Genomic DNA, 56,016 nt, shown 5'->3' on the forward strand with positions numbered 1-56,016 from the left:
TAACCTCCTGAATGATGGGGATGCCAAGCGAGATACCTTCGTCGGCCTACGCTCTGACGAGCTCGGCCAACTGCGTGTGGGCCGTCTCGGCATCCTCAACAGCATCGCTTACGGCCCCGGCAACTACTTCGCCACGCAGGCAGGGGACCCGGCCAATATTCTCAGCGCGGCAACCCCGCTGCCGGCTCGGTACGGGTTCGCCGATGATAACTGGGACGAGGAACAGTCAAACCCGGCCATCGAATACACCACCCCGAGCTTCGGGTCGGTGTCGGCGCGCGCCATCCTGATGCCCTCGCATGTGGACATCCCCGGGGATCAGGAGCACAACTGGATGGTGATGGTGGACTACGCGGAGGGCCCGCTCTCGCTGCAGGGCACCGTCGCCGAGTGGTACGCAGTGGACGATCCGGACGACAGCGCCATGGTGTTCGTGGCCCAGGGCAACTACGACCTGGGCGGCGTGAATGTCGGCGGCGGCGCGCTGACGGTCAGCAGCGACGACGATGACGCCGACAACAGCGCCGTCTGGTTGGGCGGCAACATGCCGGTCACCGAACGCGGCACTGCCAAGGCCCAGCTCTCGTACCTGAGCGGGGATCGCAGCGACTCCGACGCGAGCATCTTCGCGGTAGGCTACGACTTCGCGCTGGCTGAGCGCACCACGCTCTACGCCAACGCTGTCTTTATCGACAATGACGATGAACAAGCCATTGTGCCGCACGGCTACGCTTCTACGGCACCGAGCACTGCCATCGAAGACGAGCCGAGCATCGAGCCCGGCGATAGTGGCACGGTGGTGTCCGGAGGCGTGATTTACAACTTCTAAAGCGGTCCTCACCCGCACAACAAGAAGCCCCGGGTGCAACCGGGGCCTTGTCTGACTCCAGGGCGCCCTCGGGCGCCCTTTTTTTGTCTCGAGATCGGGCTGCTAATCGAAGTGGGTGCCGGGGCGCGCCTCGACCTCGGCGGGCAGGCGGTAGCCGCGCTCCATGGCCGTGCCGCCGAGACCGACGAGCAGCAGCGGCCGCAGGCCCTCGCCGCCGGCGGCGATGCGCGCGCTCACCAGCCACGGTCCCCACTGCCCGCCCAGCTCGAGGAAGGGGTAGCGATTGGAGCTGCGCCCGCCGGGCATGGGGACCGCGCTCTCGTCATCGTCCCAACGGCTGCGCTCCCACGCCTGGTTGGCGGTGAGCCAGCCCACGCCCCTCTCGCCCAGGGGCCGCCACAACCCGGCGCCGATGGTCAGCTGCACGGTGTCCAGATCGACGTCATCGCGCTGGCCGGCGGCGCTCTCCACCCGGTAGCTCACACTGCGCAGACCGAGACTGCCGCTGGCGGTAACCGGCAGGCGATCGGCGAAGTACTGCCCCTGAACGCCGAAGTGGACGTTGAGTTCGCCGTCGCGCTCCACCCGGGTAAGCCCATCGAAGCCGTCCGGGCGGTCGCTGTAATCGACCCCGCCGTCGCTGCCCGGCAGGCGGTAGCTGTCGTAGGGCTCGCCGCCAAGGCTGCCCACGCTCACGCCCCAGCGCCAGCCGTAGTGGTAGGGGCGGCGGTAGCGCGGCTCCTTGTAACGGCGCTCGATGCGCTGGTCCGGGCGCAGCACCAGCTCATCGACGATGTCCTGGTAGTCGGGATCGTCCCGGGTGATGCGCACGGTGTAGCCCCCGGCCTCGGCGGGGCGGCGGATGGCGCCGGGCTCCTGGTGCTCGTGGCTGTCCAGGCGGATAACGCTGTGCCGGCCGGCGGCACGCAGGTCCAGATGGCCGTACTGGCGCTCGGTCAGGCGGGCCGAGAAGTAGGCCGCCGGGCTGCGCTCGCCGACTTCCACCGTGGCCGTCTCGCCGCGGTACTCCGCGGTGTCCAGCACGCGGATGCGGTAGCTGCGCCCCGGGCGCACCGGGACCCGCGCCGGCGTGACGTAATCGCGGCCGTCGACACGTACCACCGCGCCACTAGGCCGGGTGTGGAGGTAGAGGGTAGCGGGATCCTGTGCCGCTACCCCCTCGGGGCGCGGGTTGACCAGGCAGCAGAGATGCGGCGCCCGGCTGACCGGCTGCGCCGGATCGCCCAGGACCTCCACCCGCAGCTGCCCGGAGAGCCCGCGCAGGCTGCGCGCCGCCGTCCAGCCGTCGTCATCGGTGAGCAGGGTCATGCCGCCAATGCGCAGCTTGAGGTTGGGCTGTGGGCGCAGGGAGTGGCGGTCCACGGCCACGAAGCGGACCTCGCCGTCGGTCACCACCGGGATCACCTGCAGTTGCGCGGCGGCCTCCCGGGCGGTCTCCTCGAAGTAGGCGGCGAAGGTGGTCTCGCCCAGGCGGGGGCTGTAGAGTCGCTCATCGCCCACGCCGGTGCGCACCACCGTCTGGTGGCCCCGCGCCGCGCGGGCGAAGCGCTGCCCGGGGCGGTCCTCGGGCACCGCCTCGGTGAGCTCGAACTGCGCCATGGCCGGGGCGTTGCGCCGGGCCTGGGCGCGCAGCCGATCCATGCGCGCATCGGGCAGGCGAACCCGAACGTACCACCCTTCGGCCACCCGCTGCTCGGCCACTACGCTTGCACCCTCCAGGGCGACGTGGCTCACCGAGGCCACGGTGGCGGTAAGTTCCAGCTCGGTGTCCCGCTCCACCTCGTCCCCGGCGACCTCACCCCGGCGTTGCAGGCTGCGGAAGACCTCGCGCTGCTCGCCGCGCACGGCGGTGACCACCTCGCCGGCGATCTCGTAGAGGGCCGACTGGCGTGCCTCCTCGGGGGTCTCGCCGGTGCCGTGCCCGTAGGTGTAACCCGGCTCCGCCGCCGCCCGCCCCTGCTCGCGCAACTCCGCAGCATCGGGGTGGCGATCGCCGAGCCAGGCACACCCGCCGCCGAGCACCATCCCGCCAACCAGCAGCAGGACGGCGGCGAAACGTGGCAGGCGGCCCGGCACGGGAGCCCCCGTCACCGCTGCTGCATGCGGTCGCGATGCTCGTCCCGGGCCCGTTCCAGATCCTGCTCGGCCTGCTCCCGCTCCTCGCGGGTCTCGGCCTCCTCCAGGGCGCGCTCGGCGGCCCGCTCGCTGGCGCTGCGCTCAACCCGCTCGGCACAGCCGCCGAGCAGCAGCGCGCCGAGCAGCGGGATCAACAACGTCCGGCCACGGCGCATGGTGCCCCCTACTGGTTGACCCGCTCGCGCAGCCGGTCCAGGTGGTTCTCGGCGGCGCCGCGCAGATCCGAACGCAGCCCATCGTCGTCCTCGGCTCCGATGGCGCGGAAGTAGGCGTCGAAGTCCTGCTCCAGATCGTACTGCGACATCACCACCCAGCGGCCGTCCTCGGTGACGTCGGTGCGTTTGACCTGCACGCCGACCAGGGTCTGGTCGATCCACTGCTCGGTGCTCTGCTGCAGCTGCTGCCGGGTGCGCGCGCCCTCCTCGTCACGGCCCAGGTCCTGACGGTCGAAGTATTCGCTGTTGAGCGCCTGGATGGTCTGGGTCAGCTGCTCGGCGATCTCGGCGGCGGCGTTGGTGCGCGCCTGGCGGCGCATCTGATCCGGATAGTCCGGCTCGGCCTGGGAGACGCCGAAGCCGTAGACCACCATGGACTCCTCCGGCGTCTCGCGCTGCACGTACCAGCCGGGCAGCCCCAGGCGCTCCTCGGCCTCGGGCTCGGTCTCGGGCGGCTCGTCGGGGGTGGTGCCGCAACCGATCAGGGTCGCGGCCAAGGCGCTGGCCGCCAGCAGGGCGGGGAAACGGTTCAGGGGCATGGATCCTCCGGGGTGAAAGCCGCTTCGTGGATGGTCTCCACCAGCCCCTACTATAGCCCAATCACCCCTGCTGCGCGCCGGGTATCCGGGCTAGAAGATGCGGCCGAAGACCATGTGCACGCCGGCGCTGCCGCCGGTGTCCGCGTGCAGGCCGACGTAGCCGGTGCGATCGACCATCAGATCGAGCTGGGTGTAGGCGCCGGTGAGCCGGTCCTGCTCGAAGCCCTCGCGTACACCATTCACGTACTGATCGCCATCGATGGCACTGAGGTAGCCGCCCACGCTCCAGCGCACCGGGCCGACGCGCACCACCGGCCCGAGCCGCGCCTGCAGCTCGGTCCACTCGCGCTCGACCTCGCGGCCGTTGCTGCTGCCGTCGACGTCGTGCCAGGTGTAGCGGACCTCGCCGAGCAGGCTCACCGGCTCGCGGTGGAACAGGTGCGAGCGCACGCCGGCGCCGATGTAGTAACCGCTGAGCCGGGTGGTGTCGGCCACCTGGCTGTCGGGGGCGGGGCCGGGGTCGTCCACCCGGGAGCGCATCCAGCCGCCGAACAGGCCGGGCTGGATCTGCGGGTTGCCGACCTCGAAGAGCTGGAAGCCGACGCGGCTGGTGCGGTGCTCGACGGTGCGATTGCCGTAGTCGAGGTCGGTCTGGGCGTGGGCACCGCTGATGCGCAGATCCACGTCGTATCCGCGCTCACCCTGGTAGCCGTGCGCCGACGCCGGGCCGGCCACCGCCATCACCACGGCGGCGATCAGCGGGGCACGGACGCGGCGGCGCGGCAGGGTCATGTGCGCTTCATGGCCTCGAAGAACTCGGTGTTGGTCTTGGTGTCCTTGAGCTTGTCGAGGAGGAACTCGATGGCGGCGACTTCGTCCATGTTGTTCAAGAGCTTGCGCAGGATCCAGGTCTTCTGCAGCTCCTCCGGCGTCATCAGCAGTTCCTCGCGGCGGGTCCCGGAGCGGTTGAGGTGGATGGCCGGGTAGATGCGCTTCTCGGCGATCTTCCGGTCCATGTGCAGCTCCATGTTGCCGGTGCCCTTGAACTCCTCGTAGATCACCTCGTCCATGCGCGAGCCGGTCTCCACCAGCGCGGTGGCGAGGATGGTCAGGCTGCCGCCCTCCTCGACATTGCGCGCCGCGCCGAAGAAGCGCTTGGGCCGGTGCAGGGCGTTGGCGTCGACACCGCCGGTTAGCACCTTGCCGGAGGACGGCACTACCGTATTATAGGCGCGCGCCAGGCGGGTGACGGAGTCGAGCAGGATGACCACGTCCTTCTTATGCTCGACCAGGCGCTTGGCCTTCTCGATGACCATCTCGGCGACCTGGACGTGGCGCGAGGCCGGCTCGTCGAAGGTGGAGGAGACGGTCTCGGCGCTGAGCACCGAGCGGGCGAACTCGGTGACCTCCTCGGGCCGCTCGTCGATGAGCAGGACGATGAGGTAGCACTCGGGGTAGTTGTAGGTGATGCTCTGGGCGACGTTCTGGAGCATCATCGTCTTGCCGGCCTTCGGCGGCGAGACGATCAGGCCACGCTGGCCCTTGCCGATGGGGGCGACCAGATCGATGACGCGGGCGGTGAGGTCCTCGGTGGAGCCGTTGCCCCGCTCCATGCGCATGCGGTCGCGGGTAAAGAGCGGCGTCAGGTTCTCGAAGAGGACCTTGTTCTTGGCCGCCTCCGGCGGCTCGAAGTTGATCTGGTCAACCTTGAGCAGCGCGAAGTAGCGCTCGCCATCCTTGGGCGGGCGGATCTTGCCGGTGATGGTGTCCCCGGTACGCAGCGCAAAGCGCCGGATCTGGCTGGGCGAGACGTAGATATCGTCGGGCCCGGCCATGTACGAGGCATCGGCGGAGCGCAGGAAGCCGAAGCCGTCCTGGAGGATCTCGAGGACGCCGTCGCCGTAGATGGAGTCGCCGTTCTTGGCGTGGGCCTTGAGGATGGCAAAGATGATGTCCTGCTTCCGGGAGCGGGCAGTGCCCTCAATGCCCATGGACTGGGCGATCTCCAGGAGTTCGGTGGCTGGCTTTCTCTTGAGCTCGGTGAGATTCATGGTTCGCTTCGGCGTGGGGAGGGTCACGGGGGCGCCGTCCCGCCGGAGGTCCGCAGGGGCGCGGTAGCGCGGGACTGCATCCGGGGGCGGCGCCGCGGCGGTTTCGCTACAGGTTGCTGTCGATGAACGCGGTCAGCTGGGACTTGGACAGCGCGCCGACCTTGGTGGCCTCGACGTTCCCGCCCTTGAACAGCATCAGCGTGGGGATCCCGCGGATGCCGTACTTCGGCGGCGTTTCCGGGTTCTCGTCGATGTTCAGCTTGACCACCTTGAGGCGGTCGCCGTAATCGGCAGCGATCTCTTCGAGAATGGGGCCGATCATCTTGCACGGGCCACACCACTCGGCCCAGTAATCCACCAGCACCGGCACGCTGGCTTGAAGCACTTCCTGCTCGAAATTCTGGTCGGTGGCGTGCACGATTGCGTCGCTCACGGTAGAAGACCTCCAGGTTCGATTGCGTCGATATGGGCGGAGCCGCTGCGCGGGGCTCGGAAAATTGGAAACCGCTCGCTGATTGGAACCGAGGATCCCGACAAGGGGGCCGAATGCGGGATTGGGCGCTGCGCTGCCAAAAGAGCCGGCGCGCGACGCGCGGTTGTAGTAGGACGGAAAATAGCGGCCCTCGGCCAGCGTGTCAACTGCGCTGGCAGGCGCCGAGCGCTTCGCAGCAGCGCAGACCACGCTCTGCCACCTGTTTGAGGTCGCGCAGGGCGTCGTGGGCGGCGAGGATCCGCTCCTGGGTCTGCTCGCCGGCGCCTTCGTCGGCGATGGCTGCGGCGCGTGCCGAATCCGCCGCCTGCTCGAGTTCGATCACCCGGGCGCGGAAACAGCACAAGCGCTGACACTCGACGCAGTTGAGTGTCGCCTCACTCTTGCGCAGCAGCTCCTCGAACACCGCCCGCAGCACCGGCGAGGCGCCCGGGTCGCTGCAGACCGCCGCCACCGCCTCGGCGACGCAGTGGCTGATACGGGTCAGCTGCGCTTCCACCTCTTCCAGGGGGGCCATGGACTCGGCCAATTCCGGTTACCTCCGCTACGGGACAGGCTATGATCCTATAATGATGCGGGTGAGACTCCACAATCACAAGTACCCCGCTGGCGGCCTAGCGTCGCGCCTCCCAGGGCAGGCCGTCGGTAATGCGCGCCCAGTCGTAGGCCGGGTCGCCCACGGCGATGAAATCGGGATTGAGCAGCGACGCCCCGGTGTTGTAACGCAGCGGGTCCCCGCCGACGTCCATCAGGCGACCGCCGGCGGCCTCCAGCACGCACTGCGCCGCACCGGTGTCCCACTCGCAGGTGGGCCCGAAGCGCGGGTACAGGTCGGCCTCGCCCTCGGCAATGCGGCAGATCTTCAGCGAGCTGCCCACCGAGAGTTCGCGGTAATCGCCCAGCCGGGCGAGGATATCGGACACCGCCGCCTCGCGGTGGGAGCGGCTGACCACGGCGGTCAGCGGCGGCTCGGCCGCCCGGGTGCGGATGCCGCGCCGCTCTCCGCCGGCCTCGCGCCAAGCACCGGCGCCTGCCGCAGCCGCCCAGGTCACCCCCAGATCCGGGGCGTGCACCACGCCGAGCACCGGGCGACCGCCGTCGACCAGCGCGATGTTCACGGTGAACTCACCGTTGCGCTTGATGAACTCCCGGGTGCCGTCCAGCGGGTCGATCAGCCAGTACTGCCCCCACGCCGCGCGCTCGGCCGGCTCGATGTCCTCGCCCTCCTCCGAGAGCTGCGGCAGATCGGGGGTCAGGCCGCCCAACCCGGCCCGGATGGCGTCGTGGGCCGCCTGGTCGGCCCGGGTCAACGGGCTGTCGTCCGCCTTGGCCTCTACCTCGAAGTCGGCGGTGCGGTACACCGCCATGATGCGCTCACCGGCCTGCTCGGCGATCTCCTGCACCGGCGCCAGCCAGCGCTGCCACTGTTGCTCTGCCATCATCCCTTCCGTGTCGTTCGGGCGCGCATTACGCCGTGCGCGCCGCCAGGTGATCCCGCGCCAGGAACAGCGCGGTAATCGAGCGCGCCTCGGTCAGATCGGCCTGCCCGAGGAGCCGTTCCAGCTCTTCCAGCGGCCAGGGCACCACCTCGATCGGCTCCGGCTCATCACCGGGCAGGGGATGCTCGTAGAGCCCCTCGGCGAGGATGAGCTGCGTGCGGTGACTGAAGTAGGCGGGCGCCAGGGTGACGCTGCGCAGCACGGTGAGCCGCTCGGCGCCGTAGCCGACCTCCTCCATGAGCTCGCGGTTGGCAGCGCGCAGCGGGTCCTCCTCGGGCTCCACGCGGCCTTTGGGCAGCCCCAGCTCGTAGCACTCGGTGCCGGCGGCGTACTCGCGGATGAGCAGCACCTCGCCACGGGTGTTCACCGGGACCACCAGCACCGCCCCGGCTGCGCTGCCCCCCAGTCGCTCGTACTCCACCTCGACGCCGTTACGAAAGCGCAGCCCCACCGACTCGATGCGAAACAGCCGCGAGCGGGCAACGGTGCTGCGGTGGAGCGTCTCCGGGTAGCGATCGCTCATCGGCCCTGCCTTTCTTCGCGTCGGGCCATTGTACATCCCCCGCCCCGGCGGCGGCGAGCGCCGCCTCAGGCGGCCAGGCGGGCGGTGTGGGCGGCGATGACCCGCTCCTCGTCGGTGGGGATAACCCAGGCGCGAAGGGCGCTGCCCGCCGCGGTCAGCCGGGGTCCACCGGCCTCGTTGGCGGCGCCGTCGAGCTCCAGGCCGAGCCAGGCCAGCCCCTCGAGGATGCGCCGGCGCACCGGCGTGGCGTGCTCGCCGATCCCGGCGGTGAAGACCACAGCGTCCAGCCCGCCGAGGACCGCAGCCAGGCCACCGATCTCGCGCAGCGTACGGTGGCAGAAGAGATCCACCGCCTCTTCGGCGGCCGGGTCGTCGCTGTCGAGGAGCACGCGCATGTCGGCGGAGAGCCCGGAGACGCCCAGCAGCCCGGACTCGCGGTAGAGCAGGCGCTCGACCTCCGCCGCCGTCATCCCCTCCTGCTGGAGCAGGTGCAGGATCACCCCGGGGTCGATGTTGCCGCAGCGCTGCCCCATGGGCAGACCGTCCAAGGCGGTAAAGCCCATCGTCGTGGCCACGCTGCGCCCGCCGGCCAGGGCGCAGAGGCTGGCGCCGGCGCCCAGGTGGGCGACCACGGTGCGCCCTGCCGCGGCGGCCGGATCGTATTCCGGCAGGCGGGCGGCGATGTACTCGTAGGAGAGGCCGTGGAAGCCGTAGCGGACCACGCCACGCTGCTCGTAGGCACGCGGCAGGGCGAAGCGCTGGGCGACCGCCGGCTGGGTGCGGTGGAAGGCGGTATCGAAGCAGGCCACCTGGGGCAGTTCCGGCGCCACCCGGCGCACCGCTTCGACAGCGGCGAGGTTGTGCGGCTGGTGCAGCGGCGCCAGGGGCTCGAGCTGGTGCAGGGCCTCGAGCACCGCCGCGTCGATGACCACCGGCGCGCTGTGCGCCTGGCCACCGTGGACGATGCGGTGCCCGGCGGCCACCAGATTCAGCTCGCCCAGATGGGCGCGAACCGCGTCGAGCACGGCCGACAGCGCCGCATCGTGGTCGGCACCGGCCCGCAGCTCGCGGGTGGCGACCGCCCCCTGCAGATCATCCACGTGCAGCCGTGCCGCGGCCCCGATCCCCTCCACCTGGCCACGCAGGTGCAGGGTCAGGGCGTCTTCATCCCCGTGCCGGTAGACCGCGTACTTGACGCTGGAAGAGCCGGCGTTGAGGACGAGGATGGCGTCGTCGGGCATCGGGCCGCCTCCGGCTAGAGGTGAGCCAGACCGCGGCGCTGGCGGTCAGCCACCAGCAGCGCAATGGCGCAGGAGGCCAGCCGGGCGATGACGTCATCGGCCCGGGAGGTGAGCACGATGGGCACCCGGGCGCCGAGAACGATCCCCGCCGCCTCGGCATCAGCCAGGTAGTAGAGCTGCTTGGCCATCATGTTGCCGGACTCGAGATCGGGCGCGATGAGGATATCCGGGTTGCCGGCCACCCGCGAGTGGATGCGCTTGGTCCGCGCCGCGCTCTCGGAGATGGCGTTGTCGAAGGCCAGCGGGCCGTCGAGCAGACCGCCGGTGATCTGCCCCCGGTCGGCCATCTTGCACAGCGCCGCGGCGTCGAGGGTCGAGGGGATCTCCGGGTTCACCGACTCGGTGGCCGAGAGGATGGCCACCTTGGGCTCGGCCACGCCGAGGGCGTGGGCCAGCTCGATGGCGTTCTGGCAGATATCCCGCTTGCAGGCCAGGTTGGGGGCGATGTTGATGGCCGCGTCGGAGATCAGCAGCGGGCGCGGATAGGTGGGCACATCCATGGCGTAGACGTGGCTGATGCGCCGCTCGGTGCGCAGCCCCTTCTGCCGGCTGACGACCGCGCCCATCAGCTCGTCGGTGTGCAGCGAGCCCTTCATCAGGCCCTCGACCTCGCCGCGGCGGGCCAGGTCCACGGCCACCTCGGCGGCCTGGTGGGAGTGCTCGACGTCGATGATCGGCGTTGCCCCCAGCTCCAGCCCCGCCTCGTCGGCGGCGGTGCGGATCTTGTGCTCGGGCCCGACCAGGGTGAGCGTCATCAGATCGTGCTCTGCCGCCTGCATGGCGCCCTGTAGAGCCAGGGCGTCCACCGGGTGGACCACGGCGACGCTCATCGCCGTCAGGTCGTCGGCCATGCGCAGCAGGCGGTGGAGCTGCCGACGCCGCCCCTTGCTGGTCCCGGCCAGGCTGCCCGGCTCGCCGTTGATGCGCTCAGTGGGCACGCGCACGGTGATCTGTCCGCTGATCACCGGGTCGCCGGTGTCCTTGACCGCGCGGGCGGCGATCACCGCCTGCCCGGTCTCGGCATCCTTCTCGACCACTTCCAGGGTGATGGTGACCACGTCGCCGATGGCGACACTGCCCTGGTAGATCAGATCCTGGGCCACCGGCTGGGTGCCGGGGCCAGGCAACTCTGTACAAACCGCGTTGACCAGCATCGTCCCCGGCCACAGGCCCTCGCCGAGGGTGCGCACATCCTGGTGATTGAGTCGGCTGGTGGTCTCCACCTGCTGGCCGGGGTGGAGCTCGTCGAAGAGGAAATTCTGCACCGTCATCGAGACACCCCGGCTCACTGCTGCAGCACGTAGGTGCCGGGGGCGTCGGTCAGCGGCTGGTACGAGCCCTCGCTCTGCCCCACGCCGGGCGGCGCCACACGGTTGCCCGAACGCTCGCGCAGCCACTGCTCCCACTCCGGCCACCACGAGCCCTGCTGCTCCGTCGCCTTCTCGAGAAAGACATGGGAAGGCACGTAGGGATCACCGATCCGCCGCGCCAAGCTGCGGTAGATGCGGCGGGGATGCCCCGGCGGCGTGACGATGCCGGCGTTGTGCCCGCCCTGGGTGAGGGCAAAGGTGACATCGGCGCGCGGCAGGAAGCGGTTGATCTTGTAGACCGAGCGCCAGGGCGCGATGTGGTCCTTTTCGGTGCCTACGGCAAAGGTCGGCACCTGGATATCGCCGATGTGGATCGGCTGACCACCGACGTCGTAGCGATCCTCGACGAAGTCGTTGTTCAGGAACAGATCCCGCAAGTACTCGCTGTGCATGCGGTACGGCAGCCGGGTGGTATCGGCGTTCCAGGCCATCAGGTCGATGACCGGGCTGCGCTGGCCCATGAGGTAGTCGTGGATCAGCCGCGAGTAGATCAGGTCCTTGGAGCGCAGCAGCTGGAACGCACCGGCCATCTTGGCGCCGTCCAGGTAGCCCTCCTCCCACATCATGTCCTCGAGGAAGGTAACCTGGCTCTCGTCGATGAATAGGTCCAGCTCGCCCGGCTCGGTGAAGTCGGCCTGGGCGGCGAGCAGGGTCATCGTGGCTAGGCGGTCGTCACCGTCGCGGGCCATGGTGGCCGCGGCCAGCATCAGCAGCGTGCCCCCCAGACAGTAGCCGACGGCGTGGATCTGGCGCTCCGGCACGATGGTCGAGACCGCATCCAGGGCGTCCATGACACCGTCCCGGCGGTAGGTGTCCATGCCCAGGTCGCGATCTTCGCGCCCCGGATTCTTCCAGGAGATGACGAAGACCGTGTGGCCCTTGCCCACCAGGTACTCGATGAGCGACTTGCCCGGACGCAGATCGAGGATGTAGTACTTCATGATCCACGCCGGGCAGATGAGGATCGGCTCCGGGTAGACGGTCTTGGTGGTGGGTTCGTACTGGATCAGCTCCATGATCCGGTTGCGGTAAACCACCTTGCCCGGTGTCACCGCCAGGTTCTCGCCCACCTTCCACTGCTCGGCGCCCACCGGCGCGCGGCCGCTGATCGTGCGCTCGCTGTCCTCGAGCAGGTTGGCGAACCCCTGTACCAGGTTGGCACCGCCCTGGCTGAGGGTCTCGTCGAGGACCTCGGGGTTGGTGGGCAGGAAGTTGGACGGCGAGTAGAAGTCGAGCACCTGCCGGCCCATGAAGTTAACCACGTCCTCGTGGTGCTGGCTCACCCCACGAATGCCCGTCGTGGCGCTGTGCCACCACTGCTGGGTCAGCAGGAAGCCCTGCTCAAGCACGTCGTAGGGGAAACGGTGCCACTGCTCGGCGCTGAAACGGTCGTCCCCGGACCACGGCTTGGTGCAGGGCTCCGGGCAGGTGCCGGTCAGGCGACTAAAGACGTAGGCGTTGTAGCGCAGGGTGTTGCGCATCGCCTCGTCCATGAGCGCGAACTGCTTGCCCGGGTGGCTGGACAGATGCACGGCCCAGTCGAAGGTGGCCAGCGACAACGCCGCCGGCGACAGCCCGAGGGTCATCCGGCCCAGGCCGGCGTGGAACAGGCGATCAACGGTCAGCGCTTCGCGCTCACCTTCCTCGAACTCGGGCATCAGGGGGTGGACCATGGTGGGGCTTCCTCGACGTTGCCAACGGGCCGCTCGCGGCGCCCGCGGGCGCCGTGTCGCACTGCACAATCTGGCCCCGGAAGCGCTGCGTGTCAAGGAACCCCCCGCCGCAACACCGGCTCAGAAGGTCACCCCGGCACCAACGCTGAACATCAGTGAGCGCGGGTAGGACTCGTCGTCGTGCTCCACCGAATCCCGGGCGTAGGCCAGGTCCAGATCGATGACCGAGAACAGCGTCAGGCCGGTGGTGATGTACTCGAGCTCGGAGCCGGTGAGATTCTTGCGGTAGCCGAAGCGCACACCGGGCAGCCAGCCCTGGGGCGGGGCGGCCGAAACACTCACCGTGGCCCACTGGTGGTCGTCGCCAAAGGCGTCCTCCACGCCGTTGGCGTCCAGCGAGCCGGCCACCACCCAGCTCCGGTCCGGGGTGTAGACGGCGCCCTCGAGACCGAGCTGCCGCTCCAGGGTGTAGTCCGGGCGGGCCTCCAGCTCACCGCTGTCGATGAACTGCGCGGCGGCATCACAGCGCGACCGGGCGGTGCTGTCCGTATCGTAGTCATCGCAGTCCGTGCCGATGCGCCGGTAGTCGAGGCTCGGCTCGTTGACGTTGCGCAACGTCGCCCCGGCCTGCCAGCGCTCGGCCACCCACAGCGCGCCAAGGTCGACGCCGAGCCGCGTGGTGGCCTCGGTGTCGTCGCGCAGGGCGTCATCGAGGACATCGGCGGTGTCGTCATCCTCCACCTCGTCGAAGGGGATGACCGCCTGGGAGAGCTCGCCCTGGATCATGTTCAGCCGGGCACCGCCCACCAGTCGCCCCTGCTCGCGGACGACCAGCGGGCGCGCATACCCCAAGCGTAGCTCCCGGATCGTGGCATCCTGGATCTGGAAGGCCACCTCGGGATCGTCCGGATCCCAAGTGCCCCCCGGGAAACCGCCGTCGTCGAAGAGCAGGCCCAGCCGCGCCTGCCCGGAGCCGCGGGCCTCCACGGTTAGGGCGTCGCCGCGCTCCTCGCTCAGCGGCACCACCACCGGCGTCAGCGGGAGCTGGGCGGCGCCGCCGAGCTTGAGGTAACCGTCCTCCACGGCCACCTCGAAGAAATCGATGAACTCAAGGAACTCGTCCTCCTCGTCAAGGTCCGCCTCCAGGGCGTCGTCCAGGCGGTCGATGAAACCGTCCACCGGGCCCAGCTCGGCCCCGGCGCTCACCGAGCCAAGCCCCACGTGCCGCTGCCCGGGTCGGGCGGCGGCACCGGCGGGGTTGGCGAGCCCCCCTAGGGCGTGGGGGTGACTGGTGGCACCCAGGGTGAACCCCGGGCTCACCGCGGCGCCGGGGGCCGCCGCCAGCGCCGCGGCGGGCGCGGCGGCCACCGCCAGGGCGCCGGCCAGATACAGACTGCGACGGCGGCTCACGATCCATCCTCCTCTGCACCGTGCCCCAGGGGTTCGCGCTGATCCCGGCCCACCAGGATGCGGACATCGGCCCCGCGGGGCAGTTCGCCCTCGGTCACCTCCTGGATCCGCTCCAGGGACTCACCCAGGGCGACGGCCTGCTCGCCGTGGCCGGGACGGTAGCGGATGTGCGTGGTCTGCTGGCCATCGCGGCCGTGCGCCGAGTCCTGGACGCGCACCACGTAGTGCCCTTCCTCCCGTACGCGATCCGCCATGGCCCGACCCATTCCCACCTCGCCGGAGGCGTTGATGACCTCGACGTCGAGCTGCCCGGCGCGGCGGCGCAGCAGCTCGATCCGCTCGCGCTGCTCGTCGGCCCGGCCGGCCTCCATGGCGGCCCGGGCCCGGGTGCTGGCGTGGGCGGCTTCCAGGTGCTCGACCCGTGCCACCAGCTCGCGCCGCGACGGCGCCGGCTGCGGGCGGTGGGTAAGCTGGGCCGTCACGGTATTCGTGGGCTCGACCCCGCTGTCCGGCAGATCACGCCCGGCGCTGAGGGCAAGATCGATGGTGGGACCAAGGTGGAGGCGCACCCCGGGGCGCAGGGCGAGCCCGAATTGGTTCTGCACCTCGTCGCCGCTGACCCCGTAGACGGCGGCCGCCTCCAGGGTGAGATCGAGGGACGCGGCCACGCGGTGCTCGGCGCGGGCCCCGTAGCGCAGCCGGTTGACGGCGCGGTAGCCGGGCTGACCGTCGATCTCCGCCACATCGGCCCGCTCCACCGCCACACTGCTGTGCAGCCGCGTGGCGCCCAGGTCGTCGCTCAGGTGCAAGCCGAGACCAAGGTTGTGGCTGCCGCTGCCGATGCCCGAGTCGCCGTCGGCCGGGGCGACGGTGCCGTAGCCGGCCAGGGTGATGTCCGCTGCGCCCGGCTCCCGGCGCAGCGGCGTCGCCGCCTCCAGGGCCAAGTGGCGCAGGCCATTGCCGTCATCGCCCTGCGACCGGTGGTTGGCGGAGAGACCGATCTCGTAGCCGGCGGGCAACCCGTAGCGGACCCGGGGCTCGATGAGCTGCGCATCTTCCCGCTCCGAGCCCGACCAGCTCTGACGGCCAACGGACAGGGCGTGCACGGCAGCCCCATCCTCAAGAACCTCGGCGCCGCGGACCCCGGCGGGATCCGCGGCGCTGGCCGCGGTGCTCACCGCGGCCAGCAACAGGCCCAGCACTGCTACGAATGTCCGATCCATGGGAAGGCCTTATCGGAAAAACCTATCCCCGGTTAACGGCCGACCAACGCGCGCCTTGAATGCTGTGAAAGGCTACGATTCAGCATCTCCGCCGGCTTCGTCATCGGCCGCTCCCTGGCCCTCGTTCTGCTCCTCAGCCTCGTCCTGCTCCTCGGCCCGGTCCTGTTCCGCGGCAGCCTCTTCGGCCGCTTCCTCTCGCGCCGCCCGCCGGGCCTCGGCGCGCTCCCGGGCCAGCTGCTCGCGCAACTCAGTCACGCGTCCGCCAAGCTCCTCGAGCCGCTCATCATCGGCGAAGACCACCACCGCGCGGGCCTCGGTGCCCCGCACCCAAGGGTGCAGGCCGCCGACGCCGGCCAAGGCGAACCACCCCCAACCGGTAGTGCAGATCGGCTCGGCGGTGGTGGAGCCGTCGTCGAGGTTGGTCCAGCGCACGTTGATCAGAGCATTGCCACCCTTCTCCGCGGCCTGCTCGGCCAGCTCGTCGGCGACCTGATCAACCAGCGCGTCGCAACTGGTCCAGGCAAAGCCGCGGGCCGAGGCCTCCACCGGGCCGATTTCCACGTAGGGAAGGTTGCCGGCGGTACCACCGGAGTAAAAGGCGCGCTCGTCGTAGTCGGTATAACTGGAGGTGGTGCTGCACCCCGCCGCCACCAGGCCGGCACCGACGATGGCGATGATCCCTAGGCTTTTCTGCTGCATGGGTCTCCCCCCAAGGCAATACGTCACACATGGGCCGCCGGTGGGCGGCTAGAATCCGAGTTCGAGGCCGACATTGACCAGCGCCGAGCGGGGCACGGAGGAACCGTCGTGCTCCACATCGTCGGTACTCACCGCGGCGTCGATGTTCAGGACGCGGAACAGGGTCAAGCCGCCGGTGATGTACGACAGCTCGCTGCCGGCGTTATTGGTCCGGTAGCCGAGCCGGAACCCCGGCCAGAGATAGCTCTCACTGGCATAGCCCACGCCCACCGCCGTCCACTGGTACTCGTTGTTGTTCTCAGCGCCGTGGGGCCCCTCGACGCTGTTGAGATCGTGACTGAAGCCGAGCATCCAGCGCCGATTGGGCGAGTGGAGCGAAGCCTCCACCGTGCCCTGACGCTCCAGGGTGTAGCTCTTGGTGCGACTGACCCGGTCCTGCACCGAGGCAGGCAAGTCGTCGTAGCCGGCGATCTCCGGGTAGTCGAGGCTCGGCTCGTTGAGGTTCTTGCCGGTCAGCCCGACCTGGTAGTTGCGCGCCACCCAGAGCAGGCCCAGATCGACGCCGAAGGCGTCGTCGCTGGAGCGGCTGTCGGAGAAGTCGTCACTCAGGGTATCCAGCGCGTCGTCGTCGATCTCGCTGACCGCCCGGGCCATCTCGGCCTGGTAGTAGTGACCGCGGCCGCCGACGAAGAGCTCACCGTCGCGGCTGCTGTAGGTGCGGGCGGAGTAGCCGAGGGAGAAGCGCCCAATGGCGGCGGCTTCCATGTCGGAGTAGACACCAAGGCTACCGTCGGCTATGTCGACTTCGTCACCGCCCTCTTTTACGCTGTCATCGTCGATTGTCCACTCGACGCCGTCGGGGCCTGTGGCGGTGAACTTGCTACCATCTGTACCCCAATCATCCGAGCTCAGCGGGATACCGGCCAACCCGGTCTCGAAGGTCCCGTCGGTCATCACGCCAACCCGGCCACTGACGCTGCCGTGTATATCGAAGCTCACGGCGCCGCCCAGAACGTCGTGGTTAACCACCAAGGGCGTAAGTGCACGGAAGGCACCGGTAAGGTTGAGCGCGGCGTTGTCGCCCACCGACTGGATCAGGGTATCGCCTGCCTGCTCGACCTCAAGCAGCCGCTCAATGGAAGCGAGGAGATCCTCAAACTCTTCCAGATCACTCGGATCATCGCTTGGGCTTATATCACTGAAGTCCAAGTCTTCGACTGAGTCGCCGACCGAGTCGATCAGGGCGCTCCGGTCGACGCCCTCATCCGCCCAGGTCTCGAAGGCGTCGAGGAAGTCGTCCACCTCGCCGAGCTCATAACCGACCCCGAGGGAACCGAGGCCAAAGCGAAAGCCCCGCGGCATGGCGGCGCCGGAGGCGGGGTTGGCGACGCTGCCCATCACCCCCTGGGTGTGGCTGATCTCACCGTAGGCGAGGTTGGCGCCGGACGGATGGTAGGGTGCGGCCAGCAGCGGTGTGCAGGCCAGGGTGGCGGCCAGGCCGGTGCCTGCACCGAGGAGTGCTCTTCTCATCGGGATCCCCCTTCCCGTGCGGCAGGCCACGGGGCGCGCCTGCCCATAGGGGTGAAATTACCCGACAACACGAGAGATCACAAGGATTTTATCGCCGCAGGGCAACCGGCCGCGGGTGCGGCCGGTTGCCCGGGCCCTAGCGGCTCAGGACTCGCCGCCGCGCAGCAGCTCCATGGGGCTGCTGCGCCAGTCCCGGCGGGCCCCCAGCCAGCCCGCGCCGGCCACCGTCACCGCGCCGACGACCGCACCCAGCACCACCACCGATCCGGGGAAGGCGTAGGTCAGATCGAACAGGTACCGGGCCGCCAAGTAGCCGCCCGAGGCGGCGGCGATGCCGGCCAGCAGCCCGGCCAGCGCCCCGGAGGCCGCGAGCTCGGCCACCGCGATGGCCTCCAGCCGTCGCCGCGAGGCGCCCAGGGCACGCAGCAGCGAGGCCTCGAAGCGCCGCTGCGCCGCCGCCGTGCGCAGCGCTGCGAGCAGCACGACCACCCCGGCCACCAGGGTCAGAGCAGCCATCAGCTCCACCACCCGTGCCCCCTGGCCGATGATTCGCCGGGCGGTCTCCAGGATGGCCCCGATATCCAGCGGCGTAGCCCCGGGGAAGCGCTCGTTGAGCTCCGGCAGCACCCGCTCGGCGGCATCCCCCAGGCGGAAGCTGGTGATGTACTCCGGATGGGCATCGATCATCCCCGGCGCGGCGATGACAAAGAAGTTGGGATTGAAGCTGTCCCAGCGCAGCTCGCGCAGCGAGGTCACCGTACCGCTAACCGGCTCGCCGTCGATGACGAAGCTGATCTCGTCGCCCACGCCGATGCCCACGCGCTCGGCGTAACCGGCCTCCACCGACCACTCGGCACCGGGGTCGTCGCCCCACCATTCGCCGGCGACCACGCGGTTGTCCTCGGGCAGCGTCTCGGCCCAGGTGAGGTTAAGATCCCGGTCGACCATGCGCTGGGTCCGCGGCGACTCGAAATCACCGGGGCGGACGCGGTCCTCGTTGATGGCGTCGAGCCGGCCGCGGGTGATGGCGTAAAGGGTCACCTCGGTGTCCAACTCCTCGGCCAGGAAGGCCTGCAGCGGCTCGACCTCCTCCGGCGCCACGTCGATGAGGAAGGTATCCGGCGCATCGTCGGGGATGCCGGCCTGCCAGGTATCGAGCAGGTCCTCGCGGACCGCCGAGAGCAGCAGCAGCGCCATCAGCCCCAGGCCGACGGCCACCACCTGCACCACGGTGGCGCCGGGACGCCGGCTCGGCCCGGTGAGCCAGAGCAGCCGCGAGCCGCTGCGCGCACGCAGCCAGCCGGCCAGGCGCACGGCGGCATACGCAGCGATGGCCAGGGCGGCCAGGGTGGCGGCCGTGGCCGCCAGGACCACGCCGGCGAGGGTGAGATCGCCGGCCCGCCAGACCATGAGCGCGGCGATCACCGCCGCCGCCACGGCGTAGGCCCCGCCGGTCCGCACCACGCCGGCACCTGCGGTGCGCCGCAGCACCCGCATGGGCGGCACATGGCGCAGCCGCGCCGCCGTGGGCAAGGCGAACCCGGCCGCCGCGGCCACCCCGAGGCCCACCCCGTAGACGGCCGGCAGCGGCCCCGGAGGTGGCAGGTTGGGCGGCAGCACATCGGTCAGCAGGGCGATCATCACCGCGTGCAGGGCGAAGCCGATGGCCGCGCCGAGCACGCCGGCGGCGAACGCCACCGCGCCGAGGACCGCGGCCTGGATGGCCACCACCCGGCCCTGCCGAGCGCCGAGCACGCGCATGACCGCCACGCGGTCGAGCTGCGCCTCGGCATAGTGCCGGGCGGTGAGCAGCACCGCGGCGGCGGCCACCACCACCGTGATCAGCGCTGCCAGGCCCAGGAAGCGCTCCGCCTGGCCGACGATCTCCTGGATGGCCGGCTGCGCCTCGGTGCCGGTAAGCACCTCGGCCTCCGGGCCATCCGCCCCGCGCAGCCACTCAGCGAAGGCATCCAGCTCGGCATCGGGGCCGGCGAGCAGCAGGGCGTGGCTCACCCGCGCGCCCTCGCCCACCAACCCGGTACCTGCGATGTCCTCCCAGGCCATCAGCACCCGGGGCGCCACGGTGCCGAACATGCCGGCACGATCGGGCTCGGCGGTAACCAGCCGCGTCATGGGCAGCTCGCTGTCGCCGACCTCCAGCGATCCGCCGAGCTCGGCGCCGAGCAGGTCGAGCAGTCGCGGCTCAACCCAGGCCTCACCCGGCTGCGGGCGCTGCTCCGCCACCCGGTCGGCGCTCTCGCGATCCTCTGCGTAGCGCAGCTCACCGCGCAGGGGGTAGCCGACCTCCACCGCCTTGGCGGAGACCAGGCGCGTGCTGCCATCGGCAGCCACCACGGTGGGGAACTCCACGGTGCGCGCCGCCTGCAGGCCGCGCTCGCGGGCCTCGTCCAGCCACGCCTGCGGAGCGGCGTCGTCGGTGCGCACCAGGCGATCGGCGGCGATCAGCTCCGCCGCGCGCTCGGTGGTGGCCGCCCCCACCCGGTCGCCCAGCCACCCAACGGCGGTCACCGCGGCCACAGCCACAACCAGCGCGGCGGCGAGGATCCCCAGCCGGCCGGCGGCCAGATCGCGTCGCAGGAAGCGCGCGGCTAGCCGCAGCGTGGTGCCAATCGCAGAGTTCGGGGCGCTCATCGGGCCAGCACCCCCTCGCGGAAGCGATAGACGGTCTCGCAGCGCTCGGCCACCGAGGGATCGTGGGTAACCAGGATCAGGGTGGTGCCGTGCTCCCGGTTGAGGTCGAAGAGCAGGTCCACCACCTGGGCACCGATGGTGTCGTCCAGGTTGCCGGTGGGCTCGTCGGCCATTAGTAGCCGCGGCTCCGTCACGAAGGCGCGGGCGATGGCCACCCGCTGCTGCTCGCCGCCGGAGAGCCGCTCGGGGGTATGGTGCAGGCGATGCCCCAGCCCCACCCGCTGCAGCGCCGCAGCCGCCGCCTCACCGTCGCCACCACGGCCGGAGAGTTCCAAGGCCAGGCGCACGTTCTCCAGCGCCGAGAGCCCGCCGAGCAGATGGAAGGCCTGGAAGACAAAACCGATGCGTCCGGCCCGCGCTGCCGCACGCCCGTCCTCGTCCAGCGCGGTCAGCTCCTCGCCGTCGACACAGACCTGCCCGCTGGCGGGCTGCTCCAGGCCGGCCAGCAGCCCGAGCAGGGTCGATTTACCGGAGCCCGAGGCCCCCAGGATGGCGACGCTCTCGCCGTGGCGGATGGTAAGATTCAGGTTATCGAACAGGACGACCTCGCCGTCGGGGCCACGAAAGCGCATCCCCAGGCCGCGGGCTTCCAGCGCCGGGTGAGGGGTGCCCGCCGCGGCGGGGGCGTCGGCTTCTTCCTTCAGCATCGGGTGTTCGCTCCTATGGCTGGTACCGGCTGCTTCTTTTTGCCCCTGCGCCGGGCGTTGTTCGCCGCGGCACTGGCGCTGCTCCTGGCGCCGGCGGCGGCCGCCGCCGAGCGTCCGACCATCCTGGTCTTCGGCGATTCACTCTCCACCGCCTACGGCTTCGACCGCGACGAGGCGTGGCCCGTTCTACTCGAGACACGCCTGGACGAGGCCGACCTGCCCCACCGGGTGACCAACGTCAGCCGCAGTGGCGAGACCACCAGCGGCGGGACCCGGCGCCTGCCCGACGCCCTCCAGGAACACGAGCCGGAGATCGTCCTGCTCCAGCTCGGGGGCAACGACGGCCTGCGCGGCCAACCCCCGGAGCGGATCCGCAGCAACCTGGCGCGGATGATCGAGCAGGCCCACGAGGCGGACAGCCAGGTATTGCTGATCGGCATCCGCATCCCACCGAGCTACGGGCGAACCTACACCGAGCAGTTCGCGGCCATCTACCCCGAACTGGCCGAAGAGCACGACCTGCCGGTGATCCCCTTTCTCCTCGATGGGGTCTGGGACCGGGACGGGATGATGCAGAACGACGGGGTCCACCCCACCGCCGAGGCGCAGCCGAAGATCGCCGAGCGGGTGTGGGAGACCCTGCGCGAGCTACTCGACGCCCCCTCCTGACGGCTGACTGACGCCCCCGACCGGCGAGGGCGGGGTGAGGCCGGGGTCGGCCAGGGGCCTCGCTCGCCAGGGACGGCGAGCGTGGAGCCCCCAAAGGTGGGCGGGTAGCGTCCCCAGGTCGGCACCGGCGCCAGCACGCCCCCGCCGGCGGTGATCGTCGGTCGCCCCTGGGGGCAGGTATCAGGAGGTGGCTTTCTCGCCGCCGAACCACTCCATCATGCGCGGGATCAGGGTGCGCAGCTCAAGGGTCATCAGCGAGAAGTCGGCATCGAGCTGCTCGGCCTGGCTCTCCGGGTCGCGGTCGCCGGCCTGCTCGCGGATGACGTCGTGGAATTTCAGGCGGCGCAGGCTCAAGTCGGTGTCGAGCACCGCGCTGAGCCGCTCGCTGTAGGTCACCGCCAGCCGGCGAACGCGCTTGCCGGCATCGATGTGGGCACGCATCTCGTCGGAGGTCAGGTCCTGGCGCTTGACGCGGACCTCGCAACCCTCGGCGTTGGGGTCCTCGAGCACCGCCTCTTCGCCTAGCTCCAGGTCACCGGGCAACTGCTGCTGCGCCAGCCAGCGGGTCATGATGGTCCCCGGCCCCATCTCGGTCTCCGGCGGACTGAGGGTGAGATCCCCCCACGCCTCGCGCAGCTGCTCGACGAAGTGCTCGGCCTGTTTCTCGGAGCCGGCGTCCACCACCAGGTAGCCGGCCTCAGTATCCAGGTAGCCCCAGGTCCGCTTGTGGCGGCTGAATGCCCGCGGCATCAGGTCGGTGACCACCTCGTCGCGGATGCGGTCGCGCTCGCGCTTGCGCACCTTGCGATGCTCGGCCGCCTCCACGGCGCTGATGCGCTCGTCCATAGCCTCGCGAATCACCGCCGCGGGCAGCAGCTTCGTCTCCTCCTGCAGACAGAAGAGCAGGCTGCCGGCGGCGGCGTGCACCAGCGGCGCCCCGGGGCCGAGCGGCGGTACGAACCCACTGCGGCTCGGCTCCAGTGCCCCGCAGGGCGTGAAGGCGAGCGCACCCAGGCGCTGGTCGGCGGTCTCGGGGTCGTAAGCGACGTCATCGCGCAGGCGGTAGGGGATCAGGTTACGAAACCACATGGGGGGCCAGTCGGTTGCGCAGCTTCAGGGCTCGGTCGGCGGCCTCCTGCCGGTCGTCGCCGAGCACGGTGATGTGGCCCATCTTGCGGCCGGGGCTCGGCGCGCCCTTGCCGTAGAGGTGGAGGGTGGCCGCCGGGTCGGCGAAGACCTCGTCCCAGGGCGGGGTGCCGGCATCCCAGACATCGCCGAGCAGGTTGACCATGGCCGCCGGGGTCAACCGCCGGGTGCTACCCAGGGGCAAGCCGCAGATGGCACGCAACTGCTGGTCGAACTGTGAGGTGACCGCCCCCTCGATGGTCAGGTGGCCGGAGTTGTGCGGCCGCGGGGCGATCTCGTTGACCATCAGCTGTCCGCCGGCGTCGATGAAGAACTCGACGCAGTAGGTGCCGACGGCGTCGAGCCCCTCTCCCACCACCCGGGCGATCTCCACGGCCTGCTGACACAACGCCGGGTCGAGGTCGGCATCGCTGACCGACAGATCGAGGATGTGGTCCCGGTGGCGATTCTCGGTCACCCCGTAGTGGACAAAACGGCCATCCACGCCGCGGGCGGCCACCACCGAGACCTCCATGGCCAGATCGATACGCGCCTCGACCACCGCCTCCTCGGCACCGATGGCCGGCCATGCAGCGGCCACGGCCTCGACGCTATCCACCCCCGCCTGGCCCTTGCCGTCGTAACCCAGCCCGGCGCTCTTGATCACCGCCGGGGCACCGAGACGTTCCACGGCAGCGGCCGCCTCCGCGGCCCCGCGGACGGACTCGAAGGGGACCGTGGGCAGGCCGTGCTGGCGCAGGAAGGTCTTCTCCAGGGCGCGGTTCTGCGTCGTCGCGAGGGCGTGGGGGGACGGCCGCACCGGTAGGCACTCCGCGGCGGCCTCGACGGCCCCCCGGGGCAGATTCTCGAACTCGTAGGTCAGCACGCTCAGCTCGCCAGCCAGGCTGCGCAGCAGCTCCGCCGTGGGCTCGGCGTCGTGCACGACATCGGCCACTTGCCCGGCCGGGGCCTGCCCGGCGCCGGGGGCGATGACGTGGACCCGGTAGCCGGAACGCCGCGCGGCCACGGCGAGCATGCGGCCGAGCTGGCCGGCACCGAGGATGCCGATGGCCGCTCCCGGCAAGATCGGCGCGGCGACGGTCATGAGAGCTCCTCCCCATAGACGCGCTCGGCCTGCTGGGTGCGGAAGGCCTTGAGCGCGTCGGCGTAGCGCGGATCCTCGCGGGCGAGCATGGCCACCGCAAAGAGCGCCGCATTGCGCGCGCCGGCGGTGCCGATGGCGAAGGTGGCGGTGGGCACGCCGGCCGGCATCTGGACGATGGACAGCAGCGAGTCGAGGCCGTTAAGGGCCTTCGACTGCACCGGCACCCCGAGCACCGGGACGATGGTCTGCGCGGCGAGCATGCCGGGCAGATGGGCGGCACCGCCGGCGCCGGCTATGATCGCCCGCAGGCCGCGCTCTTCGGCCTCGGCGGCGTAGTCGGCCATCAGTTGCGGGGTTCGGTGGGCAGAGACCACTCGGGCCTCATGGGGCACCTCGAAGTCACGAAGCACCTCGGCGGCGCCGGAGAGGGTGTCCCAATCGGAACTGCTGCCCATCACGACGCCCACTAACGGCTGCGCGTCGGTCATAACGGGTCCACTCGCAAAAGCGAAAATTGTAGCACGGGCGGGAGGTCAGGAGCGGATATTGAGCAGCGTGCCGGTCATCTCGTCGACGGCCCGCACGACGCGGACGCCGGCGTGTCCCTGCTGCTCGTAGCTCAGCGACTGGATGACCGCCGTGTGCATCTCCTCGGAGCGAGGATCGGACTGCGCTGTAACCCGGGCCACCTGGGCGGCGGTCCGGGTCAGGCCCTCGTCCGCGCGGTGGATGGCCTGCATCCCCGCCGGATTGAAAGCGGTCACGTCCATGGCAACGCGCTGCCCGCAAGTTTGCATCAGTGAATAAGTGTAATCCGGGCCGGCCGTCGACACCAGCCCGCCCGACCCGGAAGATGGCTTCAGTCGCCGTAGAGCACGCCGTGGCGGACGTAGGAGCCCGGTGCCGGCTCGATCGGGGCGTGCTTTTTCGACCCGACCTTCCGTGCAGCAACGCTCTCGCCGCCGTGGCCGGCCAGCCACTGCCCCCAGTCGTTCCACCATGAGCCCTCGTGGGCCTCGGCCCCGGCCAGCCACTCATCCTGATCCACCGTCTTGGCGGTGTTGGTCCAGTAGCCGTACTTGTTCTTGTGGGGCGGATTGATGACGCCGGCGATGTGGCCGGATCCGCCAAGCACGTAGCGGGTAGGACCGGAGAGCAGCCGCGGGCCACGGATGGTGCTCTTCCAGGGGGCGATGTGGTCTTCCTTGGCCGACATGAAGTAGGCCGGGATGTCGACCCGGCCCAGGTCGATGGCCTCCCCCGCCAGCTCCAGGGCACCCGGCTCCTTGAGCAGGTTGCGCTGATACATGTTGCGCAGGTAGAAGCTATGCATCTTGGCGGGCATGTTGGTGGAATCGGAGTTCCAGTAGAGCAGATCGAAGGGGAACGGCTCATCGCCCTTGAGGTAGTTGTTCACGAAGAACGACCAGATCAGGTCGTTGGCGCGGAGCATGTTGAAGGTCGTGGACATGTACCGACCCTCCAGATAGCCCTTCCGGCTCATGCGCCGCTCCAGCGTGGCGATCTGCTCCTCGTCGAGGAAGACCTCCAGCTCACCGGGGTACTCGAAGTCGAGCATGCAGGTCAGGAAGGTCGCGGCCTGAATGCGCCGGTCCCCGCGGGCCGCCAGCCAGGCCAGGGTGCAAGCCGACAGGGTCCCGCCGAGGCAGTAGCCAACCAGGTTCATCTCGTCGCTGCCGGTGATCTCCTGGACGACATCCATGGCCGTCACCGGCCCCTCGAGCATGTAATCCTCGAAGCGCTTCTCGGCCAGGCTCTCGTCGGGGTTGCGCCAGCTGATGATGAATACGCTATGGCCCTGATCCACCAGCCACTTCACCATGGACTTCTCGCTGTTGAGATCCATGATGTAGTACTTGTTGATCCACGCCGGCACCAGCAGCAGGGGCCGCTTGTGGACCTCGGCGGTGGTGGGCTCATACTGGATGAGCTGCATGAGTTCGTTCTGGTAGACCACCTGCCCCGGGGTGGTGGCGAGGTTGGTGCCGACCTCGAAGGCGTCGTAGTCGGTCATCTTGATGTCGAGCCGGCCACGACCCCGCTTGAGGTCGTCGAGCAGATTGCTCAGCCCCTGCAGCAGGTTCTGGCCGCCGGTCTCGACAGTCTTCTCGAGCACCTCGGGGTTGGTGGCCACGAAGTTCGACGGGGCCATGGCGTCGATGAACGCCCGGGTGTAGAAATCCACTTTCTTCTTGGTCTGATCATCGAGCCCTTCCACGTCCCGGACCACCGCGTGGGTGTGATCCGCCGCCAGGAGGTAGGACTGCTTAACGAAATCGAAGAAGGGGTGATCCTCCCAGTGCTGGTGCTGGAAGCGCCGATCCCCCTTGGCCGGCTGCGCCACCGGCTCGGACTCCAGCCCCCAGAAGCGCAGGGCCACGTTCTGCATCAGGCTCATGTAGTCCTGCCAGAAGGACATCTGCACCTGCATCAGGCGGGCCGGATCGGCCATCACCCGCGCGCTCAGCTGCTGGAACAGCTGCGCCATCTGCGCGGCATCCTCCATGGCCACGTGGTGCGTCGACTGCTCCTGCTGCAGGAACTCCTGCACCAGCTCCTGACTCTTGGCGGTAATCTCGGTCAGCGACCGGGAGAGCGCCTCGTAATCGATGTCCTGGTTCCGGGTGCCGTTCTCTTGTGCCATACCGCTCCTCGCGATCGGGGCCACGTGCCCCGCGGGTGTCTTGTCTCCGGAGGAACATACTAATGCACGCAGGATTGCGTTGCGATGCGCCAACCGATGCCGGGCTGCGCGGCGTGCTGGCCGACGGCGACGATGCCCTCGCCGCCGCATGGGCCGAGCGCCTGGGCGTGCCCCAACTCGACGCCCACCCCGACGCCGGCCCCGGGGTGGTGCTGCGCGCCGGCGACCCGCCGGCGCTGCAGATGCTCGGCCGGCGCGCCCCCGGACCGGTGGCGGTGGACTTCGCGGACCGGCAGCTGAAGCGCCGGGTGGCCGGCTCCACGCCCCGCCGCGACCCGTTGGCGCGCGCCGTGGGGCTACATAGACGACCGCAGACGGCAGTGGTCGATGCCACCGCCGGACTCGGCCAGGACGGCTGGGTGCTCGCCGCTCTGGGCGCCTCGGTGACCTGGATCGAGTGCAGCCCGGTCCTCTCCGCCCTGCTCGCCGCCGCCCTCGAGCGGGCTGCCGCCGAGCCGCAGCTGGCCGCCACGACCGAGCGCATCCGCCTGCAACCGGGGGATCTGCGCGACGTGCTGGGGCGGCTCCCCACCGCCTCGTGCGAGGTGGTCTACGTTGATCCGATGTACCCCGACGGCGCCACCCGCGGCGCCGTCGGCCGCCCAGCGCAGGTCCTGCGGGCCCTGCACGCGAGCGCACCGCCCCCGGCCGAAGCCGACCTGCTGGCCGCGGCGCTGGCCCACGCCACCCGCCGGGTGGTGGTCAAGCGTCCGCAGCGCGCGGCCCCGGTGTCCGGCCCACCGCCAAGCCGGGCGGTATCCGGCCGGGCGGTGCGTTTCGACATCTACGAGCGGGGCTAGGATATACGGCGGCGTCGAGAGGAAGGGAGGCCGGACGAAAGCGCCAGCGGCACCCGAGGGTGTCCGCTGGCGCGGGGCATAGGCCGTATAGATGGCTGGGGGAGGTGGATTCGAACCACCGCTGACGGAGTCAGAGTCCGTAGTCCTACCGCTAGACGATCCCCCAGCAGGAACTGCTGCTTTCGCCGCGTTAACGCTTGGAGAACTGCGTCGCGCGACGGGCCTTGTGCAGGCCGATCTTCTTCCGCTCGACCATGCGCGCATCGCGGGTGATGAAACCAGCACGCCGCAGCGGCGCCTTGAGCTCGGCGTCGTAGTTCGCCAGCGCCCGGGCAATGCCGTGGCGCACCGCACCGGCCTGCCCGCTGGACCCGCCGCCCGAGACGGTCGCCTTGATGTCGAACTTGTCCGCGGCGTCCACCTGATCCAGCGCCTGGCGCACGATCATGCGCCCGGTCTCGCGCCCGAAGTACTCGTCGAGCGGGCGACCGTTAACGGTGATATTGCCGTTACCCGGGGTCATGAACACCCGCGCGGCAGAGGTCTTGCGGCGTCCGGTTCCGTAATACTGCTGATTCGCCATGGTCTTGATCGTTCCCGATTGTAGCCTCAGAGCTCCAGCGGCTGCGGCTGCTGAGCGTGATGACGGTGCTCGTTCCCGGCGTAGACCTTGAGCTTCTTGAGCATGGCCCGGCCCAGACGGTTCTTCGGCATCATCCCGCGCACCGCGCTCTCGATCAGGCGCTCCGGATGACGTTCACGCACTTCGGCCACGGACCGGCTCTTGATGCCGCCCGGGAAACCGGTGTGCCAGAAATACTGCTTGTCCCGCTCTTTCCGCCCGGTCAGGCGAACCTTGTCGGCGTTGATCACGACAATATAATCGCCCGCGTCGACGTGCGGAGTAAAGACCGGCTTGTGCTTGCCGCGCAGGCGATGCGCGACCTCGCTGGCCAGCCGCCCGAGCGTCTTGTCGGTGGCGTCGACCAGGTACCAGTCGCGTTGAACCTCTGCGGGCTTGGCGCTATACGTCTTCATCGCTTCGCTCTCTCCGTCGAAGACCGCGCATAATAACGGAAGGCGGCGGTACTGGCAACCGCCACTGCCCCCGCCGTCCGCGGCGGCTCAGACTTCTTGGTTGGCCGGCAGGTTGCGCCCGGCGAAGATCTCCATCATCTCCCGGCGCAGATGCCTGCGGATCGTGTTCGCCTCTTCATCGTCAAGGTCGGCACTCGACTCGCCGAAGAGGTAATTATCCAGGTCGAACTCGCGCAGGATCATCTTCGTGTGGAAGATGTTCTCCTGGTAGACGTTCACGTCCAGGGTCTGGTAGCGCTCCTTGGTGTCCTCGGAGAGGTAGTTCTGGATCGAGTTGATCTCGTGATCGATGAAGTGCTTGTGCCCCTCCACGTCGCGGGTGAAGCCGCGCACGCGGTAGTCCATCGTCACGATGTCCGAGTCGAACGAGTGGATCAGGTAGTTGAGCGCCGTCAACGGCGAGATCACGCCGCAAGTGGAGACATCGATGTCCGCCCGGAAGGTGCTCACACCCTTGTCCGGATGCATCTCCGGGTAGGTGTGCACGGTGATGTGCGACTTGTCCAGGTGGGCAACGACATCGTCGGGCAGCGGCCCGGGCCGCGCCTCGGCGCTCTCCTCGGCCTCCTCGGGCGACACCGGACCCTCGGAGATGAGGATGGTCACGCTGGCCCCCTGGGGGTCATAGTCCTGGCGCGCGACGTTGAGCACATTGGCGCCGATGATCTCGGCGACGTTGGTCAGGATCTCGGTCAGCCGTTCGGCGTTGTACTCTTCGTCGATATATTCGATATACGCCCGCCGCTGCGCCTCGGTCTTGGCGTAGCAAACGTCGTAGATGTTGAAGCTCAACGACTTGGTCAGATTGTTGAAGCCGTGGAGCCGGATGCGGGTGTAATCGACCAACGCCTGGGCCCTCCCGTCGCCGGTGGGAAGTGTGCGCTCAAGGAAGCAGGGAATTATGCACAAATCTGGCGATAACGCCACCGTTGTAATGGACAGTAGCTCCGCGGCCGACGTTCCGTGGAACACCCGCCGCGCGGCCCACGGCCACCCCGCCGGTCACGCCCCAGCGGGGCCGCCGAAGAGCTCGGCGAGCCGTTCCCCCGGGCTCTCCGCGGACATGAACGCCTCGCCGACCAGGAAGGCGTGGATGCCGGCCGCGCGCATACGGGCCACATCCCCGGCGGTGTGGATGCCGCTCTCGGTCACTGCCAGGGCACCGGAGGGCATCGCCCCGGCCAGCGCCTCGCTGGTTGCCAGATCGGTATGGAAGGTCCGCAGGTCCCGGTTGTTCACGCCGACCAGCGCCGGCCCCAGCGGTGCGACCCGGGCCAGCTCCTCGGCGTCGTGGACCTCGATGAGCACATCCATGCCCAGTTCCACCGCCAGGGCGTGCAGCTCTGCCAGCTGCGCATCACCCAGCGCCGCGGCGATAAGCAGGATGCAGTCCGCCCCGAGGACACGCGCCTCGTAGACCTGATAGGCATCGACGGTGAAGTCCTTGCGGAGCACCGGCACGGTGACGGCCTCGCGGGCCTCCTGCAGATGGGCGTCATCGCCCTGGAAGAAGTCGCGGTCGGTCAGCACCGACAGGCAGGCGGCACCGTGACGCTGGTAGTCGGCGGCGATGGCCGCCGGCCGGAAGTCGTCGCGGATCACGCCACGGCTGGGCGAGGCGCGCTTGATCTCGGCGATGACCCCGGCGCCGCCGGCCTCAACCCGCTGCAGCAGCGCATCGCAGAACCCGCGGGTCGGCGCCAGGTCGGCAGCGGCGGCCGACAACTCGCGCAGCGATCGGGCCTCGGCGCGCTCGACCACCTCCTCGGCCTTGCGGCGCAGGATGCGGCGCAGGATATCCGGCGTCCCGGTGGCGCTCATTGGGCGAGCTCCCGGGTCGTCGCCACGAAGCGCTCCAGGGTCTGGGCGGCGGCCCCGGAGGTCATGAGTTCCCGAGCCCGCTCCACACCACGACGCAGATCGGGCGCCTCACCGCCGACATAGAGCGCGGCACCGGCGTTGGCGGCGATCAGCTCCATGGCGGCAATGCGCTCGCCGGCGAAGGCGGCACGGATCATCGCCAGGCTGTCCTTGGTGCCGGAGATGGTCACCTCATTGAGCGGCGCGCTGCGCAGCCCCAGATCCTCCGGCGTGACGGTGTACTCCTCGATCTGCCCGTTGCGCAGCTCGGCGATCCGCGTCGGGGCGGCGATGCTGATCTCGTCCAGCCCGTCCTCGGCGTGGACCACCAGCACATGATCGCTGCCCAGGGTCTGCAGCACCTCGGCCACCGGGCGCACCCACTCCTGGCCGAACACCCCGAGCAACTGGCGCCGCGCCCCGGCCGGGTTGGACAGGGGGCCGACCAGGTTGAACAGGGTGCGCACACCGAGTTCCTTGCGCGGCCCCACGGCGTGCTTCATGGCGCTGTGGTGCAGCGGGGCAAAGAGGAAACCGACGTTGACCCGGCGGATGCACTCGGCCACCGCCTCGCTGCTGAGCTCCAGCGTGGCGCCGCAGGCCTCGAGCAGATCGGCACTGCCACTGCGCCCGGAGACCGAGCGGTTGCCGTGCTTGGCCACCGGGATGCCCCCGGCGGCGGTGACGAAGGCGGCGGCGGTGGAGACATTCAGGGTGCCGCTGGCATCACCGCCGGTGCCGCAGGTGTCCACCAGGCGGTGGAAGTCGTCGCCGACATCGACCCGCTCGGCGAGCTCACGCATGACCGAGGCAGCAGCGGCCATCTCCTGGACCGTCTCCCCCTTCAGGCGCATGCCGATGAGGAAGCCACCGATCTGCGCCGGCGTGGCCCCACCGGTCATGATCGTGCGGAAGACCGCGGTCATCTCATCGGGGCTGAGGTCCTGGTTTTCCGTGATTCGACGAAGGGCGGCGGTTAGGTCCATGGGGTGCCTCGGTTTTTTGATGGTTCAGGGTACTAGGGGCAGGGTTCAGGCGACGGCGCGGGGCTGCTCGAGGAAGTTGCGTAGCAGATCGTGGCCGGACGATGTGAGGATCGATTCCGGGTGGAACTGCACCCCCTCGACCGGGAGACGGCGATGGCGCAGACCCATGATCTCGTCGACGGCGCCGTGGGCCCCCTCGGTCCAGGCGGTGATCTCCAGCTCCTCAGGGAGGCTTTCGCGCTCGACGATCAGCGAGTGGTAGCGGGTGGCCTCCAGCGGCTCGGGGAGGCCGGCGAAGACTCCCTGGCCGCGGTGACGCACCGCGGACGTCTTGCCGTGCATGACCTCGCGGGCCCGGACCACGCGGCCACCGAACACCTGCCCGATGGTCTGATGCCCGAGACAGACGCCGAGGATGGGCACCTCGCCGGCCAGGCAGCGGACCACCTCAAGCGACACGCCGGCCTCGTTGGGCGTGCAGGGCCCTGGCGAGATCACGATGCGCTCCGGACGCAAGCGGCGCACCTCATCGGCACTGATCTCGTCGTTGCGCACCACCTCGACCCGGGCACCCAGCTCACCCAGGTACTGGACCAGGTTCCAGGTGAACGAGTCGTAGTTGTCGATCATCAGGATCATAAGCCAGCCTCGGCCATCTCGACGGCGCGCAGCAACGCCCGGCCCTTGTTCAGGGTCTCTTTCCACTCCAGCTCGGGGACCGAGTCGGCGACCACCCCGGCGCCCGCCTGGACATGGACCTGGCCATCGTGGACCACCGCCGTGCGGATGGCGATGGCGGTATCCATATTGCCCGACCAGGACAGATAGCCGACGGCCCCGGCGTAAACGCCCCGCTTGACCGGCTCGACCTCGTCGATGATCTCCATGGCGCGGATCTTCGGCGCGCCGGAGACTGTCCCGGCGGGGAACGTGGCCCGCAGCACGTCCATGGGGCCGAGCCCGGGACGCAGCCGGCCAACCACGTTAGAGACGATGTGCATGACCTGGGAGTAGCGCTCCACCACCATGCGCTCGGTCAGGCGCACGGTGCCGGTCTCGGCCACCCGGCCGACGTCGTTGCGCCCGAGGTCGATGAGCATCACGTGCTCGGCGATCTCCTTAGGGTCCGAGACCAGTTCCTGCTCCAGCTCCCGGTCGCGGGCTTCGGTGGCCCCGCGCTTGCGGGTCCCGGCGATGGGACGCACGGCCACCTCGCCATCCTCGAGGCGGACCAGGATCTCCGGCGAGGATCCGACCACCTGGCACGCACCCAGATCGAGGAAATACATGTAAGGCGACGGATTGGTGCAACGCAACGCCCGGTAGAGATCGAGCGGCTCGGCGCTGAACGGCATGCTCATGCGCTGCGAGGGAACCACCTGCATCACGTCGCCTGCAGCGATATACTCGCGGATCCGCTCCACCGCGTCCTCGAAGCCGGCCTGGGTGAAGTTGTAGCGGGGCTCGCCGGCCGCCACACCACGCCCCCGGGACGGGGGCCGCTGCACGGGCTCGGCCAGCCGCGCGGCCAGCTCGTCGAGCCGGGCTAGCCCGGCCTCATAGGCGCCGGGCTCGCGCGGGTCGCAGTGGACCACCAGGTAGAGCCGGCCAGCGAGGTTGTCGAAGACCACCACCTCCTCGGCCTCCACCAGGCAGATATCCGGCAGCCCCAGGGCGTCTTCCGGGGCCCCCTCAGCCAGGCGCGGCTCGACGTAACGCACGGTATCGTAGCCGAAATACCCCACCAGCCCGCCGAGAAAACGCGGCATCTGCGGGAATCCGGAGGGCGTTGCGGCGCGGTGGCGGTGCTGGTAGGCCTCGATCCAGGCGAGCGGATCGCGAACCTGCTCCTCGTCGACCAGCGCGCCGTCGCGGCGAACCTCGACCCGGTGGCCGTAGACGGCGATCTCGGTCCGGGCCGGCAGGCCGATGATGGAGTAGCGCCCCCACTTCTCGCCACCTTCCACCGACTCAAAGAGGAAGGAGCGCGGCCCGCGGGCGAGCTTGAGATAGGTGGACAGCGGCGTGTCGAGATCGGCCAGCACCTCCCGGATAAGGGGGATACGGGTGTAGCCGGCCTCGGCGAGGCTGTGGAATTCGTGCTCTTTCATCGCCTCAGGCCGCCCCGCGAAGCAGCGTGACCACGCCGCTGAGGTCATCGACGATGGCGTCGGCCCCCAGATCCTCCGGCGCGACGCCGCGGCGATAGCCGTAGGGCACGCAGACTACCGGGATGCCGGCGTTGTGCGCCGCTTCGACATCGGTGCTCGAGTCGCCGACCATCAGCACCGTCCGCGACGCCGCGCCCAGGCGCTCCATGGCCAGGCGCAGCGGCTCGGGATCGGGCTTGCGCGCCTCGGTGCACTCGCCGCCGACGACCACATCGATGGCGTCGGCCACGCCCATGCCCTCGAGGATCGGCTCGGCGAAGCGCCGCGGCTTGTTGGTGACCACGGCCAGACGCATGCCGGCCCGGGCCAGCGCCTGCACGGTCTCCACAACCCCGGGGAAGGGGCGACTGTGGACATAAACGGCCTCGCCGTAGCACTCGAAGAAGCGCTCCAGGGCGGTGTCCAGTTCCTCGTCGGGCGGGGTACCGTCGTCCTCGCCGGTGAGGGCACGCGCCACCAGCCGTCGGGCGCCGTTGCCCACCCAGCCACGGACCTGCTCCTCGGTTACCGGAGACCGGTCCCGCTCGGTGAGAACCTGGTTGATGGCAGCGGTCAGATCCGGGGCGCTATCCACCAGCGTCCCGTCCAGATCGAAGAGAATCGCGCGAGTCAGCGAGAGATCCATAGCCAGCTTTCAGGCAGAAAGCTACACCCTACCGGCTGGCCGGCCCGGACCGCAAGCTGCTGCGGCGCTCAGGCCACCACCGGCTGATCGTAGGCAATGGGCAGTTCGTCGAGCTCCTCGAAGGTCACCTCCTCCCAGGCGTGCTCGTGCTCGAGGAGCTTGCGCAGGAGGCGGTTGTTGAGGGCGTGCCCGGACTTGTGCCCGTGGAAAGAGCCGATCAGGCTGCTGCCCAGCAGGTAGAGGTCGCCGATGGCGTCGAGGATCTTGTGCTTGACGAATTCGTCCCGGTAGCGCAGCCCGTCCTCGTTCAGCACCCGGTAGTCGTCGACCACGATGGCGTTGTCCAGGCTGCCCCCCAGGGCCAGACGGGAAGCCCGCAGCGCCTCGATCTCCTTCATGAACCCGAAGGTCCGCGCCCGGCTGACCTCCTTGATGAACGAGGTCGAGGAGAAATCCACCTCGGCCCGGGCGTGCTGATCGAGGAAGACCGGATGGTCGAAGTCGATGGTGAAGCTGACCTTGAAGCCCTCGAAGGGCTCGAAGGCCACCCACTTGTCACCGTCGACGACCTGGACCGGCTCCAGGATGCGCACAAAGCGCTTCGGCGCCTCCTGCTCCTTGATCCCGGCAGAGCGGACCAGGAACACAAAAGGCGCCGCACTGCCGTCCATAATCGGTACCTCGGCGGCGGAGAGATCGACGTAGCAGTTGTCGATCCCGAGTCCGGCCAGCGCCGAGAGCAGGTGCTCGACGGTGGACACGCGCACCCCGTCCTCGACCAGGCAGGTCGAGAGACGGGTGTCGCCCACCGCAGCGGCCGTTGCCTTGATCTCGCGATCGAGATCCGTCCGCCGGAATATGATGCCCGCATTGGCCGGAGCCGGGCGGAGGGTCAGGTAGACCTTCTCGCCGGTGTGCAGGCCCACGCCGGTCGCGCGGATGCTGTTCTTCAAGGTGCGTTGACGGATCATGGCTCGACTCGGCTCCACTGCTCATGCGGCTACATGTGTGCTCAGCCGCAACCAGCGCGACCGGACACACCGCCTTCACCGTTTATAGCGGCGAGACGTCGCGAAATATTAGTGTAACAAATCCAAAAAGTATATTGCAGCGCACAAAACGCGCCGCGCCTCAGTCGGCCTGGCGACGCAGGAACGCCGGGATATCCAGGTACTCCATGTCGCCGTCGGTATCCGCCTCCTTGCGCTCGTTGGCGGCGTTCTGCCGGATCACCGTGGGCCGGTCGAGCTGCGCGTAGTCGACCTCGCCGGTGTGCTTGCGCGGACCGGGCTGCGCCTGCTGGGCGACGCGAGCCACATCCTCAGCGGACTGAACCGCCGGCCCCAGACCGGTGGCCACCACCGTCACGCGCAGCTCGTCCTCCAGTTCGGGGTCGATCACGGCACCGACCACCACGGTCGCCTCGTCGGAGGCGTACTCGCGCACGGCGTTGCCGACCTCGTCGAACTCGCCGATGGAGAGGTTGTAGCCACCGGTGACGTTGACCAGAACACCGTTGGCGCCGGCCAGGTTGAAGTCCTCGAGCAGCGGGCAGGCGATGGCCCGGTCGGCCGCCTCGCGGGCACGCCCCTCGCCCGAGGCCACGCCGTTGCCCATCACCGCCATGCCCATCTCGGACATCACGGTGCGCACGTCGGCAAAGTCGACGTTGATCAGGCCCGGACGGGTGATCAGCTCAGCAATACCGCGCACCGCGCCATGGAGCACGTCGTTGGCCGACTTGAAGGCGTCGATCAGGGTCAGGTTCTTGCCGAGCACCGGCAGAAGCCGCTCATTGGGGATGGTGATCAGCGAATCGACGCTGTTCTCCAGCTCCTTGATGCCCTCCTGGGCCACGCCCATGCGCTTGTTGCCCTCGAACGGGAACGGCTTGGTCACCACCGCCACGGCGAGGATGCCCATCTCGCGGGCGACCTCGGCCACCACCGGGGCCGCCCCCGTGCCCGTGCCACCGCCCATGCCGGCGGTGATGAAGACCATGTCCGCCCCGTCGAGCACTTCCTGAAGGCGGTCACGGGACTCCTCGGCCGCCTGCCGGCCGGTGGTCGGATCGGCCCCGGCCCCCAGGCCCTTGGTGATGCCGGAACCGAGCTGCACCGTCACCCCGGCGCGGGTATTGGCCAGGGCCTGGGCGTCGGTGTTGGCGTAGATGAACTCCACGCCCTCGATCTCGCTCTCAACCATGTGCTGGACGGCGTTGCCACCGCCGCCGCCGACTCCGATCACCTTGATGACCGCGTTCTGATTGGCGGTATCCATCAGATCAAACATGATGCTGCCCTCCTCAAGCGTCGCGGACGCTAGCGATTACTGAAATGACTAGAAATTGCCCTTGAACCAGTTCTTCATCCGCCCCCACAAGGCGGTTATCCCGGCGTCCTGCGCCAGCGCCGGCGACATGCCGCTTTCGCGGTTGCGCGCGCCGAAGGCGAGCAGACCGACGCCGGTGGAGTACATCGGGTTGCGCACCACATCGGATAGGCCGGTAACGAACTTCGGCACCCCGATGCGCACCGGCAGGTGGAAGACCTCCTCGGCCAGATCGGTGACCCCCTCCATCTTCGAGCTACCGCCGGTGAGCACGATGCCCGCCGGGATCAGATCTTCGAAGCCGCTCTTGCGCAGCTCCGACTGCACCAGCGAGAGCAGTTCCTCGTAGCGCGGCTCCACCACCGACGCCAGCGACTGGCGGGACAGGCGGCGCGGCGGCCGGTCACCCACCGAGGGCACCTCGATGCTCTCCTCGGGGTTGGCCAGCTGCGACAGGGCGCAGGCGTAGCGCACCTTGATGTCCTCGGCGTGGTGCGTCGGCGTCCGCAGCGCCACCGCGATGTCGTTGGTGACCTGGTGCCCGGCGATGGGGATGACGGCGGTATGGCGGATGGCGCCGCCGGTGAACACCGCGATATCGGTGGTCCCGCCGCCGATATCGACGAGGCAGACGCCCAGCTCCTTCTCGTCGTCGCTGAGCACAGCGTGGCTCGCCGCCAGCTGCTGGAGAACGATGTCGTCCACGTCCAGCTGGCAGCGGCGGACGCACTTGGTGATGTTGTCCGCCGCCGAGACCGCACCGGTGACCATGTGGACCCGCGCCTCCAGCCGCACGCCGGCCATGCCCAGGGGATCGCGGATACCCTCCTGGCTGTCGATGACGAACTCCTGCGGGATCACGTGCAGGATCTGCTGGTCCGCCGGGATCGCCACCGCCTTGGCCCCATCGAGGACACGCTCCAGATCGGCCTGGCGGACCTCCTTGTCGCGGATGGCCACCATCCCGTGGGAGTTGAGGCTGCGGATGTGGCTGCCCGAGATCCCGACATAGGCCGAATGGATCTCGCAGCCGGCCATCAGCTCGGCCTCCTCGATGGCGCGCTGGATCGACTGCACCGTGGAGTCGATATTCACCACCACGCCCTTCTTGAGACCGTGGGACGGGTGGCTGCCCACACCGATCACCTCCAGCTCGCCCTCCTCCTTGGCCTCGCCGACGATGGCGACCACCTTCGAGGTACCGATATCGAGGCCCACCAACAGGCTGTCTTCGCTCTTTCGCACCATGCTCTGCTCCGCCTTCAGTCCGCTTCGTCTGCCGCACCCCAAGCCACGGCAAAGCCGTTGGGGTAGCGCAGATCGACCCGCTCCATCGGGGCCTCTTGTCGTTCTTCCAAGGCCGGCAGCACGGCGGCGAAGCGCTCCACGCGCTCGCCCGGGTGCTGCCGGCCCAGGGCCATCTCAATGCCGCCCTCCAGCCGCGCGCTCCAGGACCCCCGGGGCGAAAGACCGAGCGCCACCAGGTTGACACCGCGCTCAGCGAGTCGTTGCTGCACCTCCCTGAACAAGCCGGCCATCTCACCCTCGCTGCCGTCCGGACCGCGCAGCACCGGGAGCCCCTCCGGGATGCTCGCCGGCCGCGGCTCGAACCGCCCGCCGTCGCGGTCGACCAGCGCCTGCTCTCCCCAGCGCGCCAGCGGCTCGCGCTCACGCAAGGTCACTTGGATCCGCCCCGGCCAGGCCCGGCGCACCTCGGCACCCGCCACCCAGGGCAGCGCCTCCAGGGCGTCCCGGGCGCCGCGCACATCCACCCCCAGCACACTCCTGTGCAAGTGCGGTGCCAGCGCCTGGCGCAAGTCATCGTCCGCCACGCGCTCCGGCGCGGCGCTCAGTTCCACCCGCTCCAGGGGCAGAATCCGCCCCTCCTGAAGCGCCACGGTGGCCATACCGGCAGCGCCGGTGGCCAACAGCGCCACCGCTCCACCCCAGAGCCAGCCCCGCAGCCCCGGGGCGCCGACCCGCTTGCGGCGCATAGGCTGCCGGCCCAGCAGGTCTCTCCAGTCTTCGCGGCTCACGGCAACGCCTCCCCGAGAATGCGAGCCACCAGCTCATCGAAACCGATACCGGCCTGCGCCGCAGCGATCGGGACCAGCGAGTGATCCGTCATGCCCGGGATGGTGTTCACCTCCAACAGCCACCAGCGTCCGTCGGCATCCCGCATGACATCCACCCGCCCCCAACCGTTGCCGCCGCTGGCGGAAAAGGCCTCGCGACACAGCGCGCCGAGCTCCGCCTCCTCGTCCGCACCCAGACCGCTCGGGCAGTGGTGCCCGGTATCGTCGGCCTGGTACTTGGCGGCGTAGTCGAAGAAGGCGTGGGATGTCTCCAGCCGGATCGACGGCAACGCCCGATCGCCGAGCAGCGCCACGGTGTACTCCTCGCCCTCGACCCACTGCTCCGCGAGGACTGTATCGTCGTAGGCCGCCGCTGCCCGGTAGGCCTCGGCCAGCTGCGCCGGCCCGTCAACCCGGGTCATGCCCAGACTCGACCCTTCCCGGACCGGCTTGACGATCACCGGATACGCCAGCCCCTCGGCCAGCACCGGAGACTCGCTGGTGAGCAGCTGACCCGCCGGCGTGGGCAGTCCACTACCCTGCCAGAGCCGTTTGCAGCGCCACTTGTCCATGCCCAGCGCCGAGCCGAGGACACCGCTGCCGGTGTACGGCACCCCGAGCAGCTCCAGCAGCCCCTGTACCGTACCGTCCTCACCCCCCCGCCCATGCAGGGCGATGAAGACCACGTCGTAGCCCCGCAGCCCCTCCAGGGCGCGGTCACGGGGGTCGTAGGCCTCGGCGTCGTAGCCGCGGCGCTGCAGCGCGGCGAGCACCGCCCCGCCACTGCGCAGGGAGATGTCCCGCTCGGCGGAAGTGCCCCCCATGAGCACCGCCACGCGACCGACCCGCTGCGGATCCGGGATACCAGTCATGGCCGCACCTCCCCGATCACATGAACCTCGGGTTCCAGCCATACACCGTGCACCACAGCAACCCGCTCCCGGACCTGCGCCATGAGCCCCTCGATATCCGCCGCACTGCCACCCTCGTTGATGATGAAATTGGCGTGGCGCTCGGAGACCCGGGCACCGCCGCGCCGCGCCCCCTTCAAACCGGCCTCCTCAATCAGCCGCCCGGCCGCATCCCCCGTGGGATTGCGGAAGACCGAACCGCAAGTGGGCTGCCCCACTGGCTGCACGGCGTTGCGATGCTGCAGCAGCGCCCGCACCCGCTCGCGGAGCACCTGCGCATCGGCGGGGGGCAGTTCCCAGGTCGCGGCTAGGAACCACTCGCCGGCGGGGCCGGCCACACTGCGATAGCCGATCCGGAAATCGGCCGGAGCCCGCCGCCGGATGTGCCCCTGGCGATCGATGGTCTCGACCTCGACCACGCGCTCCCAAGTCTCGCCGCCCCAGGCGCCGGCATTGAGGGCCAGGGCCCCTCCCACGGTGCCCGGGATACCGGCCAGGAACTCGAGCCCGGCCAGCCCCTCCCGGACTGCCGCCCGAGCCAGGCGACCGCACGCCACGCCGGCTTCCGCGTGGACCCGGCCATGCGCCCCCACCACCAGCTCGTCCAACCCGCCCTGGGTCAGGACGACCGTCCCTGCCACGCCATCATCGCGGACCAGCAGGTTGCTGCCCAGACCACACCAGAGCAGCGGCTCGTCAGCTGGCAGGCGCGCCAGGCAGTCGACCAGCCCGTCGCGGCCGGCCGGACAGCAGAGCCGACGCGCCGGCCCACCAACCCGCCAGGTGGTGTAGCCGGCCAGCGGCTCCTGCTCGCGCCACTCGCCGGGCCGGATCCGCCGCCGCTCGACCGCCGCGCTCACGCCGCACCTCCCGCCGCCGGGCCGGCGCCCAGGCGCGCCGGGAGCCCACCGATGCTGCCGGCACCCAGGGTCAGCACCACGTCGTTATCGCGCAGCAGCCCGGCCAGCAGCCCCGGCACCTCGTCCAGGCTGTCTGCGAAGATCGGCTGCGCACCGCCGCGATCGCGCACCGCCGAGGCCAGCGCCCGGCCGTCGGCGCCGGGCAAACGCGCCTCGCCGGCGGCATAGACCTCGGTGAGCACCAGCGCGTCGGTGCCACTGAGCACCCGCGCGAAATCGTCGAAAAGCTCCCGCGTGCGGGTGTAGCGGTGCGGCTGGAAGACCACCACCAGGCGCCGCTCCGGCCAGGCGGCGCGGGCCGCCTCCAGGGTCGCCTCCAGCTCCCGGGGATGATGGGCGTAGTCATCGACCAGCGCCGCCGCCCCCCCGGCGAGCGGGATGTCGGGATAAACCTGGAAGCGCCGGCCGATACCCTGGAAGCCGGACAGCGCCCGCTGGATTGCCGCCACATCCACCCCCAGCTCTCGGGCCAGGGCGATGGCAGCGGTGGCATTGAGCACGTTGTGCCGTCCGGGCAGGCTCAGCTCCACGGCGAAGGCGGCGTCATCGCCCTCCTCGACCCGGAACCGGGTGCGATGGCCGTCGGCCTCCAGGGCACTGACCCGCACGTCGGCATCCGCGGAGAAGCCGTAAGTCAGAACCGGCCGGCCGATCTCTTCGCGCAGCCGGCGCACCTCCGGGTCGTCGATGCAGAGCACCGCCAGGCCGTAGAACGGCAGATGGTGCAGGAACTCGATGAAGGTCCGGCGCAGGGCGTCGAAATCACCGCCATAGGTGCCCAGGTGGTCGGCATCCACGTTGGTCACCGCCGCCATCATCGGCTTGAGATGAAGGAACGAGGCGTCGCTCTCGTCGGCCTCGGCCACCAGGTAGGGCCCGGCACCCAGGCGCGCGTGCGCCCCGGCACTGATCAACCGCCCGCCGATGACGAAGGTCGGATCCAACCCGCCCTCGGCCAAGCAGCTGGCCAGCAGGGAGGTCGTCGTCGTCTTGCCGTGGGTGCCGGCCACCGCCACACCGTGACGGAAGCGCATCAGCTCGGCGAGCATCTCGGCCCGCGGCACCACCGGGATGCGCTGCTGGCGCGCCGCCTGCACCTCGGGGTTCTCCTCGGTGACAGCAGTGGAGACCACGACCGCGTCCACGCCCTCGACATGGCCCGGATCGTGGCCGATCCGCACCGCCACCCCGAGACCGAGCAGGCGCTCCACCACGGCGCCCGACTTGACGTCGGATCCGGTGATGGTGAAGCCGAGGTTGTGCAACACCTCGGCGATGCCACCCATCCCGGCCCCGCCGATGCCCACGAAGTGGATGCGGCGCACCCGGCCGAAGGCGCCACGGCCATCGGCCGGCGCGGCGAAACGCGGCTCGCGTGCAGGGACTGCATCAGCCATGGGCCACCTCCTCACAGATCGTCGCCACGCGGTCGGCGGCATCCGGGCGCGCCACGTCGCGAGCCGCCTCCCCCATCCCCGCCAGGCGTTCGCGGTCGGCGAGCAGATCGGCAAGCACCGCACCCAGCGCCCCCTGCTCCACGTCGCCCTCAGGCAGACACCGGGCTGCGCCGGCGGCGCACAGCAGCTCGGCGTTGGCCGTCTGGTGGTCGTCCACCGCCCAGGGGAGCGGCACCAGCACGGCCGGCACCCCGGCCGCGGCCAGCTCGGCCACGGTCAGGGCACCGGCGCGGGCCACCACCAGATCCGCCCAGGCATAGGCGCCGGCCATGTCCTCGATGAACGGCACCACCTCCGCGTCCAGGCCCAGCTGCCGATACCCGGTGCGCGCCTCCTCCAGGGTGAGCTCGCCGGCCTGATGCAGCACCTGCGGCCGCGGCCCGTCGAGGCCGGCCAGCGCTTTCGGGACGAAACGGTTCAGGGTCCGCGCCCCCTGGCTGCCGCCGAGCACCAGAACCCGCGGCGCCTCCGGGCGCCCGGCGTAACGGGATCGCGGCGCCTCCAGCCGGTGGATGCTTGTGCGGATGGGATTGCCCACCCACTCGCCCCGCGCCCCCAGGGTATCGGGGAACCCGGTCAGCACGCGGCGCCCGAGGCGAGCCAGGAAGCGATTGGTCAGCCCGGCCCGGGCGTTCTGCTCGTGGATCACCAGCGGCCGCCCGGTGAGCCGGGCGGCCAACCCGACCGGCCCGGCCACGTAGCCGCCCATGCCGAGGACCACATCCGGACGCCGGCGACGCAACGCGGCCCCGGCAACCGCCACTGCGCGCCCCAGCCGCCAGGGCAGCCGGAGCTGCGCGGCCAGCCCCTTGCCGCGCAGCCCCTGGATCTCCAGCCACTCGGCCTCGACCCCGGCGGCGGGCACGACGCGGCCCTCCAGGCCGCTGCGCGTCCCGAGCCAGACCACCCGGTGGCCACGCTCGCGCAGCAGCTCGGCCACCGCCAGGCCGGGGTAGACGTGCCCGCCGGTGCCACCGGCGGCGATGGCCACGGTCAGCGCGGTCATGACGGCTCCTCCTCGGGACGGCGCCCCTCGGCCCGCGCCTCGGCCAACTCGTAGCCACAGCGCAGCAGCAGCCCAATCATGGCGCCCGTCGCCAGGGCGCTGCTGCCGCCGTAGCTGAACAGCGGCAAGGTCAGGCCCTTGGTCGGCAGCAGCCCGGTGGCCACCCCCATATTGATGAACGCCTGCAGGCCGATGGCCAGCCCCACCGCCCAGGCCAGGTAACCGGCGAAGGGCAGTCGGTGGCGGTGGCACAGCCAGCCCATGGCCATAGCCCGCCAGACGATGTAGGCGAAGAGCAGGACCACCACGACCACGCCGATCCAGCCCAGCTCCTCGGCCAGCACCGAGAAGACGAAATCGGTGTGCGCCTCGGGCAGGTAGAAGAGCTTCTGCACGCTGCCGCCGAGCCCCACACCCAGCCAGTCTCCGCGGCCGATGGCGATCAGCGACTGGGTGAGCTGGAATCCGGTATTGAACGGATCGGACCAGGGATCCATGAAGGCGGTCACCCGCTGCCAGCGGTAGGGCGAGTAGACCACCAGGGCGGCGGCCGCCGCCGCCAGCACCCCCACCAGGGTGACGAACCGCCACAACGGCGCGCCCGCCAGGTAGAGCAGACCCACCGCCAGCGCCATGAGCATCAGCGCGGTGCCGAAATCGGGCTGCCGCAGCAGCAGGAAGGCACACGCCGCCGAAACCAGCACCGGGACCAGGAAGGCAGCCATGGAGGTGCGCAGCTGCTGCTGTCGGCGCACCAGGAAACCGGCGAGATAGAGGGCCAGCAGCACCTTGACCACCTCGGCGACCTGCAGGTTGAACACGCCCAGCGGGATCCAGCGCACGGCACCATTGACCTCGCGCCCCACACCGGGGATCAGCACCAGCACGAGCAACCCCAGCGCGACGAGCAGGAGCCCCGGGCCGGCCCGCTCCCAGGTGGCCAGCGGGACCTGCAGGAGGGCCAGGACCATGCCCAGGCCGAGCAGGGCGAAGAAGACCTGGCGCTTGAAGAAGTAGAACGGATCCCCGGTGGCCTGCTCGGCCATGGAAATCGAGGCCGAAGCGACCATGACCAGGCCGAGCAGCGCCGTAGCCGCCACCACCCAGACCAGCCGCTGGTCCAGGCTTGGCCACAGCGGCAGCCGCGTACCGCGTTCGGCAACGCCTGCGGTCATCTCAGCCATGGGCCACCTCCCCGCGAACGGCGTCGCGGAACGCCTCGCCGCGTGCCTCGAAGCCGCTGTAGGCATCAAAGCTGGCGCACGCCGGCGCCAGCAGAACGGCGTCACCCGGCTCGGCCCAGCGGGCGGCGGCCGCCACGGCAGCGGTCATGCCGCCGACCCGCTCAATGGGCACGCGGCCGGCGATGGCCGCCTCGATAGCCGGCGCGTCCTCGCCCACGAGGATGACGGCCCGCGCCGATTCGGCACAGACCCGGCCCAGCGGCCGGAAATCCGCACCCTTGCCCTGCCCGCCGGCGATCAGCACCACCGGCCGCTGCAGGCCGCTGATGGCAGCCACGGCAGCACCGACATTGGTCGCCTTGGAGTCGTTGATCCAGCGCACCCCGCACCACTCGCCCACCGGCTCCATGCGGTGCGGCAGTCCGGCAAAGGCCTTCAAGGCCTTGCACTGCGCGGCTTCCGGGATCCCCAAGGCGTCGGCCAGGGCCATAGCGGCCAGCGCATTGGCGCAGTGGGCGCGACCGGGCACGGGAAGCGCATCGGCGGCCACCCGCGGCCGACCGGCGACGGCGAGCCAGGTACCGCCGTCCCGCTCGAGCAGGTGGTAGTCGGCCGGCCGGTCGATCGCGAAGCGGCGCACCGTGCCGGCCTGGCGTCCCAGCTCGGCCAGATGTGGATCCTCGGCGTTGAGTACCGCTGTCCCGACCCCCTCGAGCAGCCGCGCCTTGACCGCCGCGTAGTCAGCAAGGCGGTCATAGCGGTCCATGTGATCGGCGCTGACATTGAGCACCGCCGCCACGTCGGCCTGAAACCCGGGGCACGCTTCCAGCTGGAAGCTCGACACCTCCAGCACATAGCCATCGGCCGGCGCCCGGGTCAGCAGCTCCAGCGCCGGCGTCCCCAAATTGCCACCCACGGCGACGTCGAGCCCGGCGGCCCGGGCCATTTCGCCGAGCAGGCTGACCACGGTGCTCTTGCCGTTGGACCCAGTCACCGCGCAGACCGGCGCGTTCACCGCCTCGGCGAACAGGGTCAGCTCGCCCACCACCGGCCGCCCGGCGGCGCGCAACTCGGCCCAAACCCCGTGACGCAGATCGAGCCCCGGACTGGCCACCACCCGAACCGCGCCGAGCAGGGTTTCCCGATCCAGCCCCCCGGTCACCACCTGGACCTCGGGGTGCTCGGCCTGCAGCTGCCCCAGGCGGGGCGGCTCGCTGCGGCTATCCACCACCACGACCGCCTCGCCACGGGCGCGCAGATGGCGCACGCAGGCCATCCCCGTGGCACCGAGGCCGGCGACGGCGGTATATCCGTGATGGCGGTCGCCTGCTGCCATTAGCGCACCTTCAACATCGCCAGACCGATCAGGACCAGGACCACGGTGATGATCCAGAAGCGGACGATCACCCGCGGCTCGGGCCAGCCCTTGAGTTCGTAGTGGTGGTGCAGCGGCGCCATGCGGAACACGCGCCGCCCGGTCAGCTTGTAGGAGAGGACCTGGATCATCACGGAGACCGTCTCCATGACGAAGATGCCACCCATGATGAACAGAACGATCTCCTGGCGGACGGCCACGGCCACCACGCCCAGGGCGGCGCCGAGGGCCAGGGCGCCCACGTCGCCCATGAACACCTGGGCCGGGTAGGTGTTGTACCAGAGGAACCCGAGTCCGGCGCCGACGATGGCGCCACAGAAGATCACCAGCTCCCCTACCCCGGGCACTGACGGGATCCCGAGGTACTCGGCGAAGATGTGGTGCCCGCTGGCGTAGGCGAAGACCGCCAGGCCGGTGGCCACCAGCACCGTAGGCATGATGGCCAGGCCATCGAGCCCGTCGGTGAGGTTGACGGCGTTGGAGCTGCCCACGATCACCAGCGTTGCCAGCGCGATGAACCCGATACCTAGCGGGAAGACCCACTCCTTGACCAGCGGCAGCACCAGGCTGGTCTCCACCGGGTCGGCGGCGGTGGCGAACAGGAACGTGCTTGCCGCCAGGGCCGCGAGCATCTGCAGCGAGAACTTGGTCCGGGCGCGCAGCCCCTGGCTGTCCTGCCGGGCCAGCTTGAGGGCGTCGTCGACCCCGCCGATCACGCCGAAGGCGAGGGTCACCAGCAGGACCACCCAGACGTAGCGATTGGTCAGATCCGCCCAGAGCAGGGTAGACACCGCGATGGCGACGAGGATCAGCGCGCCGCCCATGGTGGGGGTGCCCGCCTTCTCCAGGTGCGTCTGCGGGCCATCGTCCCGGACCTGCTGTCCGACCTGGTGGAGCACCAGGCGCTGGATCACCGCAGGGCCGATCATCAGCGCGATCCCCAGGGCCGTGAGCACCCCGAGGATGGTCCGGAACGTAATGTACTGGAAGACGTTGAATCCCGAGTAGAACGTCTCCAGCACCATGGCCAAGTGGTAGAGCACCTAGCGATCCCCCCCTTCCGTTGTCGATTCTTCCGCGGCCAGGCCTGCCGCCACGTGCTCCATGGCGGCGGAGCGCGACCCCTTCACCAGCACCACTGCATCGGCGGGCATCTCGGCCCGGCACGCCTCGATCAGCGCCGAGGCGTCGTCAAAACAGCGCCCGCCAACCCCGAAGCCCTCGGCAGCCGGGGCAGCGGCCCCGCCCAGGGTCCAAAGCCGCTGGATCCCGGCAGCCCGCGCCCGTTGCCCGGCGCGGCGATGCCAGTCCGCCGCCTCCCGGCCGAGCTCGCCCATGGCCCCGAGGAGCAGCCAGGGCGCACCGCCGAACTCCGTGACCGTATCGATGGCGGCCTGCAGGCTTGCCGGGTTGGCGTTGTAGGTATCATCCACCAGCCACCCCCCGTGACACCCCCAGCGCAGCTGCAGCCGCCCCGGCACGGCCGCGGCGGCCGCCACCCGCTCCAGGATGGTCCGGGCCGGCACCTCGAGCGCGGCGGCGCAGGCCGCGGCGGCGGCGATGTTCTGGGCGTTGTGGCGACCGAGCAGCGGCGTCGGCGCTGCCGTCCAGCCGCCTCCGAGATCCAGCTCGAGCCGGCTGCCCCGCCCCCGGTAGCGGATCTGACCGGTCTCGGCGCCGAAGGTCAGGCAGCGCCGCGCGCCGGCCAGCTCCCGCCACAGGCCGCTGTAGTCGTCGTCGGCATGGATCACGGCAACGCCGTGGCCGGGCAGCCCCTCAAAGAGTTCGCCCTTGGCGCGGGCGACTCCGTTGAGCGAGCCGAAGCCCTCCAGGTGTGCTGGCCCGGCGTTGGTCACCACACCCACGTCCGGCTGCGCCCACGCGGTGAGCTGTGCAATCTCACCGGGTGCGTTGGCACCCATCTCGATGACGGCGTAGCGGTGCCCACCATCAAGCCGGCAGAGCATCTCCGGGACGCCCAGCAGGTTGTTCCGGTTGCCCTCGGTGGCCAGCGTCGGACCGGTTTCGGCAAGCATCGCCGCCAGCAGTTCCTTGACCGTGGTCTTGCCGTTGCTGCCGGTGACGGCCACCACGCGCGCCCCGCTGCGACGCCGACACTCCGCGCCCAGAAGCGCGAGGGACGCGGCCGGGTCCTCGACCACCAGCGTGGGCAGCGCCGCCACCGGCCGAGCCCCGAGGACCGCCACGGCGCCCCGCGCCGCGGCGTCGGCAGCAAAGTCGTGGCCATCGCTGCGGGCCCCGGCCAGGGCCACGAAGAGCGTCCCCGGCGCGGACCGGCGGCTATCCAGCGCAACACCGTTCACCGTCGCACCGCCGTCACGACCGACGAGTTCGGCACCGGTCAGCGCAGCCACCTGATGCAGGCTCAGCGGGTCCATGCACCCTCCTCGGCAGCGCCGAGCAGCCGCGCCACCTCCTCACGGTCAGAGAAAGGCAGCCGGTGCCCGTCCACTTCCTGGTCCGTCTCATGGCCCTTGCCGGCGACCAGGACCACATCTCCGGCGCCCCCCCAGGCGACAGCCTCGCGGATGGCCGCGCCCCGATCCGCCACCAGTTCGGCCGCCTCGCCGGCCCCGTCGGCCACGGACGCCCGGATGGCTGCGGCATCCTCGCCCCGGGGGTTGTCATCGGTGATCACCACCCGGTCGGCCAGGCGCGCTGCGACCTCGCCCATCAGCGGGCGCTTGCCGGTGTCGCGCTCGCCCCCGCAGCCGAATACGACGCAAAGCCGCCCGTCGGTATGCGCGCGCAGGGCGCTCAGCGCCTGCTCCAGGGCCCCCGGTGTATGGGCGTAGTCCACCACCACCAGCGGTGCCCCGACGGCCTGGAACTGCTCCATCCGCCCCGGCACCGGACGCAGCGTCGCCAGCCGATCGAGAACGGCGTCCATGGGCCGCCCTAAAGCCAGGGCCGCCGCCACTGCCGCCAGTACGTTGGCCACGTTGAAACGCCCGAACAGGGGCAGTCGCACCGAGCGTCGGATCGCGCCCAGACAGAGTGTGAGCTGAACGCCGTCGGCCACCGGGGTTACCGCCTCGGCGGAGAGGTCCGCAGCGGCGCCGGCAGCGCTGTAGGTGAAGACCGCACCGGCGGCCCGGTCGTGCAGGCGCCGGCCGAGTTCGTCGTCCAGGTTGAGCACCTGGGCCCGCAAACTGGGGAACTCGAACAGCCGGCTCTTGGCGTCGGCATACGCCTCGACCGAGCCGTGGTAATCCAGGTGGTCGCGCCCCAAGTGGGTGAGTACGGCCAGATCCACCGCTGTGGCGGACAATCGCCCCTGCTCCAGGGCGTGGGAGGAAGCCTCCATGGCCACGCCGCGGGCGCCCGCCTGGCGACAATCGGCCAAGGCCTCCTGCAGGGCCACAGCGTCCGGTGTGGTCAGCACACCCGGGCGCAGCCGGTCCACCAGGCCGTGGCCAAGGGTTCCGACCACGCCCCAGGGCGCCTCGGCGGTGCTGAGCAGCTGGGCAATAAAATGGGTGACCGAGGTCTTGCCGTCGGTGCCGGTAACCGCGATGACATCCAGATCCCGGGATGGCTCCCGGTAAAGGCGCGCAGCAACAGCACCAAGGTATCGGCGCAGGCCCGGCACACCGACCATCGGCACGCCGGCCGCCTCGGCAGCGGCACGCGCCGGCGCGGCATCAGCGTCGTCGTCCGTATCCCACGCCACAGCAGCAGCCCCGGCAGCTACCGCTGCGGGCACGTAGGCAAGTCCGTGCTCGCGGCTGCCGGACAGCGCCAGGAACACGGCGCCGGGCTCAAGGCGCCGGGTATCGAGGGCCAGCCCGCGGACCGAAACCGCCGGGAGTTCGCCACCGACCCACGGTTCGAACAGCCAGCGCAGGGTGACCCCGGATGCGGACAAAGCGCTCATGACCCCTCCCCCTCGGCGACGACGGGCACCTCGAGCTCCGGGAGATCGTCCGGCGGCACGTTGAGCATCCGCAGCGCACTGCCCATCACCCGGGAGAACACCGGCGCCGCCACCTGGCCGCCGTAGTAGAGATCGCCGCGGGGCTGATCGATGGTCACCGCCATGACCAGCCGCGGGTCCGACGCCGGGGCGAAACCGACGAAGGAGGCGAGGTAATCCTCCTCGGCATAGCCGCTGGGGCCGCTCTTGAGCACCGTGCCGGTCTTGCCGGCCACCCGGTAACCGGAGATGGCCGCACGGGTGCCGGTCCCGCCGGGCTCGACCACGGCCTCGAGCATGGCGCGCAGCTCGGCAGCCAGATCCGGGTCGAGCACCTGCCGGCCCTGCGGGGGATCATCCAGGGCGCGAATAGAGACCGGGCGCATCACCCCGTCGCGGGCCACCGCGGCGTAGGCGCGCGCCAGCTGCACGGGCGTGGCGGTCACGCCGTAACCGTAGGAAAGCGTAGCGCGCTGCACGTCGCCCCGCGGCGGCGCCGGCAGGAAGTGCCCGGCGACCTCGTCGCGCAGGCCGCTGCGGGTACGCTCGCCGAAGCCCACATCCTCCAGGGTGCTCCAGAGGGCCCGCGGCTCGGTCTCCAGGGCCATCTTGACCGTGCCCACGTTGCTGGATTTCTGCAGCACGCCGGCAATGTCGAGCTCGCCGTAGTCGAGGAAATCGCGGACCGTGTGCCGCCCCACGCGCATGGTCCCCGGCGCGGTATCGAACTCCTGCCCGCTGCGCACGGCCCCGCTGGACAGGGCGGCGGCGATGGTGAACGGCTTGATCACCGACCCCGGCTCCTGGGCCCAGCTCACCGCCCGATTGCGGCGCTGCTCGGCCTCGACGCCGGAGCGGCGATGGGGATTGAACGAGGGCTGGCTGACCATTGCCAGCACCTCACCGGTGGTTGCATCCAGCACCACGGCCGCACCGCCCTCGGCATCGTGGCCATGGACGGCGCGCTTGAGTTCGCGGTACGCCACATACTGGATGCGCCGGTCCAGCGAGAGGCGGATGTCCTCGCCGGGGCGCGGCTCGCGCAGCAGCTCGACATCCTCGATGGTGCGCCCGAAGGGATCACGGACCACACGCTTGGCGCCGCTACGCCCGCTCAGGGCATCGTTAAAGGCGCGCTCGACGCCGCCCAGCCCACGACCATCGATGTCCGTGAAGCCGACCAGCTGCGCGGCCACCTCGCCGGCCGGATAGAACCGGCGGAACTCCTGCTGCAGCTGAACACCCGGCGCATCCAGTTCCTGGATGCGCGCCGCCACCCGTGGGGACAGGTGGCGCCTCAGGTAGACGAACTGCCGCCCCTCCCGGGCCTGCAGGAAGTCGCGCAGCTCGGCCGGAGCACGCTCGAGGGTCTGGGCCACGGCGGCGACGGCCCCCCGGTCCTCCAGCAGCTCCGCCGGGTCGGCCCAGGCCGACTCTACCGGTGAACTGATCGCCAGCGGCTCGCCGTTGCGATCGGTGATCACCCCGCGGTGCGCCGGCATGCTCACCGTACGCAGGTGGCGGGCGTCGGCCTCGTCGCGCAGGAACTCGCTGTTGATCACCTGCAGATCCAGGGCGCGCAGGATCACGGCACCGGCAGCCAGGGCCAGCACCACCACGACGCTGTAGAGCCGCCAGCGTGGCGGCCCCTGAAGCGGGGGTTGTCGGCGCGTGTTCCTGCTCACTCTCGCCACCTCAAGGGCGCCTCAGGATGATGATCTCGTCACGCTCGGGCAGCGCCATGCCCAGCTCCTCGCCGGCGACGCGCTCCAGACGGCTGTGCCCGGCCCACGCCCCCTGCTCAAGCTGCAGCATGCTCCACTCCTCGCGCAGCCGATCGCTGCGCTCGAGTTCGTCCTGCAGGGTCACGAAGACCCCGCGGTACTCGTGCTGGACGGCCACCACGCCGATGGCACTGGCGACCACCGCCGGGACCAGCACGGTCATGCCCCAGACCGCACGGCTCATGACAGCCGCTCCGCTACGCGCAGCACCGCACTGCGTGCGCGCGGGTTGCCGGCCACCTCGTCGTCGCCCGCGCGCAAATCGCGTCCCAGCGGCCGCAGACGGGGCTGACAGCCTTCCGGCGGCACCGGCACCGACGGCGGCAGATCGCCGACGCTCGAGGCCCGGCGGATGAACCGCTTCACGCGCCGGTCTTCCAGGGAGTGGAAAGCGATGACGGCCAGTCGCCCGCCGGGGGCGAGCAGGTCGATGACCCCATCGAGGAAGCGGTCCAGCTGTCCGAGTTCGTCATTGACCGCAATGCGCAGGGCCTGGAAGGTCCGCGTCGCCGGATGGCGCCCGGGCTCGCGGCGTGGCACCGCCTGCTCGACCAGCCGGGCCAGCGCCAGGGTGGTGCGCGGCGGCTCACCGGCCTCGCGGGCAGCGACGACGGCACGGGCGATACGCCCGGCGTGGCGCTCCTCCCCCAGCTGGCGCAGGATCCCGGCGATCTCGCGCACGCTCAAACGCTCGAGCAACGCCGCGGCCGACTCGCCGGAACTCGGGTCCATGCGCATGTCCAGCGGGCCGTCCCGCTGAAACGAGAAACCGCGGTCGGGGTTGTCAACCTGCGGCGACGAGATACCGAGATCCGCCAGCAGGCCGTCGATACCGGCGGTCAGACCATACCCGGACAACATTCGGGGCAGATCGGCCAGCTCGGCACCGAGCACGGTACAGCGGGGGTCATCCGATAGGGTCTCGCGGGCGTGGGCCAGCGCCTCGGGGTCGCGATCCGCGACCCACAGCTGGCCGCGGGGCCCCAGCCGCTCGAGGATGCCGCGGGCGTGGCCGCCACGACCGTAGGTGGCGTCCACATAGCAGCCGTCCGGGCGCACGGCGAGCGCCTCCAGCGCGGCCTCGTAGAGGACCGGCCGGTGTGTCGTCGCCGTTGGCTTCTGCTCCGCCACTGCGCGCATCTCCGCTGCGGACATGACGCCCCCTGACCTGATCTACAGGGCGAGGCTCTCCAGCTCCCCGGGGAGCTCGGCATCCGACGCGGCCGCCTCCTGCAGCCAATCCGCCCGCCGCTGCTCCCAGAGGGACTCATCCCAAAGCTCAAACTTGTTGCCCTGCCCGATCAGCACCACCCGCTTTTCCAGGCCGGCGTATTCACGCAACGGCGGGGGGACCAGGGCGCGTCCGTTGCCGTCAACCTGGAGTTCCTGGGCGTGACCGATCAGAAGGCGTTTGAGTCGCTTGGCGCTCGGCTGGAGGTCCGGCAGGGCGATCAGTTTGCGCTCGATCTCTTCCCACTCGGGCAGCGGGTAGAAGACCAGGCAACGATCGCGATAGTCGATCGTTGCCACTACCTCGCCGCTGCAGTGACTCAGGAGGCGGTCGCGGTGCCGGGACGGGAAGGCTAGCCGCCCCTTGGCATCCAGGTTGAGTTGGTTGACTCCGCGAAACACCGCGCCCCCCGCTGCTCCATGCCGTGCCCTTTTATCCCACTTTTAACCACGTTGCGACACTATAGGAGGGGGCCCACACCCCGTCAACCAGCCGTACCGCCGCACTGCCCGGCGCCAAACATGAAGTTACGCACGGGATTTCAAGTCGAAGGGCGGCCGATGCGACAACCAACTAACTGGCGTTACGGGATGTTAACCGCATGTGCTAATAACGCACATCGGCTCTATTGGGTATCTACCTGTCATTGAAGGGTTGACGTGCTCGCGCGCGTTCGTAATATGGGGGTGGAGTCGGCCGGATGGCCGCTGTGCCGCACCGCGGCACGGAGGAAAGTCCGGGCTCCACAGGGCAGGGTGCCAGGTAACGCCTGGGGGGCGTGAGCCCACGGAAAGTGCCACAGAAAACAGACCGCCGATGGCCGCCGCGGGGCGGCGGCACAGGTAAGGGTGAAAAGGTGCGGTAAGAGCGCACCGCGCGACCGGTAACGGTTCGCGGCACGGTAAACCCCACCCGGAGCAAGGCCAAATAGGGGAGCCATGGCGTGGCCCGCGCCGCTCCCGGGTAGGCCGCTAGAGGCGTGCGGTGACGCACGCCCCAGAGGAATGGCCATCCTCGACAGAACCCGGCTTACAGGCCGACTCACCTCTTTTTTCCGCCACGCGACCTGTGACTCAGCCCCGGGCGAGTTCCAGGGCGCGCTGGTATAGGGCGTTGCGCCGCCCCCCGGTCAGGCGCGCAGCCACGCGAGCCGCCTGCTTCACCGGAACCCCTTCGCCGAGCAGCGCGCGCAGCGTGTCATCGGCGTCGGCGCCTGCCTCCCGCGCCGGCGCCCCCTCAAGGACCACGACGATCTCTCCCCGCTGCTGATTGCTGTCCGCCTCCACCTGCCCCAGGACCGCCTCCAGCGCACCGCGCAGCAGCGTCTCGTGCACCTTGGTCAACTCCCGCGCCACCACGACCCGGCGCTGTCCACCGCAGATCGCGACCAGATCGCGAAGGCAGGCGGCGATGCGGTGCGGCGCCTCGAAGAAAACCGCGGTCCGCGGCTCGGCCGCCAGCTCCTGCAGCCGGCTGCGCCGGGCGGCATCGCGCGAAGGCAAGAAGCCGTCGAAGACGAACCGGTCCGCCCCGAATCCGGCCACCGAGAGCGCGGCCGTGACGCTGCAGGCCCCCGGCACCGGCGACACCGGCACCCCCTCGGCGGCGGCAGCGGCCACCAGCCGGGCGCCCGGGTCGCTGAGCAGCGGCGTACCCGCATCACTGACTAGGGCCACATCCCGGCCGGCCGCCAGGATCCGGAGCAGGCGGGGCAGGCGCGAGGCCTCGTTATGCTCGTGCAGGCTCAGCAGGCGCGCCCGCAGGCCGTACTGCTCCAGCAGACGCCCCGTGCGCCGCGTATCTTCGGCGGCCACCCACTCGACACCGCCCAGGATCTCGGCCGCCCGGCGGCTCAGATCGGCCAGATTCCCGATCGGCGTCGCCACCACCCACAGCGTCCCGCCGCCGTTTGACACGGGTGCGACGGGCGCCGGATACTCCGAAGGCTTATCCACAGGCTTCTCCGACGGTTCCCATGACCTGCCCCTCGCGCGTTCTCCAGTTCCTGATCGCGGCCGCGCTGCTGGCGGCACTCTACAGCTGTGCCCCGGCACCGGTCACGCCGGCCGACGCCCCGGAGCAGACCGAGGCGCAGGCGGATGAGGCCCGCGGCGCGGGCGAGACCGCCCGCGCCGCGGAGCTCTATGATGCGGCAGCGGAGGCCTACGAGGAAGCGGCGGACCGCAATCGAGTCAGCATCGCCGCTGCACGCACCTGGCTGGATGCCGACGAGCGCGACGCCGCCACCACGGCGCTGGCCCGGGTCGAGCCGGATCATCTCGACGACCGGGGACGGGCGCATTTCACCTTGGCCCGCGCCCAGCTCGCCTTGGCCCGCGAGCGGCCGGACCGGGCCGCATCGCTGCTCGATAACCTGGCCGAGCCACCGGCCGGCGAGGAGGCGGATTACCACCGTCTACGCGCCACCGCAGCCGCCGGCCTGGACAACCACCTGATGGTGGTGGAGCAACGCGTGGCCCTCGAGGACCACTTGGAGACGCCGTCGCAGCGCGACGAGAACCGCAACCTCATCTGGCAGGCCCTGGGGCGGGCCCCGGCGCAACAACTCCAGGCCATCGAGCCGGACGCCGACACCTACGGCGGCTGGATCCGCCTGGCGCAGATCGCCCGCAGCCACCGCCTCGACCCGGGGCGCCTCGAGGAGGCGGTGTCCGCCTGGGAGGAGGCCTATCCAGACCACCCGGCGCGCGACCGCCAGGCCACCGAACTCATCACGCGCTTTCATGAGCGCATCCGCCGGCCAGAACACGTCGCCCTGCTGCTGCCACTCAGCGGAGACTTCCGCGATGCCGGCCGCGCCGTCCGTGACGGCATCCTCGCCGCCTACTTCAACGACGCCAACCGTCGCCCGGAGGTCACCGTCCACGACACCGGTGGCGAGGCGGAGCGGGCCCGCGCGGCCCTGGCCGAGGCCCGGGAGGCCGGCAGCGACGCCGTCATCGGGCCCCTGACCCGCGACGCTGTCCGCGCCGTCGCCGACATCGATGACGCGCCCCCGATCCTGGCTCTCAACACCCTGGAGGACGGCGACAGCCATGACCACCTGTTCCTCTTCCCCCTCAGCCCGGAGGCAGAGGCCCAGCAGGCCGCCCGGCACGCGCACCGCCGCGGCTGGACCAGCGTGGTGGTTCTCGCGCCGCGGACCGACTGGGGTGAGCGGGTCCAGCAGGCTTTCCAGGAGGCCTTCGAGGCGGGCGACGGCACGGTCCTGCAGAGCGAAGCCTACGACGCCGATGAAACGGACTTCTCAGGCCCCATCCGCGAGGTGCTCAACCTGCGCATCAGCAGCCGCCGCCACCAGGAATTGACCCGAACCTTCGGCCAGACCCTGGAATACCAGCCGCGCCGCCGCCAGGACGTCGACGCCGTCTTCCTCGCCGCGTTCCCCGAAGCGGGCCGACTGCTGCGCCCGCAGCTCGAATACCACCACGCCCAGGACGTGCCGGTCCTGTCGACGTCGCATATCTACGGTGGCACCCCACGCCCCGAGGACGACCGCGACCTGGACGGCCTGCACTTTGTCGACGGCCCCTGGCTGGTGGGCCAGTCGCCCGGGATCCCGGCGGAGCTCAAGCACGAGCGGCTGACCGAGAAGCTCGGTGATGTCATGGCCCGCCAGGCCCGGCTGGTGGCCCTGGGCATCGATGCCTACCGCATCTTCCCGTACCTAGAAGTGCTCGAGGAGCACCCGGAAGAACGCCTGGACGGGCTGACCGGGGGGCTACACCTGAACAGCGAACGGATCGTCGAAC

Annotated in this window: 53 protein-coding genes, 1 tRNA gene and 1 other RNA gene (2 of these 55 only partly in view); 5 read left to right on the forward strand and 50 right to left on the reverse strand. The window is 70.1% G+C overall.

What is annotated here, in order from left to right:
* Positions 1–829 carry the 3' portion of a porin gene (locus CCR79_RS10940; RefSeq protein WP_201172304.1) on the forward strand. The gene continues 290 nt to the left of window position 1, outside the view, so 829 of the gene's 1,119 nt are visible here — the last part of the coding sequence; its start codon lies beyond the left edge, outside the window; it ends in the stop codon at positions 827–829.
* A 102-nt stretch (positions 830–931) separates the two neighbouring features.
* Here CCR79_RS10940 and CCR79_RS10945 read toward each other — a convergent pair whose 3' ends face one another.
* From CCR79_RS10945 to CCR79_RS11030, 18 genes are all read right to left on the reverse strand, one after another.
* On the reverse strand, positions 932–2,926 hold the full coding sequence (locus CCR79_RS10945) for a hypothetical protein (RefSeq protein WP_201172306.1): 1,995 nt from the start codon (positions 2,924–2,926) through the stop codon (positions 932–934).
* An 11-nt stretch (positions 2,927–2,937) separates the two neighbouring features.
* Positions 2,938–3,141, reverse strand: coding sequence for a hypothetical protein (locus CCR79_RS10950; RefSeq protein WP_201172308.1), 204 nt, complete (start codon positions 3,139–3,141; stop codon positions 2,938–2,940).
* A gap of 8 nt (positions 3,142–3,149) precedes the next feature.
* Positions 3,150–3,740, reverse strand: coding sequence for an LPP20 family lipoprotein (locus CCR79_RS10955; RefSeq protein WP_201172310.1), 591 nt, complete (start codon positions 3,738–3,740; stop codon positions 3,150–3,152).
* Positions 3,741–3,830: 90 nt separating this feature from the next.
* Entirely contained in the window at positions 3,831–4,532 is a 702-nt protein-coding gene (locus CCR79_RS10960; RefSeq protein WP_201172311.1) for a hypothetical protein, read from the reverse strand.
* A complete protein-coding gene (gene rho / locus CCR79_RS10965; protein WP_201172324.1) occupies positions 4,529–5,791 on the reverse strand; it encodes a transcription termination factor Rho in 1,263 nt (420 codons plus the stop codon). Before rho ends, CCR79_RS10960 begins: the two co-directional genes overlap by 4 nt.
* A gap of 106 nt (positions 5,792–5,897) precedes the next feature.
* Positions 5,898–6,224 carry a thioredoxin TrxA gene (gene trxA / locus CCR79_RS10970; protein ID WP_011814842.1) on the reverse strand — a complete coding sequence of 109 codons (327 nt, stop codon included), beginning with the start codon at positions 6,222–6,224 and terminating at the stop codon, positions 5,898–5,900.
* Between the two features lie 202 nt (positions 6,225–6,426).
* Positions 6,427–6,798, reverse strand: a complete 372-nt coding sequence (locus CCR79_RS10975) for a hypothetical protein (protein ID WP_201172326.1) — start codon at positions 6,796–6,798, stop codon at positions 6,427–6,429.
* 97 nt (positions 6,799–6,895) lie between these two features.
* The gene (gene cysQ, locus CCR79_RS10980; RefSeq protein ID WP_201172328.1) at positions 6,896–7,720 is read right to left on the reverse strand and encodes a 3'(2'),5'-bisphosphate nucleotidase CysQ; all 825 of its coding nucleotides are present in this window, start codon (positions 7,718–7,720) and stop codon (positions 6,896–6,898) included.
* Between the two features lie 28 nt (positions 7,721–7,748).
* Entirely contained in the window at positions 7,749–8,303 is a 555-nt protein-coding gene (nudE, locus tag CCR79_RS10985; protein WP_201172330.1) for an ADP compounds hydrolase NudE, read from the reverse strand.
* Between the two features lie 65 nt (positions 8,304–8,368).
* Positions 8,369–9,544 carry an acetate/propionate family kinase gene (locus CCR79_RS10990; protein WP_201172332.1) on the reverse strand — a complete coding sequence of 392 codons (1,176 nt, stop codon included), beginning with the start codon at positions 9,542–9,544 and terminating at the stop codon, positions 8,369–8,371.
* Positions 9,545–9,558: 14 nt separating this feature from the next.
* Positions 9,559–10,875, reverse strand: coding sequence for a bifunctional enoyl-CoA hydratase/phosphate acetyltransferase (locus CCR79_RS10995; protein ID WP_201172334.1), 1,317 nt, complete (start codon positions 10,873–10,875; stop codon positions 9,559–9,561).
* 14 nt (positions 10,876–10,889) lie between these two features.
* The gene (locus CCR79_RS11000) at positions 10,890–12,647 is read right to left on the reverse strand and encodes a PHA/PHB synthase family protein (protein ID WP_201172336.1); all 1,758 of its coding nucleotides are present in this window, start codon (positions 12,645–12,647) and stop codon (positions 10,890–10,892) included.
* A 120-nt stretch (positions 12,648–12,767) separates the two neighbouring features.
* Positions 12,768–14,057 carry a conjugal transfer protein TraF gene (gene traF, locus CCR79_RS11005; RefSeq protein WP_201172339.1) on the reverse strand — a complete coding sequence of 430 codons (1,290 nt, stop codon included), beginning with the start codon at positions 14,055–14,057 and terminating at the stop codon, positions 12,768–12,770.
* Positions 14,054–15,280 carry a LytR C-terminal domain-containing protein gene (locus tag CCR79_RS11010; RefSeq protein WP_201172342.1) on the reverse strand — a complete coding sequence of 409 codons (1,227 nt, stop codon included), beginning with the start codon at positions 15,278–15,280 and terminating at the stop codon, positions 14,054–14,056. Before CCR79_RS11010 ends, traF (CCR79_RS11005) begins: the two co-directional genes overlap by 4 nt.
* A 72-nt stretch (positions 15,281–15,352) precedes the next feature.
* The gene (locus CCR79_RS11015; protein WP_201172345.1) at positions 15,353–15,979 is read right to left on the reverse strand and encodes a hypothetical protein; all 627 of its coding nucleotides are present in this window, start codon (positions 15,977–15,979) and stop codon (positions 15,353–15,355) included.
* Positions 15,980–16,027: 48 nt separating this feature from the next.
* Positions 16,028–17,509, reverse strand: coding sequence for a conjugal transfer protein TraF (gene traF / locus CCR79_RS11020; RefSeq protein ID WP_201172370.1), 1,482 nt, complete (start codon positions 17,507–17,509; stop codon positions 16,028–16,030).
* 144 nt (positions 17,510–17,653) lie between these two features.
* The gene (locus tag CCR79_RS11025) at positions 17,654–20,161 is read right to left on the reverse strand and encodes an ABC transporter permease (protein WP_242510894.1); all 2,508 of its coding nucleotides are present in this window, start codon (positions 20,159–20,161) and stop codon (positions 17,654–17,656) included.
* Complete coding sequence (locus tag CCR79_RS11030) at positions 20,158–20,868, reverse strand: ABC transporter ATP-binding protein (RefSeq protein ID WP_238633888.1); 711 nt, start codon at positions 20,866–20,868, stop codon at positions 20,158–20,160. Before CCR79_RS11030 ends, CCR79_RS11025 begins: the two co-directional genes overlap by 4 nt.
* A 15-nt stretch (positions 20,869–20,883) precedes the next feature.
* Here CCR79_RS11030 and CCR79_RS11035 point away from each other — a divergent pair, with 15 nt between their 5' ends.
* Complete coding sequence (locus CCR79_RS11035) at positions 20,884–21,537, forward strand: arylesterase (protein WP_201172373.1); 654 nt, start codon at positions 20,884–20,886, stop codon at positions 21,535–21,537.
* Between the two features lie 180 nt (positions 21,538–21,717).
* On the opposite strand, the gene CCR79_RS11040 is transcribed toward CCR79_RS11035, so the two are convergent.
* From CCR79_RS11040 to CCR79_RS11060, 5 genes are all read right to left on the reverse strand, one after another.
* On the reverse strand, positions 21,718–22,626 hold the full coding sequence (locus CCR79_RS11040; RefSeq protein WP_201172376.1) for a recombination-associated protein RdgC: 909 nt from the start codon (positions 22,624–22,626) through the stop codon (positions 21,718–21,720).
* The gene (locus tag CCR79_RS11045; protein ID WP_201172378.1) at positions 22,613–23,767 is read right to left on the reverse strand and encodes a 5-(carboxyamino)imidazole ribonucleotide synthase; all 1,155 of its coding nucleotides are present in this window, start codon (positions 23,765–23,767) and stop codon (positions 22,613–22,615) included. Before CCR79_RS11045 ends, CCR79_RS11040 begins: the two co-directional genes overlap by 14 nt.
* On the reverse strand, positions 23,764–24,255 hold the full coding sequence (gene purE, locus CCR79_RS11050; RefSeq protein ID WP_201172390.1) for a 5-(carboxyamino)imidazole ribonucleotide mutase: 492 nt from the start codon (positions 24,253–24,255) through the stop codon (positions 23,764–23,766). Before purE ends, CCR79_RS11045 begins: the two co-directional genes overlap by 4 nt.
* A 45-nt stretch (positions 24,256–24,300) precedes the next feature.
* Positions 24,301–24,537, reverse strand: coding sequence for a hypothetical protein (locus tag CCR79_RS11055; RefSeq protein ID WP_201172393.1), 237 nt, complete (start codon positions 24,535–24,537; stop codon positions 24,301–24,303).
* Positions 24,538–24,626: 89 nt separating this feature from the next.
* Positions 24,627–26,432, reverse strand: coding sequence for a PHA/PHB synthase family protein (locus CCR79_RS11060; protein ID WP_201172396.1), 1,806 nt, complete (start codon positions 26,430–26,432; stop codon positions 24,627–24,629).
* A 62-nt stretch (positions 26,433–26,494) separates the two neighbouring features.
* Between CCR79_RS11060 and CCR79_RS11065 the strand changes: the two genes are divergently transcribed.
* Complete coding sequence (locus tag CCR79_RS11065; protein ID WP_201172399.1) at positions 26,495–27,292, forward strand: class I SAM-dependent methyltransferase; 798 nt, start codon at positions 26,495–26,497, stop codon at positions 27,290–27,292.
* A 92-nt stretch (positions 27,293–27,384) separates the two neighbouring features.
* Here the strand turns inward: CCR79_RS11065 and CCR79_RS11070 are convergent.
* The 26 genes from CCR79_RS11070 to mraZ all read right to left on the reverse strand — a co-directional run bounded on the left by CCR79_RS11070 (position 27,385) and on the right by mraZ (position 52,644).
* Positions 27,385–27,458, reverse strand: a tRNA-Gln gene (locus tag CCR79_RS11070).
* Between the two features lie 24 nt (positions 27,459–27,482).
* Positions 27,483–27,875, reverse strand: a complete 393-nt coding sequence (gene rpsI / locus CCR79_RS11075; RefSeq protein ID WP_201172401.1) for a 30S ribosomal protein S9 — start codon at positions 27,873–27,875, stop codon at positions 27,483–27,485.
* Between the two features lie 26 nt (positions 27,876–27,901).
* Complete coding sequence (rplM, locus tag CCR79_RS11080) at positions 27,902–28,330, reverse strand: 50S ribosomal protein L13 (protein WP_201172413.1); 429 nt, start codon at positions 28,328–28,330, stop codon at positions 27,902–27,904.
* A gap of 87 nt (positions 28,331–28,417) precedes the next feature.
* Positions 28,418–29,236, reverse strand: coding sequence for an adenosylmethionine decarboxylase (speD, locus tag CCR79_RS11085; RefSeq protein WP_201172416.1), 819 nt, complete (start codon positions 29,234–29,236; stop codon positions 28,418–28,420).
* Between the two features lie 156 nt (positions 29,237–29,392).
* On the reverse strand, positions 29,393–30,211 hold the full coding sequence (gene trpC / locus CCR79_RS11090; RefSeq protein WP_201172419.1) for an indole-3-glycerol phosphate synthase TrpC: 819 nt from the start codon (positions 30,209–30,211) through the stop codon (positions 29,393–29,395).
* A complete protein-coding gene (gene trpD, locus CCR79_RS11095; RefSeq protein WP_201172422.1) occupies positions 30,208–31,236 on the reverse strand; it encodes an anthranilate phosphoribosyltransferase in 1,029 nt (342 codons plus the stop codon). Before trpD ends, trpC begins: the two co-directional genes overlap by 4 nt.
* 45 nt (positions 31,237–31,281) lie before the next feature.
* Complete coding sequence (locus CCR79_RS11100) at positions 31,282–31,875, reverse strand: anthranilate synthase component II (RefSeq protein WP_201172425.1); 594 nt, start codon at positions 31,873–31,875, stop codon at positions 31,282–31,284.
* Positions 31,872–33,347, reverse strand: a complete 1,476-nt coding sequence (gene trpE / locus CCR79_RS11105; protein WP_201172428.1) for an anthranilate synthase component I — start codon at positions 33,345–33,347, stop codon at positions 31,872–31,874. Before trpE ends, CCR79_RS11100 begins: the two co-directional genes overlap by 4 nt.
* A gap of 4 nt (positions 33,348–33,351) precedes the next feature.
* Positions 33,352–34,032, reverse strand: a complete 681-nt coding sequence (locus tag CCR79_RS11110; RefSeq protein ID WP_201172431.1) for a phosphoglycolate phosphatase — start codon at positions 34,030–34,032, stop codon at positions 33,352–33,354.
* Positions 34,033–34,100: 68 nt separating this feature from the next.
* Positions 34,101–35,003 (reverse strand): UDP-3-O-acyl-N-acetylglucosamine deacetylase, encoded by a 903-nt coding sequence (gene lpxC / locus CCR79_RS11115; RefSeq protein WP_011814870.1) that lies wholly within the window; start codon positions 35,001–35,003, stop codon positions 34,101–34,103.
* Positions 35,004–35,163: 160 nt separating this feature from the next.
* Positions 35,164–36,324: a cell division protein FtsZ gene (gene ftsZ / locus CCR79_RS11120; protein ID WP_201172434.1), complete on the reverse strand. Its 1,161-nt coding sequence runs from the start codon at positions 36,322–36,324 to the stop codon at positions 35,164–35,166.
* 48 nt (positions 36,325–36,372) lie between these two features.
* A complete protein-coding gene (ftsA, locus tag CCR79_RS11125; protein WP_201172437.1) occupies positions 36,373–37,611 on the reverse strand; it encodes a cell division protein FtsA in 1,239 nt (412 codons plus the stop codon).
* A gap of 14 nt (positions 37,612–37,625) precedes the next feature.
* Entirely contained in the window at positions 37,626–38,399 is a 774-nt protein-coding gene (locus CCR79_RS11130; protein WP_201172451.1) for a cell division protein FtsQ/DivIB, read from the reverse strand.
* Positions 38,396–39,310, reverse strand: a complete 915-nt coding sequence (locus CCR79_RS11135) for a D-alanine--D-alanine ligase (protein ID WP_201172454.1) — start codon at positions 39,308–39,310, stop codon at positions 38,396–38,398. Before CCR79_RS11135 ends, CCR79_RS11130 begins: the two co-directional genes overlap by 4 nt.
* Complete coding sequence (murB, locus tag CCR79_RS11140; RefSeq protein WP_201172457.1) at positions 39,307–40,209, reverse strand: UDP-N-acetylmuramate dehydrogenase; 903 nt, start codon at positions 40,207–40,209, stop codon at positions 39,307–39,309. The genes CCR79_RS11135 and murB overlap by 4 nt, the downstream gene beginning before the upstream one ends.
* A complete protein-coding gene (gene murC / locus CCR79_RS11145; RefSeq protein ID WP_201172460.1) occupies positions 40,206–41,666 on the reverse strand; it encodes a UDP-N-acetylmuramate--L-alanine ligase in 1,461 nt (486 codons plus the stop codon). The genes murB and murC overlap by 4 nt, the downstream gene beginning before the upstream one ends.
* Entirely contained in the window at positions 41,659–42,732 is a 1,074-nt protein-coding gene (gene murG, locus CCR79_RS11150; RefSeq protein ID WP_201172462.1) for an undecaprenyldiphospho-muramoylpentapeptide beta-N-acetylglucosaminyltransferase, read from the reverse strand. The genes murC and murG overlap by 8 nt, the downstream gene beginning before the upstream one ends.
* The gene (gene ftsW / locus CCR79_RS11155; protein WP_201172464.1) at positions 42,729–43,916 is read right to left on the reverse strand and encodes a putative lipid II flippase FtsW; all 1,188 of its coding nucleotides are present in this window, start codon (positions 43,914–43,916) and stop codon (positions 42,729–42,731) included. The genes murG and ftsW overlap by 4 nt, the downstream gene beginning before the upstream one ends.
* Positions 43,909–45,252 carry a UDP-N-acetylmuramoyl-L-alanine--D-glutamate ligase gene (gene murD, locus CCR79_RS11160; protein WP_201172466.1) on the reverse strand — a complete coding sequence of 448 codons (1,344 nt, stop codon included), beginning with the start codon at positions 45,250–45,252 and terminating at the stop codon, positions 43,909–43,911. Before murD ends, ftsW begins: the two co-directional genes overlap by 8 nt.
* Positions 45,252–46,316 carry a phospho-N-acetylmuramoyl-pentapeptide-transferase gene (mraY, locus tag CCR79_RS11165; protein WP_201172595.1) on the reverse strand — a complete coding sequence of 355 codons (1,065 nt, stop codon included), beginning with the start codon at positions 46,314–46,316 and terminating at the stop codon, positions 45,252–45,254. The genes murD and mraY overlap by 1 nt, the downstream gene beginning before the upstream one ends.
* 18 nt (positions 46,317–46,334) lie before the next feature.
* Positions 46,335–47,690, reverse strand: coding sequence for a UDP-N-acetylmuramoyl-tripeptide--D-alanyl-D-alanine ligase (locus tag CCR79_RS11170; RefSeq protein WP_201172468.1), 1,356 nt, complete (start codon positions 47,688–47,690; stop codon positions 46,335–46,337).
* Positions 47,678–49,189: a UDP-N-acetylmuramoyl-L-alanyl-D-glutamate--2,6-diaminopimelate ligase gene (locus tag CCR79_RS11175; protein ID WP_201172470.1), complete on the reverse strand. Its 1,512-nt coding sequence runs from the start codon at positions 49,187–49,189 to the stop codon at positions 47,678–47,680. The genes CCR79_RS11170 and CCR79_RS11175 overlap by 13 nt, the downstream gene beginning before the upstream one ends.
* A complete protein-coding gene (locus tag CCR79_RS11180) occupies positions 49,186–50,913 on the reverse strand; it encodes a penicillin-binding transpeptidase domain-containing protein (protein WP_201172472.1) in 1,728 nt (575 codons plus the stop codon). Before CCR79_RS11180 ends, CCR79_RS11175 begins: the two co-directional genes overlap by 4 nt.
* 10 nt (positions 50,914–50,923) lie before the next feature.
* Positions 50,924–51,196: a cell division protein FtsL gene (gene ftsL, locus CCR79_RS11185; protein WP_201172482.1), complete on the reverse strand. Its 273-nt coding sequence runs from the start codon at positions 51,194–51,196 to the stop codon at positions 50,924–50,926.
* Complete coding sequence (gene rsmH / locus CCR79_RS11190; RefSeq protein ID WP_201172485.1) at positions 51,193–52,167, reverse strand: 16S rRNA (cytosine(1402)-N(4))-methyltransferase RsmH; 975 nt, start codon at positions 52,165–52,167, stop codon at positions 51,193–51,195. Before rsmH ends, ftsL begins: the two co-directional genes overlap by 4 nt.
* A gap of 18 nt (positions 52,168–52,185) precedes the next feature.
* Complete coding sequence (gene mraZ / locus CCR79_RS11195) at positions 52,186–52,644, reverse strand: division/cell wall cluster transcriptional repressor MraZ (RefSeq protein WP_201172489.1); 459 nt, start codon at positions 52,642–52,644, stop codon at positions 52,186–52,188.
* A 287-nt stretch (positions 52,645–52,931) separates the two neighbouring features.
* Here mraZ and rnpB point away from each other — a divergent pair.
* Positions 52,932–53,291: RNase P RNA component class A (gene rnpB / locus CCR79_RS11200), an RNA gene on the forward strand.
* Positions 53,292–53,316: 25 nt separating this feature from the next.
* On the opposite strand, the gene rsmI is transcribed toward rnpB, so the two are convergent.
* A complete protein-coding gene (gene rsmI, locus CCR79_RS11205; RefSeq protein ID WP_238640834.1) occupies positions 53,317–54,159 on the reverse strand; it encodes a 16S rRNA (cytidine(1402)-2'-O)-methyltransferase in 843 nt (280 codons plus the stop codon).
* Positions 54,160–54,218: 59 nt separating this feature from the next.
* Between rsmI and CCR79_RS11210 the strand changes: the two genes are divergently transcribed.
* A protein-coding gene (locus tag CCR79_RS11210) for a penicillin-binding protein activator (RefSeq protein WP_201172495.1) crosses the window boundary here: on the forward strand, positions 54,219–56,016 show its 5' portion. Its footprint extends 98 nt past the window's final position; the window shows 1,798 of its 1,896 coding nt (coding positions 1–1,798); the start codon lies at positions 54,219–54,221; the stop codon falls past the right edge of the window.

Origin of the sequence: Halorhodospira halophila (genome assembly GCF_016653405.1) — a bacterium.
GTDB classification, from domain to species: domain Bacteria; phylum Pseudomonadota; class Gammaproteobacteria; order Nitrococcales; family Halorhodospiraceae; genus Halorhodospira; species Halorhodospira halophila_A.

What these genes read in the sequence shown, in the direction of transcription:
- CCR79_RS10950 (WP_201172308.1), bottom strand. Translation starts at nt 3,141, where the DNA reads ATGCGCCGTGGCCGGACGTTGTTGATCCCGCTGCTCGGCGCGCTGCTG.
- CCR79_RS10955 (WP_201172310.1), bottom strand. Translation starts at nt 3,740, where the DNA reads ATGCCCCTGAACCGTTTCCCCGCCCTGCTGGCGGCCAGCGCCTTGGCC.
- CCR79_RS10960 (WP_201172311.1), bottom strand. Translation starts at nt 4,532, where the DNA reads ATGACCCTGCCGCGCCGCCGCGTCCGTGCCCCGCTGATCGCCGCCGTG.
- rho (WP_201172324.1), bottom strand. Translation starts at nt 5,791, where the DNA reads ATGAATCTCACCGAGCTCAAGAGAAAGCCAGCCACCGAACTCCTGGAG.
- CCR79_RS10975 (WP_201172326.1), bottom strand. Translation starts at nt 6,798, where the DNA reads ATGGCCCCCCTGGAAGAGGTGGAAGCGCAGCTGACCCGTATCAGCCAC.
- cysQ (WP_201172328.1), bottom strand. Translation starts at nt 7,720, where the DNA reads ATGGCAGAGCAACAGTGGCAGCGCTGGCTGGCGCCGGTGCAGGAGATC.
- nudE (WP_201172330.1), bottom strand. Translation starts at nt 8,303, where the DNA reads ATGAGCGATCGCTACCCGGAGACGCTCCACCGCAGCACCGTTGCCCGC.
- CCR79_RS10990 (WP_201172332.1), bottom strand. Translation starts at nt 9,544, where the DNA reads ATGCCCGACGACGCCATCCTCGTCCTCAACGCCGGCTCTTCCAGCGTC.
- CCR79_RS10995 (WP_201172334.1), bottom strand. Translation starts at nt 10,875, where the DNA reads ATGACGGTGCAGAATTTCCTCTTCGACGAGCTCCACCCCGGCCAGCAG.
- CCR79_RS11000 (WP_201172336.1), bottom strand. Translation starts at nt 12,647, where the DNA reads ATGGTCCACCCCCTGATGCCCGAGTTCGAGGAAGGTGAGCGCGAAGCG.
- CCR79_RS11010 (WP_201172342.1), bottom strand. Translation starts at nt 15,280, where the DNA reads ATGGATCGGACATTCGTAGCAGTGCTGGGCCTGTTGCTGGCCGCGGTG.
- CCR79_RS11015 (WP_201172345.1), bottom strand. Translation starts at nt 15,979, where the DNA reads ATGCAGCAGAAAAGCCTAGGGATCATCGCCATCGTCGGTGCCGGCCTG.
- traF (WP_201172370.1), bottom strand. Translation starts at nt 17,509, where the DNA reads ATGAGAAGAGCACTCCTCGGTGCAGGCACCGGCCTGGCCGCCACCCTG.
- CCR79_RS11025 (WP_242510894.1), bottom strand. Translation starts at nt 20,161, where the DNA reads ATGAGCGCCCCGAACTCTGCGATTGGCACCACGCTGCGGCTAGCCGCG.
- CCR79_RS11030 (WP_238633888.1), bottom strand. Translation starts at nt 20,868, where the DNA reads ATGCTGAAGGAAGAAGCCGACGCCCCCGCCGCGGCGGGCACCCCTCAC.
- CCR79_RS11035 (WP_201172373.1), top strand. Translation starts at nt 20,884, where the DNA reads ATGGCTGGTACCGGCTGCTTCTTTTTGCCCCTGCGCCGGGCGTTGTTC.
- CCR79_RS11040 (WP_201172376.1), bottom strand. Translation starts at nt 22,626, where the DNA reads ATGTGGTTTCGTAACCTGATCCCCTACCGCCTGCGCGATGACGTCGCT.
- CCR79_RS11045 (WP_201172378.1), bottom strand. Translation starts at nt 23,767, where the DNA reads ATGACCGTCGCCGCGCCGATCTTGCCGGGAGCGGCCATCGGCATCCTC.
- purE (WP_201172390.1), bottom strand. Translation starts at nt 24,255, where the DNA reads ATGACCGACGCGCAGCCGTTAGTGGGCGTCGTGATGGGCAGCAGTTCC.
- CCR79_RS11055 (WP_201172393.1), bottom strand. Translation starts at nt 24,537, where the DNA reads ATGGACGTGACCGCTTTCAATCCGGCGGGGATGCAGGCCATCCACCGC.
- CCR79_RS11060 (WP_201172396.1), bottom strand. Translation starts at nt 26,432, where the DNA reads ATGGCACAAGAGAACGGCACCCGGAACCAGGACATCGATTACGAGGCG.
- CCR79_RS11065 (WP_201172399.1), top strand. Translation starts at nt 26,495, where the DNA reads ATGCACGCAGGATTGCGTTGCGATGCGCCAACCGATGCCGGGCTGCGC.
- rpsI (WP_201172401.1), bottom strand. Translation starts at nt 27,875, where the DNA reads ATGGCGAATCAGCAGTATTACGGAACCGGACGCCGCAAGACCTCTGCC.
- rplM (WP_201172413.1), bottom strand. Translation starts at nt 28,330, where the DNA reads ATGAAGACGTATAGCGCCAAGCCCGCAGAGGTTCAACGCGACTGGTAC.
- trpC (WP_201172419.1), bottom strand. Translation starts at nt 30,211, where the DNA reads ATGAGCGCCACCGGGACGCCGGATATCCTGCGCCGCATCCTGCGCCGC.
- trpD (WP_201172422.1), bottom strand. Translation starts at nt 31,236, where the DNA reads ATGGACCTAACCGCCGCCCTTCGTCGAATCACGGAAAACCAGGACCTC.
- CCR79_RS11100 (WP_201172425.1), bottom strand. Translation starts at nt 31,875, where the DNA reads ATGATCCTGATGATCGACAACTACGACTCGTTCACCTGGAACCTGGTC.
- trpE (WP_201172428.1), bottom strand. Translation starts at nt 33,347, where the DNA reads ATGAAAGAGCACGAATTCCACAGCCTCGCCGAGGCCGGCTACACCCGT.
- CCR79_RS11110 (WP_201172431.1), bottom strand. Translation starts at nt 34,032, where the DNA reads ATGGATCTCTCGCTGACTCGCGCGATTCTCTTCGATCTGGACGGGACG.
- lpxC (WP_011814870.1), bottom strand. Translation starts at nt 35,003, where the DNA reads ATGATCCGTCAACGCACCTTGAAGAACAGCATCCGCGCGACCGGCGTG.
- ftsZ (WP_201172434.1), bottom strand. Translation starts at nt 36,324, where the DNA reads ATGTTTGATCTGATGGATACCGCCAATCAGAACGCGGTCATCAAGGTG.
- ftsA (WP_201172437.1), bottom strand. Translation starts at nt 37,611, where the DNA reads ATGGTGCGAAAGAGCGAAGACAGCCTGTTGGTGGGCCTCGATATCGGT.
- CCR79_RS11135 (WP_201172454.1), bottom strand. Translation starts at nt 39,310, where the DNA reads ATGACTGGTATCCCGGATCCGCAGCGGGTCGGTCGCGTGGCGGTGCTC.
- murC (WP_201172460.1), bottom strand. Translation starts at nt 41,666, where the DNA reads ATGGCTGATGCAGTCCCTGCACGCGAGCCGCGTTTCGCCGCGCCGGCC.
- murG (WP_201172462.1), bottom strand. Translation starts at nt 42,732, where the DNA reads ATGACCGCGCTGACCGTGGCCATCGCCGCCGGTGGCACCGGCGGGCAC.
- ftsW (WP_201172464.1), bottom strand. Translation starts at nt 43,916, where the DNA reads ATGGCTGAGATGACCGCAGGCGTTGCCGAACGCGGTACGCGGCTGCCG.
- murD (WP_201172466.1), bottom strand. Translation starts at nt 45,252, where the DNA reads ATGGCAGCAGGCGACCGCCATCACGGATATACCGCCGTCGCCGGCCTC.
- mraY (WP_201172595.1), bottom strand. Translation starts at nt 46,316, where the DNA reads ATGGTGCTGGAGACGTTCTACTCGGGATTCAACGTCTTCCAGTACATT.
- CCR79_RS11170 (WP_201172468.1), bottom strand. Translation starts at nt 47,690, where the DNA reads ATGGACCCGCTGAGCCTGCATCAGGTGGCTGCGCTGACCGGTGCCGAA.
- CCR79_RS11175 (WP_201172470.1), bottom strand. Translation starts at nt 49,189, where the DNA reads ATGAGCGCTTTGTCCGCATCCGGGGTCACCCTGCGCTGGCTGTTCGAA.
- ftsL (WP_201172482.1), bottom strand. Translation starts at nt 51,196, where the DNA reads ATGAGCCGTGCGGTCTGGGGCATGACCGTGCTGGTCCCGGCGGTGGTC.
- rsmH (WP_201172485.1), bottom strand. Translation starts at nt 52,167, where the DNA reads ATGTCCGCAGCGGAGATGCGCGCAGTGGCGGAGCAGAAGCCAACGGCG.